This window comes from Streptomyces sp. SudanB182_2057 (assembly GCF_964272715.1).
Taxonomy (GTDB): domain Bacteria; phylum Actinomycetota; class Actinomycetes; order Streptomycetales; family Streptomycetaceae; genus Streptomyces; species Streptomyces rubradiris.
This window is the reverse complement of the sequence record NZ_OZ186798.1, coordinates 1-57,198: the sequence shown is the minus strand read 5'-3', so window position 1 is coordinate 57,198 and position 57,198 is coordinate 1. Positions and strand designations below refer to the sequence as shown.

General features: G+C 69.8%; 55 protein-coding genes and 4 pseudogenes (1 of these 59 only partly in view). 22 read left to right on the top strand and 37 right to left on the bottom strand.

All coding sequences use genetic code 11. From position 1 onward, the window contains the following. The 3 genes in view from ACSURM_RS00295 to ACSURM_RS00285 are tightly spaced (at most 48 nt apart) and all read right to left on the bottom strand, a layout consistent with a single transcriptional unit that may run on beyond the window. Positions 1–42, bottom strand: partial view of an aldo/keto reductase gene (locus ACSURM_RS00295; protein WP_436952254.1) — the 5' portion only. It extends 948 nt beyond the left edge of the window; the window shows 42 of its 990 coding nt (coding positions 1–42); it begins with the start codon at positions 40–42; the stop codon falls past the left edge of the window. Between the two features lie 48 nt (positions 43–90). Further along, positions 91–678 (bottom strand): flavodoxin family protein, encoded by a 588-nt coding sequence (locus tag ACSURM_RS00290; protein ID WP_436952252.1) that lies wholly within the window; start codon positions 676–678, stop codon positions 91–93. 8 nt (positions 679–686) lie between these two features. Further along, entirely contained in the window at positions 687–809 is a 123-nt protein-coding gene (locus ACSURM_RS00285; protein WP_436952250.1) for a hypothetical protein, read from the bottom strand. Between the two features lie 109 nt (positions 810–918). Between ACSURM_RS00285 and ACSURM_RS00280 the strand changes: the two genes are divergently transcribed. From ACSURM_RS00280 to ACSURM_RS00270, 3 genes are all read left to right on the top strand, one after another. Further along, entirely contained in the window at positions 919–1,626 is a 708-nt protein-coding gene (locus ACSURM_RS00280) for a TetR/AcrR family transcriptional regulator (RefSeq protein WP_436952248.1), read from the top strand. 127 nt (positions 1,627–1,753) lie between these two features. Next, on the top strand, positions 1,754–1,915 hold the full coding sequence (locus ACSURM_RS00275) for a recombinase family protein (protein ID WP_436960853.1): 162 nt from the start codon (positions 1,754–1,756) through the stop codon (positions 1,913–1,915). Positions 1,916–1,954: 39 nt separating this feature from the next. Beyond that, a protein-coding gene (locus tag ACSURM_RS00270; RefSeq protein WP_436952246.1) for an IS5 family transposase occupies positions 1,955–2,799 on the top strand; the annotation gives its coding sequence in 2 pieces (ribosomal slippage) (positions 1,955–2,315 and positions 2,315–2,799; 846 coding nt in all). On the opposite strand, the gene ACSURM_RS00265 is transcribed toward ACSURM_RS00270, so the two are convergent. Beyond that, on the bottom strand, positions 2,781–3,233 hold the full coding sequence (locus tag ACSURM_RS00265) for a DUF5959 family protein (protein WP_436952244.1): 453 nt from the start codon (positions 3,231–3,233) through the stop codon (positions 2,781–2,783). The two genes, ACSURM_RS00270 and ACSURM_RS00265, sit on opposite strands and share 19 nt — an antisense overlap. Between ACSURM_RS00265 and ACSURM_RS00260 the strand changes: the two genes are divergently transcribed. Continuing rightward, positions 3,202–3,450, top strand: coding sequence for a recombinase family protein (locus tag ACSURM_RS00260; RefSeq protein WP_436952242.1), 249 nt, complete (start codon positions 3,202–3,204; stop codon positions 3,448–3,450). The genes ACSURM_RS00265 and ACSURM_RS00260 overlap by 32 nt on opposite strands. A 287-nt stretch (positions 3,451–3,737) precedes the next feature. Here ACSURM_RS00260 and ACSURM_RS00255 read toward each other — a convergent pair whose 3' ends face one another. Next, positions 3,738–4,046: a hypothetical protein gene (locus tag ACSURM_RS00255; RefSeq protein WP_436952241.1), complete on the bottom strand. Its 309-nt coding sequence runs from the start codon at positions 4,044–4,046 to the stop codon at positions 3,738–3,740. A 663-nt stretch (positions 4,047–4,709) separates the two neighbouring features. Here ACSURM_RS00255 and ACSURM_RS00250 point away from each other — a divergent pair. Further along, positions 4,710–5,162, top strand: a complete 453-nt coding sequence (locus ACSURM_RS00250) for a hypothetical protein (protein WP_436952239.1) — start codon at positions 4,710–4,712, stop codon at positions 5,160–5,162. A 445-nt stretch (positions 5,163–5,607) separates the two neighbouring features. On the opposite strand, the gene ACSURM_RS00245 is transcribed toward ACSURM_RS00250, so the two are convergent. Continuing rightward, complete coding sequence (locus tag ACSURM_RS00245) at positions 5,608–6,141, bottom strand: MarR family winged helix-turn-helix transcriptional regulator (RefSeq protein ID WP_436952237.1); 534 nt, start codon at positions 6,139–6,141, stop codon at positions 5,608–5,610. A gap of 137 nt (positions 6,142–6,278) precedes the next feature. Between ACSURM_RS00245 and ACSURM_RS00240 the strand changes: the two genes are divergently transcribed. From ACSURM_RS00240 to ACSURM_RS00230, 3 genes are all read left to right on the top strand, one after another. Then, entirely contained in the window at positions 6,279–6,815 is a 537-nt protein-coding gene (locus tag ACSURM_RS00240; protein WP_436952235.1) for a phenolic acid decarboxylase, read from the top strand. Positions 6,816–7,513: 698 nt separating this feature from the next. After that, complete coding sequence (locus tag ACSURM_RS00235) at positions 7,514–8,788, top strand: pyroglutamyl peptidase (RefSeq protein WP_436952234.1); 1,275 nt, start codon at positions 7,514–7,516, stop codon at positions 8,786–8,788. 812 nt (positions 8,789–9,600) lie between these two features. Beyond that, the gene (locus ACSURM_RS00230) at positions 9,601–9,900 is read left to right on the top strand and encodes a hypothetical protein (RefSeq protein ID WP_436952232.1); all 300 of its coding nucleotides are present in this window, start codon (positions 9,601–9,603) and stop codon (positions 9,898–9,900) included. A 100-nt stretch (positions 9,901–10,000) separates the two neighbouring features. On the opposite strand, the gene ACSURM_RS00225 is transcribed toward ACSURM_RS00230, so the two are convergent. Together ACSURM_RS00225 and ACSURM_RS00220 are read right to left on the bottom strand one after the other, a co-directional pair. Beyond that, positions 10,001–10,210: a hypothetical protein gene (locus ACSURM_RS00225; protein WP_436952230.1), complete on the bottom strand. Its 210-nt coding sequence runs from the start codon at positions 10,208–10,210 to the stop codon at positions 10,001–10,003. A 357-nt stretch (positions 10,211–10,567) separates the two neighbouring features. Beyond that, a pseudogene (locus ACSURM_RS00220) lies at positions 10,568–10,906 on the bottom strand (ATP-dependent DNA ligase); the annotation flags it as partial. 229 nt (positions 10,907–11,135) lie between these two features. Between ACSURM_RS00220 and ACSURM_RS00215 the strand changes: the two are divergent. The 3 genes from ACSURM_RS00215 to ACSURM_RS00205 all read left to right on the top strand — a co-directional run bounded on the left by ACSURM_RS00215 (position 11,136) and on the right by ACSURM_RS00205 (position 13,796). Next, complete coding sequence (locus ACSURM_RS00215; protein WP_436952228.1) at positions 11,136–11,453, top strand: chaplin family protein; 318 nt, start codon at positions 11,136–11,138, stop codon at positions 11,451–11,453. Positions 11,454–11,470: 17 nt separating this feature from the next. Then, a complete protein-coding gene (locus ACSURM_RS00210) occupies positions 11,471–12,751 on the top strand; it encodes a hypothetical protein (protein ID WP_436960852.1) in 1,281 nt (426 codons plus the stop codon). Between the two features lie 64 nt (positions 12,752–12,815). Then, complete coding sequence (locus tag ACSURM_RS00205; protein ID WP_436952226.1) at positions 12,816–13,796, top strand: hypothetical protein; 981 nt, start codon at positions 12,816–12,818, stop codon at positions 13,794–13,796. Between the two features lie 403 nt (positions 13,797–14,199). Here ACSURM_RS00205 and ACSURM_RS00200 read toward each other — a convergent pair whose 3' ends face one another. The 7 genes from ACSURM_RS00200 to ACSURM_RS00170 form a co-directional block, all read right to left on the bottom strand. After that, positions 14,200–14,607, bottom strand: a complete 408-nt coding sequence (locus tag ACSURM_RS00200; protein WP_436952224.1) for a hypothetical protein — start codon at positions 14,605–14,607, stop codon at positions 14,200–14,202. Beyond that, a complete protein-coding gene (locus ACSURM_RS00195; protein WP_436952222.1) occupies positions 14,604–16,679 on the bottom strand; it encodes a hypothetical protein in 2,076 nt (691 codons plus the stop codon). Before ACSURM_RS00195 ends, ACSURM_RS00200 begins: the two co-directional genes overlap by 4 nt. Further along, entirely contained in the window at positions 16,676–18,535 is a 1,860-nt protein-coding gene (locus ACSURM_RS00190; RefSeq protein ID WP_436952221.1) for a hypothetical protein, read from the bottom strand. Before ACSURM_RS00190 ends, ACSURM_RS00195 begins: the two co-directional genes overlap by 4 nt. A 28-nt stretch (positions 18,536–18,563) precedes the next feature. Further along, positions 18,564–19,253, bottom strand: a complete 690-nt coding sequence (locus ACSURM_RS00185) for a hypothetical protein (RefSeq protein ID WP_436952219.1) — start codon at positions 19,251–19,253, stop codon at positions 18,564–18,566. Continuing rightward, positions 19,226–19,612, bottom strand: a complete 387-nt coding sequence (locus ACSURM_RS00180; RefSeq protein ID WP_436952217.1) for a hypothetical protein — start codon at positions 19,610–19,612, stop codon at positions 19,226–19,228. Before ACSURM_RS00180 ends, ACSURM_RS00185 begins: the two co-directional genes overlap by 28 nt. Positions 19,613–19,735: 123 nt before the next feature. Beyond that, positions 19,736–20,017: a hypothetical protein gene (locus tag ACSURM_RS00175; RefSeq protein ID WP_436952215.1), complete on the bottom strand. Its 282-nt coding sequence runs from the start codon at positions 20,015–20,017 to the stop codon at positions 19,736–19,738. 283 nt (positions 20,018–20,300) lie between these two features. Continuing rightward, the gene (locus ACSURM_RS00170) at positions 20,301–20,660 is read right to left on the bottom strand and encodes a DUF6233 domain-containing protein (protein ID WP_436952213.1); all 360 of its coding nucleotides are present in this window, start codon (positions 20,658–20,660) and stop codon (positions 20,301–20,303) included. 65 nt (positions 20,661–20,725) lie between these two features. On the opposite strand from ACSURM_RS00170, the gene ACSURM_RS00165 reads away from it, so the two are divergent. Both ACSURM_RS00165 and ACSURM_RS00160 read left to right on the top strand, forming a co-directional pair. Then, positions 20,726–20,944: a LexA family protein gene (locus ACSURM_RS00165; protein ID WP_436952211.1), complete on the top strand. Its 219-nt coding sequence runs from the start codon at positions 20,726–20,728 to the stop codon at positions 20,942–20,944. After that, a complete protein-coding gene (locus ACSURM_RS00160; RefSeq protein WP_436952209.1) occupies positions 20,941–21,141 on the top strand; it encodes a hypothetical protein in 201 nt (66 codons plus the stop codon). The genes ACSURM_RS00165 and ACSURM_RS00160 overlap by 4 nt, the downstream gene beginning before the upstream one ends. Positions 21,142–21,161: 20 nt before the next feature. Here ACSURM_RS00160 and ACSURM_RS00155 read toward each other — a convergent pair whose 3' ends face one another. From ACSURM_RS00155 to ACSURM_RS00100, 12 genes and pseudogenes are all read right to left on the bottom strand, one after another. Next, complete coding sequence (locus ACSURM_RS00155) at positions 21,162–21,410, bottom strand: hypothetical protein (protein ID WP_436952207.1); 249 nt, start codon at positions 21,408–21,410, stop codon at positions 21,162–21,164. Positions 21,411–21,455: 45 nt separating this feature from the next. Beyond that, entirely contained in the window at positions 21,456–21,863 is a 408-nt protein-coding gene (locus ACSURM_RS00150; protein WP_436961272.1) for a hypothetical protein, read from the bottom strand. A 313-nt stretch (positions 21,864–22,176) separates the two neighbouring features. After that, positions 22,177–22,347, bottom strand: a pseudogene (locus ACSURM_RS00145) (transposase domain-containing protein); the annotation flags it as partial. Positions 22,348–22,771: 424 nt separating this feature from the next. Then, positions 22,772–23,596 (bottom strand): hypothetical protein, encoded by an 825-nt coding sequence (locus tag ACSURM_RS00140; protein ID WP_436952205.1) that lies wholly within the window; start codon positions 23,594–23,596, stop codon positions 22,772–22,774. Between the two features lie 15 nt (positions 23,597–23,611). Beyond that, on the bottom strand, positions 23,612–24,259 hold the full coding sequence (locus tag ACSURM_RS00135; protein ID WP_436952203.1) for a hypothetical protein: 648 nt from the start codon (positions 24,257–24,259) through the stop codon (positions 23,612–23,614). 176 nt (positions 24,260–24,435) lie between these two features. Further along, on the bottom strand, positions 24,436–24,831 hold the full coding sequence (locus tag ACSURM_RS00130; RefSeq protein ID WP_436952201.1) for a hypothetical protein: 396 nt from the start codon (positions 24,829–24,831) through the stop codon (positions 24,436–24,438). Positions 24,832–25,124: 293 nt separating this feature from the next. Beyond that, the gene (locus ACSURM_RS00125; protein ID WP_436952199.1) at positions 25,125–25,595 is read right to left on the bottom strand and encodes an RNA polymerase sigma factor; all 471 of its coding nucleotides are present in this window, start codon (positions 25,593–25,595) and stop codon (positions 25,125–25,127) included. Positions 25,596–25,834: 239 nt separating this feature from the next. Next, positions 25,835–26,254: a hypothetical protein gene (locus ACSURM_RS00120; protein WP_436952197.1), complete on the bottom strand. Its 420-nt coding sequence runs from the start codon at positions 26,252–26,254 to the stop codon at positions 25,835–25,837. A gap of 74 nt (positions 26,255–26,328) precedes the next feature. After that, positions 26,329–27,135 (bottom strand): annotated as a pseudogene (locus ACSURM_RS00115) (methyltransferase, FxLD system); the annotation flags it as partial. Between the two features lie 17 nt (positions 27,136–27,152). Then, positions 27,153–27,662, bottom strand: a complete 510-nt coding sequence (locus tag ACSURM_RS00110) for an STAS domain-containing protein (RefSeq protein ID WP_436952195.1) — start codon at positions 27,660–27,662, stop codon at positions 27,153–27,155. Beyond that, positions 27,662–29,146: a PP2C family protein-serine/threonine phosphatase gene (locus ACSURM_RS00105; protein WP_436952193.1), complete on the bottom strand. Its 1,485-nt coding sequence runs from the start codon at positions 29,144–29,146 to the stop codon at positions 27,662–27,664. The genes ACSURM_RS00110 and ACSURM_RS00105 overlap by 1 nt, the downstream gene beginning before the upstream one ends. A 447-nt stretch (positions 29,147–29,593) precedes the next feature. Further along, the gene (locus ACSURM_RS00100) at positions 29,594–29,830 is read right to left on the bottom strand and encodes a hypothetical protein (RefSeq protein ID WP_436952191.1); all 237 of its coding nucleotides are present in this window, start codon (positions 29,828–29,830) and stop codon (positions 29,594–29,596) included. A gap of 167 nt (positions 29,831–29,997) precedes the next feature. On the opposite strand from ACSURM_RS00100, the gene ACSURM_RS00095 reads away from it, so the two are divergent. The 3 genes from ACSURM_RS00095 to ACSURM_RS00085 all read left to right on the top strand — a co-directional run bounded on the left by ACSURM_RS00095 (position 29,998) and on the right by ACSURM_RS00085 (position 33,048). After that, positions 29,998–30,815, top strand: a protein-coding gene (locus ACSURM_RS00095; protein ID WP_436952189.1) for an IS5 family transposase whose coding sequence is annotated in 2 segments (ribosomal slippage) — positions 29,998–30,349 and positions 30,349–30,815 — 819 coding nt in all. Because the reading frame shifts where the segments join, the coding sequence is not laid out codon by codon here. 403 nt (positions 30,816–31,218) lie between these two features. After that, the gene (locus ACSURM_RS00090) at positions 31,219–32,697 is read left to right on the top strand and encodes a replication-relaxation family protein (RefSeq protein WP_436952187.1); all 1,479 of its coding nucleotides are present in this window, start codon (positions 31,219–31,221) and stop codon (positions 32,695–32,697) included. Positions 32,698–32,751: 54 nt separating this feature from the next. Continuing rightward, the gene (locus ACSURM_RS00085) at positions 32,752–33,048 is read left to right on the top strand and encodes a hypothetical protein (RefSeq protein WP_436952186.1); all 297 of its coding nucleotides are present in this window, start codon (positions 32,752–32,754) and stop codon (positions 33,046–33,048) included. Positions 33,049–33,549: 501 nt separating this feature from the next. Here the strand turns inward: ACSURM_RS00085 and ACSURM_RS00080 are convergent. The 4 genes from ACSURM_RS00080 to ACSURM_RS00065 all read right to left on the bottom strand — a co-directional run bounded on the left by ACSURM_RS00080 (position 33,550) and on the right by ACSURM_RS00065 (position 37,439). Further along, positions 33,550–34,920: a cytochrome P450 gene (locus ACSURM_RS00080; protein WP_436952184.1), complete on the bottom strand. Its 1,371-nt coding sequence runs from the start codon at positions 34,918–34,920 to the stop codon at positions 33,550–33,552. Beyond that, entirely contained in the window at positions 34,917–35,930 is a 1,014-nt protein-coding gene (locus ACSURM_RS00075; protein WP_436952182.1) for a hypothetical protein, read from the bottom strand. Before ACSURM_RS00075 ends, ACSURM_RS00080 begins: the two co-directional genes overlap by 4 nt. 7 nt (positions 35,931–35,937) lie before the next feature. After that, positions 35,938–36,756 (bottom strand): SAM-dependent methyltransferase, encoded by an 819-nt coding sequence (locus ACSURM_RS00070; protein WP_436952180.1) that lies wholly within the window; start codon positions 36,754–36,756, stop codon positions 35,938–35,940. A gap of 452 nt (positions 36,757–37,208) precedes the next feature. Next, positions 37,209–37,439 (bottom strand): hypothetical protein, encoded by a 231-nt coding sequence (locus ACSURM_RS00065; RefSeq protein ID WP_436952178.1) that lies wholly within the window; start codon positions 37,437–37,439, stop codon positions 37,209–37,211. 237 nt (positions 37,440–37,676) lie between these two features. Between ACSURM_RS00065 and ACSURM_RS00060 the strand changes: the two genes are divergently transcribed. Together ACSURM_RS00060 and ACSURM_RS00055 are read left to right on the top strand one after the other, a co-directional pair. Continuing rightward, a complete protein-coding gene (locus ACSURM_RS00060; protein ID WP_436952176.1) occupies positions 37,677–38,939 on the top strand; it encodes a hypothetical protein in 1,263 nt (420 codons plus the stop codon). Beyond that, positions 38,924–39,469: an N-acetyltransferase family protein gene (locus ACSURM_RS00055; protein WP_436952174.1), complete on the top strand. Its 546-nt coding sequence runs from the start codon at positions 38,924–38,926 to the stop codon at positions 39,467–39,469. The genes ACSURM_RS00060 and ACSURM_RS00055 overlap by 16 nt, the downstream gene beginning before the upstream one ends. A gap of 222 nt (positions 39,470–39,691) precedes the next feature. Here the strand turns inward: ACSURM_RS00055 and ACSURM_RS00050 are convergent, their stop codons facing one another. From ACSURM_RS00050 to ACSURM_RS00030, 5 genes and pseudogenes are all read right to left on the bottom strand, one after another. Then, the gene (locus tag ACSURM_RS00050; protein WP_436952172.1) at positions 39,692–40,243 is read right to left on the bottom strand and encodes an STAS domain-containing protein; all 552 of its coding nucleotides are present in this window, start codon (positions 40,241–40,243) and stop codon (positions 39,692–39,694) included. A gap of 168 nt (positions 40,244–40,411) precedes the next feature. After that, positions 40,412–42,496, bottom strand: a complete 2,085-nt coding sequence (locus tag ACSURM_RS00045) for a hypothetical protein (RefSeq protein WP_436952170.1) — start codon at positions 42,494–42,496, stop codon at positions 40,412–40,414. 41 nt (positions 42,497–42,537) lie between these two features. Beyond that, entirely contained in the window at positions 42,538–44,544 is a 2,007-nt protein-coding gene (locus ACSURM_RS00040) for a hypothetical protein (protein WP_436952168.1), read from the bottom strand. Beyond that, positions 44,541–45,197 (bottom strand): hypothetical protein, encoded by a 657-nt coding sequence (locus ACSURM_RS00035; RefSeq protein WP_436952166.1) that lies wholly within the window; start codon positions 45,195–45,197, stop codon positions 44,541–44,543. The genes ACSURM_RS00040 and ACSURM_RS00035 overlap by 4 nt, the downstream gene beginning before the upstream one ends. Positions 45,198–45,514: 317 nt before the next feature. Further along, positions 45,515–46,720 (bottom strand): annotated as a pseudogene (locus tag ACSURM_RS00030) (helicase associated domain-containing protein); the annotation flags it as partial. Between the two features lie 177 nt (positions 46,721–46,897). Here ACSURM_RS00030 and ACSURM_RS00025 point away from each other — a divergent pair. The 4 genes from ACSURM_RS00025 (at position 46,898) to ACSURM_RS00010 (ending at position 55,682) form a co-directional block, all read left to right on the top strand. Further along, positions 46,898–51,319 (top strand): hypothetical protein, encoded by a 4,422-nt coding sequence (locus tag ACSURM_RS00025; RefSeq protein WP_436952164.1) that lies wholly within the window; start codon positions 46,898–46,900, stop codon positions 51,317–51,319. Between the two features lie 186 nt (positions 51,320–51,505). Then, entirely contained in the window at positions 51,506–52,624 is a 1,119-nt protein-coding gene (locus ACSURM_RS00020; RefSeq protein ID WP_436952162.1) for a tyrosine-type recombinase/integrase, read from the top strand. Further along, entirely contained in the window at positions 52,621–55,125 is a 2,505-nt protein-coding gene (locus ACSURM_RS00015; protein WP_436952160.1) for a tyrosine-type recombinase/integrase, read from the top strand. Before ACSURM_RS00020 ends, ACSURM_RS00015 begins: the two co-directional genes overlap by 4 nt. Beyond that, positions 55,122–55,682 (top strand): DUF6262 family protein, encoded by a 561-nt coding sequence (locus ACSURM_RS00010; RefSeq protein ID WP_436952158.1) that lies wholly within the window; start codon positions 55,122–55,124, stop codon positions 55,680–55,682. The genes ACSURM_RS00015 and ACSURM_RS00010 overlap by 4 nt, the downstream gene beginning before the upstream one ends. Positions 55,683–55,735: 53 nt before the next feature. Here ACSURM_RS00010 and ACSURM_RS00005 read toward each other — a convergent pair. After that, the coding region (locus ACSURM_RS00005) for a Helicase associated domain protein (RefSeq protein WP_436952156.1) at positions 55,736–57,198 on the bottom strand (1,463 nt) is incomplete at its 5' end.

Below are 57,198 nucleotides of genomic sequence, written 5' to 3'. Positions count from 1 at the left end.
CGAGACCGCAAGGCCCTGGCTTCCGAGTGTCCGGTGCTGCATGACTCACTCCTCGGAAAGACTAGAAGGAATTACTGGCGGACCGTTGTGTCAGTGCGTTGCGGCGGTCAGTCCGGCACGGTGGATGCGGGTGTGCTCGGCGACGCGCCGGCCGAGGTGGCGGGCGGTGTTGAGGTCCGCGTCGTGGACGGCGGGGGTGTCGTTGAAGCTCTGTGCGCCGGCGCCGAGGTAGAAGCCGAGGCGGTTGTCGTCCTGGGGGCCGGATGTGGTGGTGTTCCAGCCCGGCAGGAGGTTCAGGCTCACCCAGAGCATTCCGTGCTGGGCCGCCAGGAGCGCCAGGTACTGCAGGGTGTGCAGTTTGTCGCCGCTCATGGAGCCGGAGTTGGTGAATCCCGCCGCGAGCTTGTCGCTCCAGGCGCGGGTCATCCACCGCTTGCTGGTGGCCTCGGCGAAGGCGTGGAACGCCCCCGACGCGGTGCCCATGTAGGTGGGGGTACCGAAGATGATGGCGTCCGCAGCGTCCATCAGTTCCCAGTCGGCGTCGCTGAGGGAGGCGACGTCCACGCGGTGGACGTGCGTCCCGACGAGGGAGCGCGCGCCGTCGGCGACGGCAGTGGCGATCTGCGCGGTGTGGCCGTAGCCGGAATGCGACGCGATGACGATCGAGATATCGGACACGGGTGTTCCTATCCTGCCGCGATCGCGGCGTGTTCGGTGGTGTGCAGGCAGACGATGAGCTGCCCGGTGCGGCGGTCGGCCGCACTGCTCCACGAGTGGGGACCGACGTCCCGGGCCGGAGTGCGGGGCATGCCCAGGTATCGCGGGCCGGCGCCGACCACCATCAGCGTGGATCGTCGTTCCGCTTTAGAAGGTATCACCGATACACCGCCGATACGCAATATCCGATATCGTTGTTCCATGAATGAGGGACGACGCGCCGCGCGACGCCAGGTACTGCAGGTGGCCGCCAAGCTTTTGGAGGAGGGCGGCAGCGAAGCGGTCTCCACGCGCGCGGTCGCCGCAGCCGCGGGCATCACGGCCCCCGCGCTCTACCGGATGTTCGACGACAAGGACGGACTCCTGGCCGAGCTGGCCGCCTACGGATTCGAGATGTACCTGGCCGAGAAACGAGAGGCACTGGCGCTGACCCCGGACGACCCGGTGGCCGACCTCTACCGCGGCTGGGACCTGCACGTCGACTTCGGACTGCGGCACCCCGCGTTCTACATGCTCATGTACGGCACCGTGCAGCCCGGGCGGCGGCCCCCCGCCGCGGACGAGGCGCACGCTCTACTGGTGAGACTGCTGCACCGCACGGCCGAGGCCGGGCGCCTTCGCATTCCGGTGGAGCAGGCGACCCGCGTCATTCACGCGGCGACGACGGGCGCCACGCTGGCGCTGATCGGCGAAGAGCCCTCGCAGCGGGACCTGACCACTTCGGCGCGGCTGCGGGACACCGTCATCGCCTCGGTCACCACGGACAGGCCCGCCTCCTCCGGGTCCGACCTGGCCTCGCACGCACTCGCCCTCGATGCCGCACTTCAAACCGCGCTCAGCACCGGGGTACCTCTGCGAGACACAGAGACGGCTCTGCTGCGCGAATGGCTCCAGCAGTTGGCAGGCTGAAGGGAACGCCTGCTCCGCAGGCGGTGGGTGCAGTCGGTGACGCCGGCCGTGCGGAACTCGATGTGCGTGTCGGCGAACGACCGTCTGCCGACACGCACGCCCGTGATCACGAACTCGCAGGCGGGCACTGTCGGCAACTCGCGAAGGCGACACCTTGAAGGTCACCCGGCTCGACCGGCTCTCCCGCTTCGTGCTGCACCTGGTGACGCTTGGTGCCGAGCTGCGCGAGCGCGGCATCGGACTGCACGTCATCGGGCAGGGCATCGACACTGCCCCTAAGAACTCCTAACGAAATGATCTTCGAGGTGGTTGGATCGCTCCGGGACTGATGATCCGGGGGTGCGGGGTGGCTCGGCCGAAGCCGTGGGAAGTCGATGACGAGTTGTGGGCGGTGATCGAGCCACTGCTGCCCAAGGTCGAGCGCCGGACCCGGCATCCGGGCCGCAAGCGGCATCCGGACCGGCTCGTGTTCCAGGGCATCCTGTTCGTCCTGCACACCGGAATCGCCTGGGAACACCTGCCGCAGGAACTCGGCTTCGGCTCGGGCATGACCTGCTGGCGCCGGCTGGCCGAGTGGACCGAGGCCAAGGTGTGGCCGCGATTGCACGAGGCCCTCCTCGCCAAGCTCCGCGGCGCAAACGCCCTGGACTTCTCCCGGGCGGCGGTTGACGGCTCCCACATCCGGGCGTTAAAGGGGGATCCAAGACGGGACGAAGCCCTGTCGACCGGGGCAGGACAGGCAGCAAGCACCACCTGATCACCGACGCCACCGGCATTCCGCTCGCCGCCACTCTGACCGGCGGCAACCGCAACGACGCCACCCAGCTGATCCCACTCCTCCAGGCCGTGCCGTCCGTGCGGGGCAAGCGTGGCCGCCCCCGGCGCCGCCCGGACGTGGTCCTGGCAGACCGCGGTTACGACCACGACAAGTACCGCCGCCTCGTCTGGGACCTCGGCGTGAAGCCGATGATCGCCCGCCGCGGCACCGAGCATGGCTCCGGCCTGGGCATCCAACGCTGGGTAGTGGAGCGCGCGTTCGCCCACCTGCACTGGTTCCGCCGTCTGCGGATCCGCTGGGAAATACGCGACGACATCCACGAAGCCTTCCTCACCCTCGGGTGCGCACTCATCTGCTGGCGGCGCCTGGCCGCAGTTCAGCGCCGCCACTCATAGACGCCCGGTGAGGACTTCAGTACTTCGCTCGGCCACGCCTGCAGCACCTGCCCGAGCAGCTTCCGCTGCTCGTCGATCCAGCCCTCTTCAAGGCTCATGGGAAGGAACACGGAGACACATGAACTGCCGAGATCTTCTACACGGACAGCGACAGTCTCATGTTCCTCGTTGTACGGCTGGATCTTGATCTCGGGGCTGTGGCCGTCATCCCTCCAGCAGATGTCCTGACCGGCAGCAAGCAGGTCCAGAGCACGGGACCACTCCTCCAGGTCCGAAGGGAACAGGGACATGACCAGCCGACCGCCGACGAAGCTGCTGGTCACAATGACCTCTGCGTCGAGCTGATCGTGAAGATGCAACACACCCGGCGACCTACGCCCCAGCACACGCACTTGGAAGCTGTTGTCGCCATCCGAGAGGTTGATCAGTTCCACCCTGCACCCTTTGCCCTGCCCGCTCACATCTGTCGGAGCTCAGGGTCTCCGAGCCAGATCAACGGGCACAAGCAGGTTGTCCCCGCCTCATTCCGTTAGGAGCTCTAAGGAAGGGCAGGCGATGTTCGGGATGCTGTCGGTACTTGCCGAGCTCCAGCGCGAGCTGATCGTGGCGAACACGAACGACGGGCTCGCCTCAACGCGTGCCCGCGGCTGAGTCGGCGGGCACCGGCCACGGCTCACCGCGGCGCAGTCCCGTTCCAGCCCAGGTGTCCTGGAGCTCGGGAACAGTCCGCTCGAGGTCGCCGCGCTGCGCGCGCGGCTTCGGCGGCGGGTGCCCGGTTGGCTGGTGCCCGGTGTCCGGGTGGGGCTGGCCGCCCTCCCGCTCACCGTCAACGGCGCGATCGGCCGGGCCGTGCTGCCGCCGTACCTCGGCCGGCTCGCCGAGGGTGTCACCGGCATCGTCGACGACGCTGGGGTGGAGGGCGCCGTCAGTCGTGCATGTCACCCCACGGGGCCGAGCGGGTCTTCGACGAGGATGCTGTGTGTCCCGGGCACCTGCGCCGCCAGTCCCGGGGGAAGGATCTGGACGACGCTGCCCTGGCACCCCGGGACATTGTGGATGCGGACGGGAACGTCCGTGAAGTTGAGTACCGTGGACAGTTGTACGACCTCGTAGCAGCCCAGCGGGTGGTTGTGGACGACTCCGCCGATACGGAGGAATCCGGTTGTGGCGGACGCCGGGGCGGGAACGGTGAGCGCGAGCAGTCCGGCGGCCGCGAGTACGGTGAGTGTCGAGCTGATGCGACGCATGGCGCGCCTCCTCATGACCGGGCCGGAGGGTGTTCCGGCCCTGTACATGACCGTACGGAAGTGAGCGGCTACTGCATCCCGGTGTCGTCCGGACGTGCGACAGCGGGCGCCCGTCCGCTCGGCGCCGCGCGCGACTGGGGCCGGGTCCCGGGAGAGGGAACCGGACCGGTGCGGCCTTGTCCAGGGGGCAGGGGCGGTCCGGCGCCGCCGTCCCGAGCGAGTCGGGGCGTGGCCGTGCCGCGGGTTCGGTCCGTCACGGAGACGAGGCGGAATTCGTAGCGGTGGCCTTGGTCGTCGGTGAGCCAGGTCTGTGCGGGGTTGGGGAGCATCTTGGTGACGGTGAGGCGGGCGTCGGGGCCTTGTGCGTGAGCCGACGGTCGGGCCGTGGCGAGGATGTTGACGTAGACGGGGCTGCCGAAGCCGACGACGAAGAAGGGTCGGGGTTCGGTGGGGGAGACGACGAAGAAGAAGCGGGGCAGTCCGTGGGGGTCGCGTCACCGCCGGGCCCGGACGAAGCGCCGGGCTTCGCTCTTGTCGTCGGCGAAGGACGATGCGGAGCCGGGAACCGCCAGGTCTCCCGGGCGACGACGGTGGATTCGACGGTGATCCGGGGCGAGGAGGGACTCCGCGATCCGGGCGTTCGGCGCCTGTACCGTTTACCGGTTGGCCGAGCGTGCGTGGGCGGCGGCCACGGCAGTGTGGGCGCGTGTCCGGCCGGTGGTCGACACCGCGCCGGCCGCCGTCGATGTCGTCGCCGTGGTCTACGTGATGCGCGGCGCGTTACGCCACCACCTGCTCGCCGCCCGCCGCCACCTCTCCTGCGTTCTGCGCGGCCAGCCACACCAACCCGGCCTGGACGGACAGATCGTGCAGACGGCCGTCGACGACTACACCCGGCCGGCCGACGGGATGGTGACCGCCGACCTGCGCGCCTCTACCCGCGCCGTACCGAGGACCAGGCCGTGCTGCGCCCGCTACCGGACCGCCCCGCCGTACGAGCGGGCCCACCTCGCCGCCGACGCAGCGCGGACCGACTGGGCTGCCGTGCCCGGCCGCATCCCGTCGCCGTGCCTACTGCCTCGAGGCCGCGTCCGCGGCCGTCCCGTATCGGCCTGAAGGCCGGCCGCGTCCCGGAGCAGGGGACCGGCGTCGACACGGGAGCAGACCCGTCGGACGCTTGAAGCCGTCGCCGCCGCGCTCGACAAGCCCCGGGCCCCGGGGCCGGTGATCCTCGGGGGTGGCAGCCGGTGCGGAAGCGGCCCCGCAAGCCGAAGTCGAAGGCGGCGAAGAAGGCAGCGCTGCGCAGGCAGCGCGGGCGGCTGAAGGCCGCTGGACGGTGTCGCCTTGCCGCCGGGGCCGGTAGAACCGGATTGGCAGCGCTGCCGCGCGCCGCGACGTCCGTGCCCTGTGCCGGGTGCGGCACTCGACCGCCCGGCCGTGGTGACGATGCCGGGCGGATGTCCCCCGGGTCCGTCGTGGCCGAGGACCGGGGCACGGCCGGCCGGGGTGTGCAGATCGGACCCTGTTCAGGGACGCGCCCGACGGGGCGTTCGTACTCTCATCAGGGGCTGATCGAGTCCGGGCGGGTGCCGTCGCCGGTCTCCAGTGCGGTGACCAGCCGGTCCAGAGCCGGCAGCGCCTGGTGCAGTGCCGCTCGGTCGGTGTCGGACAGCTCCTCCACGACGCGGGTGAGCGCCGCGGTGCTGGCCCGGTCATAGCGCTCCAGCAGGTGAAGGGCTTCGTGCGACGCGGTGAGCACCACGGTCCGTTGGTCATGCTCGGGCCGGACCCGTTCCACCAGCCGGGCCGCGGACATCGCCCGCACCAGGTTGCTCACGGTGGACGGTGCCACCCGTACGCGTGCGGCCGCCGCACCGGGGCTGAGGCCCTCGGGCGAGGAGGACAGGGCCCGCAGCAGTTCGATCTGCGCCTCCGGCAGATCGGGCAACCCCTCGGCGTTGCGGGTGGCGCGCAGGACCGCGCGCCGCAGCGGCCCCAGGAGCCCGCCCAGTCCGGCCGCGACGCGCGCCGCCTCCGGCGCGCCGGAGGCGGCGCGGTCGCCCGTCTCGTCCGCCGCTGTGTCTGTGTTACGCATGCCACCATTGTGGACCGCGAAGATAAAGTTTTGTCACAAATATATTTTGTGGCACAGTGGTGTGTGGAGCGAGGGCACCGAACCGGCCGGACCCCATGCCGTCGGTGACCGCTCACAGCACAGCGAGGAGCACCACCATGACCACCGTGCACGACACCCCGACCGTCGAGAACCCCGTCCCGCCACAGGATCTGGCCGGTATCGTCGGGCACAGGTTCATCTACACGTACGCCAACGGCTGGCAGTACGAGATGTACGTCAAGAACGCCACGACCATCGACTACCGCATCCACTCCGGGATGGTCGGCGGCCGCTGGGTGAAGGACCAGGAAGTCGACCTGGTGCGGCTCGCCGACGACATCTACAAGGTGTCCTGGAACGAACCGACCGGCACCTCGGTCGTCGTCAACGTGCTGCCCCGTCTGCGGGTCCTGCACGGCACCATCTTCTTCCCGCAGTGGATCGAGCAGGACGGCAGCAAGACGGTGCTCTACCAGAACGACCACCTGGAGGAGATGCGCGCCTACCGGGACGCCGGTCCCACCTACCCGATCTACGTCGTCCCGGAGTTCGCCCGCATCACCCTGTTCGAGTACGTCGGCGAGAACGACGAGAGCGTCGTCGCGGTGGGACCTCAGGACCTGCCGCGGGGCTTCGCCGACCGGACCAACTGAAAGGGCGGCGTCACCCCGCCGCCTTCCGCGGTGGGTGACCCACGGGGGCGCGGTGCCAACCTCAGCCAGTGCGCGCAAGACCCCCTCAGAGCACCAGCCGGAGCAGATTTACGGAGCGACGGGTCGCGGTCGACAGTGCGCCGTGATGCCCGCGTCCTGTCCCGGATGCGCAACTCCACTGCCTGGCTGCGGTGACTCGACCGGGTCGGCGATGACGCGGGCGTCGGTCTTGCCATCGGCGCGGTAGCCGTCGGAGGCCCGGTTCACCAGAGGACCGGGGTGTGGAGGTCTGTCAGGCCGATGCCAGGCCGTGATGGTGGCCCTTCCCACTGCCGGTCCCCGCCCACATCCTGCTCATCGTGCTCGTGACACGCGTGCCAACGCCGTTCGTGCCACGGGCGAGCTGGCCGGCATCGCTCTGCACAGTGTCTCGTCCGCACTTCCCACAGGCCTTCATAGCGTGGTGGTCGTCAGGAGGGCTTGGGCAAGCCGGTTCCGGTGAGGCAGCCGTGAGGACGGCGTGGCGCCGCAGCACGGACCGGACGCCCTCCACCGCCAGCGACGAGCTGGTCCGTACCGCCCCGGACCGCTCACGCCGCCTCGGCGACTGCGGTCGCCCGGCCCCGCCGCTCCCTTCTACCGTCCATGCCCGCGCGGTGGTTGTGTTCTGTCCTATGAAACGCGATGGGAAAGCATGGATGTCGTTGAGCGCCGCGCTTCTGGTGTGCGCGGCCGCCCCGTACCCCGCCCTTGCGGCCCCCGCTGCCGCCCCTTCGGCCACGGCCGAGGAGCGACGGCTCGCCGGTCCCGTGCCGGGGGAGATCCTGCGGGAGAGCGGGTTCGCCGACGTGATCAGCGGTTTCGGCCGCGATCTGGCCACCGTCCGTACGCCCGCTCAGGCCGAGCGGGTAGTGGTACGTGACGGGCGGCGGCTGTGGCAGCGGGCCGTGGACCGGGTGCAGGGGAGGGGCCCGGCCGGTGGTGCGCTGAGCCGGGACGACGACCGGCCGCTGTACTGGGCGCGGCTGGGCATGACGCGGACGCTCCGGGAGTGGAAACCCGCCTTCCGTTTGTCCGGGAAGCAGCGCACGGACCTTATCGCCGAAGTCGAGCGGACCTCACGCGGACAGGACTCCGTCGACCTGCCGCCGGGGCGCGGCGTGAAGCGCGTACTGATCACCGGCTTCGACCCGTTCCAACTGGACGACGACGCGCGGCGCTCCAACCCCTCCGGCGCGGCGGCCCTCGCCCTCGACGGCACCACCGTCCGCACCCCCGGTGGGCTCGCGCGCGTGGAGGCGGTCGTCTTTCCCGTGCGCTGGGGGGACTTCGCGGACGGCACGGTAGAACGGACGCTCCTGCCGTACTTCCGGCCGGGGCCGCGGCGCGTGGACCTCTTCACCACCGTCAGCCAGGGCCGGCCCGGCCGCTTCGACGTCGAGCGCACCAACGGCGCCTGGCGCGGCGGCCATCCGGACAACGCGGACGTCTCCCGTTCGGAGACCGTACCCGTGCCGCCGGGCATCCCCACCGTCCACCCGCAGCCGCAGTGGACATCGACGACCCTGCCGTACGCGGCGCTCACGACGGCCCGGACCGGCCCGTACCCCGTCCACGACAACACCGCCGTCACCGAGATCCCGGTAGGCGGCACGGCCCCCGTGGTCCGCCCGAACGGCCCGACCCCCGGCTCCACGGCCCGCCAGGGCGGCGGGGGCGACTACCTCTCCAACGAGATCGCCTACCGCGCGACGCTCCTGCGCGACGCGCTGCGGTTGCGGGTGCCGGGTGGGCATCTGCACACGCCTGTACTCGAGTTCGGGGCGTCCAATGCGGATCCGGCGACAGGGCGGGTGAGTGATCCCGTCTTCGTGCGCAACCGGATGGCGATCGTGCGGCAGATACGGGCGCTTGTGGCTGTCGCGGCGGGTGGTGCGGCCGCTGCGCCGGGCGCGGCCTCTCGGATCCACTGACCGCCCGGTGTCCTCGACGCCGGACAGGCTGAATTCGCTGGTCACGGTCCGCACCATCCGGCCCGTCCGGCGTTTGAGGACGCGCCCGCAGGGTGCTCCCGCCGCAGGCGGCAACGGACCCCGGGGCTCGGGCGCGCTGGGGCAGCGCCACAGTTCCGGCAACGAGCGGGGCTGGGGAACAAGCCGCCCGCCTCACCTCCCCGAGCCGCACCGGGCAGGCTAGGGGCGCGGATTCCCCCGTCGACGGCGAAGGCCGCACGTTGTGTGAGTGCACGCGGACCATGACGTCGCGCAGCGGGCGCAGGGAGATGACCGGGGAGCCGTACTGGAGAGAGCCGCCGGCCCTCGTACGCTGAGCAGCCGACCACGCCGGCACCCCCGCCCCTGGGGACGGTCTTCCCGGCCACGACGGGGCAGGACCACCATCACTCTCGCTCCCGGGACGGGCGTCCCTGGCCCCGCTTCCGCGTGCGGCCCGCCCCGGCACCGGCTGCGATCGGCGGCCACAATGGCCGGGAGCGGCCACCCGGCGAGGATCGCTGCCGGGGCGCGGGAAGCGCCACCGGTTCGGGACATCCGGGTGGCAGGGCGGCCCTGCGCCAGGCGGGCCGTCCCCATCATCAGTGCCCAGATGGCGCGGGCGGTCCGTCGTACCGTGGGGTCGGTGCCGTCGAAGTCGCGCCGCGGACGGCAGCAGAGCCGAACAGGCGGCGTTCGCACGGGAGGACACCGAGCGAGTGTGCTGGCCCGCCACTCGGAAAGGGGCGCAGGCTGGTGGGCCGTGGTGTGGCGCAGGTGCGAAGACGTCGGCGGTGCCGAGCGCGTTGGCGATCCGGTTCGCCGCCGCGCCGCCTGAGATGGGCGGGGTGGGCACGGCGGTCTGGATGGCGTCGGCGTTCATCGTCTCACCCGGCCGGGCTGGCTGCTGCTCGCCTCCGACCGGCGCCTACGAATCCCACGAGGAAGTCGGCCACGACCTGGCCGTCTACCTGACCGGCACTCCGCACACCGCTGCCGAGCGCTTGGTCGACGACGCCGTCCGCCGCACGCACAACCTGAGCGACCCGTACACGGACAATGCCACCGCCCTCGTCGCCCGCATCACCTGTTGAGCAGATCTCACCCATGGACACCCCGTCCCCCCCACCACCGACACCCGCGACCAGCACATCACCGGCTTGCGCGCCACACCCCAGCGCGCCATCCCCCTGTTCAGAGCGAGGCGTCGTCCTCGCCGAACAGCGGTACCTGCGCCACGTCGAGGTCCGGGCGGATGCGGTGCGGCCGGACGGGGTGTCTCCACCGTCCGGTGCTGTCCCGGGCGACGTCGACGGCCACCTCCATCACCACGCGGGGCTCCACCAGGAGGACATCGAGCGCGCGCTGTGTTCCCCAGCCCGCCGAGAACGTCCACCCTGCCACGGATGCGCACCCGTCGGCGAGACCAGCAGATCGGCCAGGGAGCGGTCGGCGGACTGGGAGAGTGTGGTGCTGCGCCCGGCGTACTGCAGGCGGCCCGCTGTGTCGTAGCGGCCCAGCAGCACGGTCCATGGCGCGGTGAGTGAGCCGGTGACTGCGCCAATGATGGCTTCGGTGGTGGCCCGCACCTTGTACCTCCGCCACGATCGAGCGCCTCGGAGGTAGGGCTCGTCCAGCCGTTTGAAGCACAGTCCCTCCAGCCCGGCCGTCGTCCACTCCAGCCACGCGCGCTGCGGACGGGCCGGTGGTCGAGGGGCACAGCGTCAGCGGCGCCCCCAAGCTGTGGTCGGCGAACAGCGTCTCCAGCGCCGCGCGCCACCGCGTGTACGGCCAGTCGGTCAGGCTCGTCCCGGCGCGGAGAAGGTCGAAGACGACGTAGTGCGCCGGCCATTGCCGTGCCGCCTCGACGGCTCCGGTCCCGCGCCGGGCGAGGCGCTGCTGGAGCCGCTCGAACGCGAGCCGGCCGGACTCCCAGATTACGAGCTCGCCGTCCAGGCCGGTTTCGGCGGGCAGCTGTGCGAGGGCCGCCTCCCGGATCTCGGGGAACGCCGAGGTCATATCGGTTCCCTGTCTTGAGCGCAGCAGCGCCCGGTCGCCCGTGTGCACGGCGAGCTGGGCGCGGAAGCCGTCCTTCTCCAGACTGCGAGGTGTCTCATGAGACAGGTGAGGTCCTTGGCGAGCGCGGTCTTGAGCTGGGTGTTCGGCTATAAAAAGGCCCTCGCTACTGGGTGAGAACGCGGCCAGATACCCATGGACAACCCGCTGCCGGCCATCGACCGTGGCTTCTGCGGTGGTGCGTCGTTATAGGAATGACCTGCCGAAGGTGCTCCTCGGCGGGTCTCTTACGGATTCGTACCGGGAGGAATGTATGGGTGCTCAGGTGTCGGACAAGCGGGTCGCTGTCGGTCGGACGGGGGCACGGGTTGCCGCGGTGGGTGCCGCGATGGGGGTGGCGTTGGTGCCGGCTGGTGCGGCGCACGCGAATATCGGCGGGGTCGGTAACGCGGTGTTCGGTAACAGCTGCGCGAACGTGGGAGATGCGCAGGCGCGTGGTGCGACGGCGGCGTCCCCCGGCGTGCTCGGGGGCAATCTGGCGCAGTTGCCGTTGGACTTGCCGCGTAACCAGTGCGGGAACAGCGGCATCGTCTGCCTCGTCAACATCGGCACCGGCTGCGTCATCGTCTAGGAATACGGGTGTCGGTGATGGATACGGTCGTGCTGCCGAGTGAGGCGGTGCTGGAGCTCGCGGCGTTGAGCGGCCGCCACCTTCCGCTGCTGCGCCAGTGGGTGGCCGGGCGTCCGGAGGCCGGTGTGCCGCGGGCGCTGCTGGCGTGGGCGGAAGCGGACGGGCTGGGGGAGGAGGAGCTGAAGGCTCAGATGGCTGGCGCGTTCGAGGCCGCGAAGGCGGAGAACGGGCGTGCGGCCAGTCTCGTCTACGGCCTCTTCCTCGCCTTGCTGCGCCAGCACCGGCTGGCCGCGGAGCACTTGCTGCGGCACTTCGCCGACTACCCCGGTGACGAGGTGGCCGGTCTGATGCTGGGAGTGTTCCACGCCAGCGGGGATCCCGCTCTGCAGCGGGCGGGGGAGGCGCTGGTGGAGCGGCAGTACCGGTTGATGGGTCCGCAGTCGTGGGCGTGGGCGTCGTGGCTGTCGTGGGTGCGTGCGGAGCAGGGCCGGCCGCAGGAGGCCGTCGCGCTGTCCGAGCACGCGTTGGGCCTGTTTCCCCGCTCGGGTGCGGCGGTGCACGCTCGCGCGCACGCCGATCACGACCTGGGTGCGGGTGTGGAGTCGGTGGCCCGGTTGGACGGGTGGCTGGCGGCCAATCCTGAGGCGGTGCAGCTGCGGCACCTGAACTGGCATGCCGCTTTGCAGTCGATCGCCGTTGGTGATTTCCCCGAGGCGCGCCGACGCGCTGATGAGGTTCTGCTGCGGTCGGATGTGGGCATGCGCGCGGCAACGAACTGGCGGCTGCTGCTGGCAGGGCAGTGCCCGGCCCGCCTGTCGGAGCCGGATCACGTGCGGGAACTGCTGGCCGCACCTGGAGGGATGGCCGACACCCTGCACACCTTCAACCTGGCCCTCGCCCTGGCCTGCGAAAGTCAGGTGGAGGACCTGCAGCGCCTCGCGGTGACCGCTGAGGGCGATGAGCGCGCGGCGTTCCGCGAGGTGGTGGCGCCCGTGGTGCGGGCCCTGGCGTGTGTGTGCGCCGGAGCGCCCGGGCGGGCGGTGGCGTTGCTGGAGCCGCTCGCCGATGGTCTGGAGGGGCTGGGAGGTGTGCGGGTGGAACGGGAGATCGTCCAGGACACTCTCGCCCGCGCCCTGGCCGAGACCGGGCGGGGTGAGCGGGCCGCGGCCCTGCTGGAGGACCGCCTCACCCGGCGCACCCACCACCGCTACGAAGACCTCCTCCTCGCCGCCCGTCCGGCCGCCGGTCTTCCCGCTCCCCGCCCGGCCACGGCTGTGCCCGCGGCTTTCGCACGGTGACGTATCAGCTCCGGCGGCCCGGGTTTCTTCCCGGGCCGCCCCTTCCCGGAACACCTTCCCCCTTATGCTGCAGTTGGTCGTCGTCTACCTGCCCGGCAGCGGCATCGAGCTGCTGCACCCGGTCCTCACCGCCCTGGGATACACCCCCCGCGGCACACTGAACTCGGCCGCCGAACCCGCAACCGGCGCCCGCCCCGGCGAGGTCTACCCCCTCCTCGAGGCCGCTTACGGTACGGACGAAGCCGTACGCCTCCTGCAGGACTACCACCACAGCACCCGCGACCCCGCCGACCTGCAAGACGCCTGGAACGGCGCGGTGCTGACCCTGTGGCGGGTGTGGTGGCAGCGCCTGGGCCAGCCCGTCACCGCCCATACCCCCCTCGACCCAGCCGTCGAACAACGCCTGACCCGCCTCGACGACGCCCTTCTGATCAGCCTGCTCCCCGGCCGCAACGCCTGGTACGTCAACGAACTCGACCCCACCCGCGCCGACGCCGGCCTGCTGCGCCACTGGCACACGACCGGCCACCCGCCTGTCGTCCACCTCCACCGCGACCCCGGCGACCGGATCACCAGCCTGATCCAGCACCTGTGCCGCCAGGACGGACGCGTGGGAACCATCCCCGCTCACCTGATCTACCGGGACATTCTCACAGCCCTGCCCACCATGGACGCCCGCCTCACCCACGCCCTGAGCGACCCCCACTTCCCCGGCAACACCGCCGCCCTCCACACCGCCTGGCTACGCCACCACCCCGCCGTCACCACCCTTACCTGCGAAGAACTCGCCGGCCCCGACTACGGCGGCACCCTCCCAGCCCGACACGCCGCCCTCACCCGCCTGACCGCCGCGCTCGGACACCCGAACCCCGCACCGGACGACCTGCCCGGTCCCCCACCCGACCGGCCCGACCTGACCACCGGCCTCTTCCACCAGCACGCCGACCCCCACCACAAACAACTCCTCGACACCCTCCACGCATCAGCAGGCGGACACCCCGCGTCACAGCCGCGCGTTGGCACGCGCCCTGGGCTCCGAGCATGAGTAGACACAGGCCGAACTCGTAGTCACCGCTCGGTTGCCGACAGAACCCGACGCCACCAAGATCCCCGGCGGCCGCAGAACTCCGGACCAGAACAGGGCCACCAACCGCGTCCAGCGCTGCTTGTAGGGGCGGGACAACAGGACCTCCCCGCCGGGCGCCTCCAGCAGGTCAAAATCACCTTCTGTTGCCAGAACGGGCCCGATACCTCGCCGGGACGAGGCAGCGCGTCATGGGCCTGCGCCAGCATCGGCTCACTTGGTGGGGTCAGCACGGGCTCGATCTCGCGCAACGCTGCAGGCGCCCTTGGAGCGGCGGCACACCAGGACGAGCGAGTCCCGTTCGGCCGCACGTCCCGTCGGCACGCTACTGAGAGTGCCAGCATCGGCTCCGGCAGCGCCCGTCTCAGCGCTGCGTTGCCCCTTCCCGGATGGGGACGATGACGGAGGATCGCGCGGCGATCTGCTCGCGTAGGACGGCGTTCTCGGTCAGCAGCGTCGCGATCACGGTGGCCGCGGCGTCGACCTGGCCTTGGAGCTTGCGGCGCTCTTCTGCGCCCTTGTGCAGTCTTCGCCGTAGGTCGGTGATCTTCTCGTCGCGGCGGCGCTGGGCCAGCCCGGCCGGGCTGGCGGCGGTGCGGGCGTCCCACTCGGCGAGAACGGCGGTGGCCCGGTTCATGGTGGCCCGGCTGACCCCGGCCTCGCGCCAGAGGTTGTTCTTCGAGAGCTTGCCGTCGGTGCGCTCGGGCCGGCCCACCAGGAGCCGCTCCATCGCCTCCCGAAGGGCCTGCTCGGTCCGGTTCGTGACGGTCACTGCTCGGTCCTCCTGATTACGAGGTTGACCTCGTGGAGCTGGGCGTCCAGGTGGGTGCGGCGGCCGGGGGCGATGCCGGGGGTGTCCCGGAGCGTGGTGAGGGAGGCGTGCTCGGCTTTCCAGATCGGCAGGTGCTCGGGGGCGATGACGCTGTTGGCGCAGCGGGAGGGCTGGCAGCGGTCGATGAGCGGGCCGCGGTGGCCGTCGGGGACGACGGCGTCCTCGATGCACTTGGCGCCGGTGGGGTCAGCGTCGTTCATGGTGCAGTGGTTGAGCTTGCCGAAGCGCACGGAGATCCGGGTGCGGCGCAGGAGGTCGTGTTCGACGCGGACGTCGCCGCGCTGGGCGGCCGTGGTGGATTGGAGCTGTTCGGCCTGGTGGCGTACGGCGGCGAAGGCTTCGCGCATGCGGTCGGCGCCGGGACCGTAGCCGATGGTCTCGCCGCGGCTGTCGGCGTCGAAAAGGTCTTTGAGGCGTTCGAAGCGGCGCTCGGCGATCGCCTGGGTGAGGTGGCGTGCCCACTTGGGGTCGTCTTCCATGTAGCCCTGGGTGGTGCGGTTGGCCAGGGCGCGGGCGGCGGCGTGCTTGAGCTGCATGCCGACCGCGATCTCCGAGCCGGGGAAGTCCCGGGTCAGCATGGCCATGGTGCGGCGGAACCGCTGCGGGGTGACGTGCTCCTCCGGGATCTCGGGCAGGCCGGTGACGTTCCGGAACTCGTTGACGTGCCGCCGGAACCGCTCGGGTGCCCGGCCGCTGGTGAAGCTCTCGGTGTCGAAGCGGGCCGAGCCGAACGCCAGCACCTGGTGCTGGGACAGGCGGGAGGCCACGTCGATGGCCTTGGCGACGGGGTCGATGATCCACCAGTGCTTGACCGGCAGGTCCGGGTCGAGTTTCTCCTTCACCGACTTCACGGCCGGGCTGCCGAAGTACTCGACCACCGATCCCTTGGTGACGTCGCGGATCTCGCTGTCACGCATCATCGACAGCCCCGCCGTGAACAGGTAGCAGGCGTTGCGCAGCGCGACGGCTTCCTCCCAGACGCTTCGGGCGTCCAGCCCGAGGTGCCAGGGCCCGGTGCTGCCGTCCGGGCGCTGGACGAGTGCCAGGTCGGCCAGCAGTCCGTGCTGGGTCCGGCCGGCCGCGACGAGGGCTTCGATCCGGGCCCTGCGGTCGCGGCCGGGCACGGTCTGAGGGCCGAACGGTGAGGAGTACCCCCGGCTGGTGCCGACCATGAAGCTGAGCAGCGTCCAGTTGACCGGGCCGTCTGGGTGGCCCGGCGAGTGGAGCGGCACCTTGCTGGCCGGGTCGGCGAGCCAGGCGTCGAGGCACCGGTCGACTTCCTCGATGGGCCGGGGGACCGCCTGGTCACGGAGGCAGCGCCACAGCTCGGCGGCGCGCAGGATATCGGGTGCGAACTTGTCGATGTAGGTCCAGGCGGACCGGATCAGGGGAAACCACGTCTGCGGTGTGATCACCGGGGTGCGCAGCGGGATGACGGCGGGGACGTTCAGCACGGCGTTCGTGCTCTGCCCGGGCCAGGGATCCTTGGGCAGTCCGCCGCCGGCCAGGGCCGGGCGCAGGCGGTGCATGGCCTTGATCACGTGAATGTGGTTGAGGACGCTGGGGTCCTCGTCGCTCTCGCGGCGGTGCTCGATGTAGTCCTGGAAGTTGCGGCCGGTCCAGTCGCCGAGGTGGTGCGGCAGGCCATGGTCGGCGGCGAAGGCGGCCAGGGCCTTCACGTGGCCGATCCGCCCGACGACCGTCAGGGGCGACTTCGGGTCGGGCTTGAGGAGCACGCCGCGCTCCAACAGGGCGGGGTGGCGAGGGTTGAACCAGATCATGGCCAGCTCCCGGGCGAGGAGGTTCCATGCGCCCGTCAGGTCACGCAGGACCACCCGCATCGCGGTTGCCGGCCGGTTCGGGGCCTTGCGCAGGACGCCGTTGAAGTCCCAGACGATGGCGTCACCGAAGCGTGGGGAGGTCGCGCCGGGCAGCAGCGGCGTCGACTGGATGACCGGCTCGTCGGGGCGGAAGACCGAAGAGCTCGCGGGCCGGGGCTGGATCATGGTCATGCGTCGAACTCCACGTGCGCGGCGAGCGGGAGGTGCAGGGCCAGGTTCTGCTCGGTGATCTGCTGCCGGGCAAGGGCGATCTCCGCGTCGGTGCGGGCACTGATCGCCTCGGTGACGTTGACCCGGCTCTGGCCCCACAGCGCGTGGAAGTGCGGCGGGGACAGCCGCAGCCGCAGGCGCTCCAGGTGGGCGGCGAAGAGCAGGAGCTGAGGCAGGTTGGACGGCAGAACGAACGCGTTGCGGCACCCCAGGCAGCGGGTCGGCGCGACCGGACAGAGCTGCCCGGGGCGGCCGTAGGGCGAGTCCAGCGGGTCCTTGCAGCTGGAGACGCCCATGTCGAGCTGGCCGGCCCGCAACTGCTCGACCTGCTCCGTTGACAGGCCGAGCGCCTGCGCGGCACCGGCTTCGTCGAGCGCGGTCTCCGCCCGGGGCAAGAGCACCACCGGCCCGTTCAGGGCCTGGTTCAGCCAGTGCTTCTGCGCGGCGGAGATGACGTTGCCGGCGATCAACCGCAGGGTGGTGCCGTGTGCGTAGTGCCGGCGGAACGTCTGCTCGGAGTGGTCGTCGGCGATGTCGCTGACCCGGCCCTTGAAGGTGACGGCCTTCTCAACCTTCACCGACTTCCGCAGGCGCCGGATGTCCGGCGCGCCTTCGACGGTGATGCCCTGGGAGGTGAGCCAGACGCGCAGCGAGCTGCCGGCCAGCGGACTCATCCGGGAGACCTCCAGCTTGTTCGCCGTGGACACGGAGACCCGCAGGAACAGGGGCACCGGGTTCAGCCCGGCCCGCTCAGCGAGCGGCCGGCTCAGTTCCAGCGGCAGCTGAAGGGTCCGGCCGGCGTCCAGCCGCAGGGCGCCCGGATGCAGCACTGGCCCGGCGGAGGTGCTATCGGTGCTGAAGGCTTCGCGGGTGCGGCGGCGGGCCCGGTTCTTCGTGAAGTCGATCAGAACGCTGCGGGGCCCGAACTCGATGTCGCCCTCGGTCAGCGCGCTCACTTCCTCGGGTGCGCGACCGGTGGCGGCCATCAGCGCGATCCGGAACGGCTGGAGATCCAGCTGCGTGAGGAAGAGCCGACTCGCCAGGAAGCGCACGACGACGGCCTTGCCCGTCTGGACGGTGAAGCCCGCTGCCGCGACCGGGTCCCGGAGCGAGGCCGGCATCGACTCCCAGCTCGGAAGGCGCTCGGCGATCTGCCGGGGCGACCAGGCATCGTTCGCGACGGCCCAAAGCAGGTTCGCCGGCTCGCTCCAACCACCGTCTGCGGGGTCGATACCGAGAGCGGCGAGCGCCCGCCCGGCCCTGATCCGGCCCGCGATCGCCTGGCAGTCGGCCCAGGCCGCGTGCACCAGCTTCCTCTTGTCGGCCCGGGTGAACTCGTCCAGCTCCTGCGTCCGGCCACGGCGAAGACCAAGGTCACCGTCGACCCACCCGTACAGACAGGACGCGACCGGCCGGTCAGGGTGCTGGATGCGGCGCGCGACCAACGCCCGGACCCGTCCGGCCAGCATGGCGGGAGTCCGCGATCCTGGCGGATGCCGGGCGGGCAGCCGACGGATCCACTCGGCCACCGCGCGGTGCAGGCCCAGATCCTCGCGAGCCAGCGAAGCCGCGCGGGCGTCCGGCAGGGACTCCTCGACGCGCCGGCAGAAGTCCACGATCGCCTGCCGGTACTGCCGGCAGCTGGCCGCGCCGTACCCGGTGGCGGCCATCAGCTCGATCCACTCGTCGGCCAGCTCGGCCGCCAGACCGGTGCAGGTGAACGTGCCCGGGTCGACCCTGACCACGGCCTTCCGCCCACTCGTCTCCGCCGTCACCACCTGCCGCACCCCGATCCGGGACGGCTCGGGCGGTCGCATCCGGGGAACCGCATCGACTTCGGTGTGCTCACCCCTGCGCGGCATCGGCGTGCTCCTCCAGGCCCAGACCGTGGCGGGCGATCGTGGCGTAGGAGGCGCCGCCGGCGGCCGTCCACTCCCGGAAGGCGTCATCGACCTCCCGCATCGGGTCCTTCAGATAGCGGACGTAGCGGTAGGTGGTGGACGGGTGGGCGTGCCCGAGACGCCGCTGGACTACCAACAGCGGGTTGCCGGCCATGTGCTCCAGCAGGGTGGACATCGGCAGCTGCGGGCCGACGGCGTCGTCCAGCGCCTTCCGCGTGAGGAAGACCAGCAGCCGCAGGGCAAAGGTGTGCCGCCAGTCGTGGAAGACCCAGCAGCGGCGCGGCAACACCGGTGCCCGCTCATGCCCGGCCCAGGCCGTCATCCGCTCCCAGGCCCGCCACCTCACCCGGTCCCACCCAGATGGCGTAAGCATCGTGGCGCCGCGGCCGACGAAGAGCGCCAGCGGGTCCAGGCCACCACCGGTCTCCAGCACCGCGACCCTGCGCAGTTCCGGCGGCATATCCCGGATCGTCCGCACGACCGTGACCCCGTCCAGTACCCCGCGCACCCTGGTGCCGTCCGCCTCCAGACGGCTGACGACGAACAGGCCCCGCCAACGGCGCCGCAGACTTCGCTGGGCCGCCGCCACGATCTCCGGCCGCTCGATCAGCAGGTACGGGTCGAGCAGCTCCAACGCCCCCGAGGGACGTAGACCGACCGCGGACGTCTACCCTTCGCGCAGCGCGCCAAGTCGACGTCGCAGCTCGGCGGCCGCCGACCACCGGCCACGCCGAGCTCGGGCAGCAGCAGCGTCGACCACTCCTGGATCCGCATCCCGGTCAGCAGCGCCAGCTCGCATGCTGCGCGGTTGCGGTGCGGGCGCCAGCCCCGGAACGACTCGTCCAACCCGGCCTCCGGCGCCAGGCCGCCGAACCCCACGTCCCGGCAGAACAGGTACTGCTCCAGCTCCATGTGCCGTACCCGCACGTCCTGGGCGAAGCCGCTGACCAGCGACGTGCTGCCCCGGACCGGGCGCCACGGCCGCGACGGCACGTAGCCGATGTCGACCAGGTAGTCGTAGAGCCGGCCGACCGCCGCGGAGTCCCGGTCCCAGGTCGAGCCGCCGACTGTCCGCCTTCCGTCGTTCCGACGCCAGGCCTCAAAGTCGTGGATGTCCTACTCGGTCGCGCAACGAAGGTCCGTCTGCCGTGCGAGCAGAAAGTTGAGCAGCATCAGCGCGGTGTACGCGTAGGCCTTCATCGACTTCGGGTCCAGACGTTGCATCGCCAGCGCCCGGAACCACGACGACACCGGTTCCACCGGGCGCATCGCCTCGTCGAGCAGGATCGGTGTCCCGTCCGGCACCCGGCGGCGCTCGAACAGCTCCTCCAGGTCCACGCGACCGAGCCCCGCGATGCTCCCTACCCTCAGGGCATTTCGCCGGTCGGTGAAGAACAAGTGCACCACGCCTCCGAGTGCTGCCCCCACCCAGATGACCAGCAGTGTTCCGGGTCAGCTGAGCGTCAGCAAGCACTGCACGTGAGACACAACTACGTGTCTGGAGAACCGTCCCACTTCGGCTCGGCGGCCCACCCGGCGGGCAGAGCGGGGCTGTCCACGGTCACGGTCAGCATCGACTCGGGCAAGGACCAGGTCACGGGTGATGCCTTCCCCGCCGTCCGTCAGGAGCGCGGTGGGCACCAGCCCGGTCACCCACCAGCCGGCCGGGCCGAGACTGCGCCTACTCGAGGAGGCCGAGGGCGGTGTCGGGCCGGCAGTGGACGCAGGCCGGGACGTGCTGGAGCAGGGCGTCGATGGCCTGCTGCCGGGTGGCGGGGCGGCACCGGCCGCTCTTGGCGGCGGCCCAGCAGTCACCGGTGTGCACGGCGTCGACGTTGGAGCGGTTCAGGCCGTACTGGATCAGCCACTGCGCCGGCTCCGGCCGCCGCTCCTGACCACGGCGCCGCTCGGCCTGGCGCTGTTCCTCATCCGCGATCCACCGGTCGATGAGAGCCAGCTGCAGTGCCGCCTGCTGCTCGACGACGCGCCGGGCGAAGCGCAGCGCGTCCAGACGCGAGAGCGGCTGCTCACCACCGCTCACCTGCTCCTCCCGGTCCCTTAAGTCCCAGCTTGCCCCTGAACTCGAACAAGCGCTCTAATTGGATTATGCACCGCGTTGACCACCTCACCGACACCCAGGAGCGCATCCTGCGCTGCATCCGCCGGCACATCGCCGACCACGGCGAGGCGCCGACGGTGCAGCAGATCGGACAGGCGGTCGGCATGCGCAGCCGGGCCTCGGTGCACTACCAGCTCATCGAGCTGGAGACGAAGTCCGCGATCGTCCGCGAGCCGGGCCGCACCCGCGGGATCCGCCCCCCATGAGCGGCCCCGGCCGCTACCACCTGCTGCTCACCATGGACGGCCGGCCGGTGCAGCACGGCTGGTGGAACCGGGAGGAGACCGCGCGGGAGAAGTTCCGGCGCTGGATCGGCGAGCGCGGCGGCAGGCCGGGCACCCGCGTCGTCCTCCTCGATGAGGAGACCGGTGGGGTGCTGGCCGACTGGCCCGACCAGCGGTAGTCCCGGCACCGTCCGCGGGGTTACTGGTCGGCTGCGTCGTCCTTGGGCTCGGGGTGCCGTACGGCCTTCTTCACGGCCTGCTCCAGCTCGTACCGGCTGATCTGGGTGGCGGTGGCGTGTTCGGTGACGGCCGTGTGGAAGGCGGCGGAGGCCTCGCGCCAGCGGCGCAGCTGGGCGTCGTAGTCGTCACCGGTGAGGCCGGCGAGCCGGGCCCGCTCCTGCTCGGCGGTCCGTTCCAGGGTGATCAGCTCGTCGGGGATCTGTTGCACGTTCATGGATCTTAGGCGGCCGGTGTGCTGTGCCTGCTGTTGTCCTCACCGTCCGATCGGGTGCGGCACCGGTCGGCGGGCGCCTTTCCTCCGAGATACCGCGTCCCAGCGCCGGGCGTAGAGCGCGGCCAGCTCGGCAGCCGGGTACTGCTCTTGATCGGTGAGACTGGTGATCAGCCGGACGATGTCGGCCTGGCCGTCGATGCGGTACTCGATCACCCGGACCACAGCGGGCGGAGCCTTGACCGTCCCGGCCGCCTTGCTGTGTTTGTTCGCCTCGATTCGGGCCAGGTAACTGCCGTCGGGCAGCACGTCCTGGACCCGGCGCCCCTTGCGCCGCTCGATCCGCCACAGCAGGTGAGTGCCCTGCTCCCCGTAGCCGGTGCCAAGGGGCCAGGCCCCACAGTCCACGGTCAGCCAGCAGCAGCTTCCCGCTTCCGACGTGGGTGCCAAGGGCGTCGGAGACGATCCGCTCGGACTCCTTGAACCCGCCGACCACGGCGTCCAGCACCGCGTGGGACGAACACTCGGCCACCGCCACCACGCGGGCCTGCGGATACCTCATCGGACTGCGTGCTGATCCCGACTTGCCGAAGGCGTCGTTGTTCACCGCCGAGTCCGGCACGGCCAGTAGCGTCCCGTCCAGGGCCAGTACCCGCAGTACGTGGAAGAGATCGTCTTCCCTGCCCAGTGGCCGGGCCACGGCCCGGAACAGTTCCTGCATCACGGTCCATCCGAGCCGCTGCCGGGCCCTGGACAGTGAGGACTTGTTCACTCCGTTCCAAGGTCGCAGTCCCGAGTCCCCGGCCTTCACCAGACGCAGAACCTCAAGGTAGTCGGCCTGCGGGAACAGGCACATCGCCAGCACGAAGTACACCGTGAACCGAGCGGACAACAGACGTCGACGCTTCTCCGAGCGGCCGGCTTCATTGACCACCCGGTCCACCAGCTCTGGCGGGCACGACCGAGTCAGCGCTCCCAGCCCTAACCGCTCCAGACGGGATATCAGCACACCGGCTCAACCGAGCGACAGCCTCAAAAGCAACGGCATTGTCATCCCTTCGACAGGGGGAACAGCCATGCCGGGCCCGGAGGCCAGCGGCCCTCTTGCAGGACCGCGGAAAAACATAACGGGGGTGCGGAACATCCCGGCGTCCGGTGCGCTCGGTGCGGTGCATCGGGCGCACCGGCGCGCCCGCCGACGATGCCGTGCACCCGGTCACGGCGAGCGGGAACCAGTCGGCCCCTCGAGGGCTCGGACTCTCAGCACGGGAGTGGGATGAGGAGTTGCTCGGGGAATGGGAGGGAGGTGGTGGCGCGTGCCGGATCGCGCCGGTCCGGCACGCCCGTGTGTGACCGGCTCAGCCGCACACCCCGACGGGAGGAGCGGACGGGTCAGGCTCCTCCGGGACGGGTTCCGTCTTGGTCAGTTCGTCCACGAGGCCGGAGGCCTCACTGCCGGTGAACTCGTCGAGCAGGGTGTAGACGGGGTCCGCGCGTTCTGCCACGGCCGCACGCGCGGCGTCGGTGCTGCGCACCGTACCTTCGAACTCTCCCTGCCCTATGGCGGAGGCGTCGTACGGAAGGGTGGATCCGGAACCCAGGCCCCGCCACTGGCCGGGAATGTCACCGTCGTCGGTGCCGCACCGGGGCTCCTGCCACTCGATGGCCATGATGTAGTGGTGGCCGAGTTCGATCCGCGGTTGCCCTTCTCCGGCCATCTCCGTCACTACGGACGAGTCATCCTCCTCCCCGCCGCCGAACATCCAGCCGTGCGCGGTCCAGTCGAACGTCCCGGGCGCGGTCCTGGTGGCTTCCTCGCTGGACCACAGGACCCGGTCGACGCGGAGCTTGACATTGCGGAGTATCAGGCCCTCGCCACGGTCGACCTCCTCCTGGTCCGGTTCGATGCGGGTCTCGGAGACCGGCGTGACCTCGACGACGTGGTCCGCGTACGTGACCCAGTCCGTCGCGGTCTCGGACGGGTGGCGGTCGGAGCCGTGGGCCAGCAGGATGCCGGAGCGGTGGGACGCCTTGCCGGCGTCGCCCGCTGCGGACTGTCCCTGTCGTGCTCCCGCCTTCGTCTCGTTGCTGTCGATGCCGGTCAAGGTGGCGGCGAGAGCCAGGGCGGCGGTGCCCACGACCGCGGTGACGATGCGTGCGGTTTTTCGCGTTGTGCGTCTCAACTTGGCTTCCCCGGCCTAGTAGACGGTGTTGATGTTGGTCTTCTGGTTGGCGCCGAGCCCCTGGCTGTAGGAGACGCTCTTCTTCATGCAACCCAGCCGGGAGTCCTGCATCGGGACCGCTGGATAGGAAAGGTTCCCGTGCAGCAGACCGACCGCGTGGCCGGTCTCGTGACAGCTCAGGCCGGGCGTGTAGTAGCCACCGCCCTCGATGCGGATGTACTGCTGGTCGCATTTGTAGTTGCCGGGGGAGCTGTCGTTGCAGAAGGTGATGCCCTCGTCGCTGCCGGGCACGGCCCCCTCGCTGTAGTAGATGTCCGTCTCGGCGCTGCCGCTCCACGATGGGGTGGAGTCGTAGCTGACCGCGAGGTCCGTGGGCGAGTACTCGCTGGCGAGCATCGCGCGGACGATGCTCTTGTCTCCCGCCTCCAACTGGTCGCTACCGCCGGAGTCCATGTAGTACGTGAGGTCGGCGTTGTCGGTCTGGCAGACCGTTCCGTCGGCCTCACCACTCAGACATCCGACGTAGTAGTTGGACGTCGGGACGATGTTGTCGATCGCCGCGGCATCAGTCCCGGCGGAACTGGACGGCGCCGCGACGAGCAGGCCGGTGACGGCCGTCGCGACGATCGCCGCCGCTCTTCGTGAAACTCGTCTCGAAGACATGGGTCCCCCCCATTCGCACACGTTGGCATACGAGATCGCTCAAGCAGAAGGTGGCGCACGGGACAGCAGGTGTCCCGTGCGCCACCGTGCGCCCTCATTACGACCCCTCGGAAACATGCACACAAGGGGTGCCTGCGCGAAATCGGACAATCCGTGGCCAGTTTGGCGCGTTCGTGTCAGTTCCAGGGCTGCGGGCAGGTCGTCCGCCCCGCGTCGTCCAGCGCCGCAATGATCGCCGAGCGGTACTGGGTCAGCTGCCCGCCCTCGAAGGTGTCCGCCGCTTGGTCCGCCCTCCGGGGCAGGACGACCAGGACACGCGTCCCCTCCTCGATCGGTGGCCGGTCCTGGGCCACGCCGGGATCCACCACATCCATGGTGATCTTGTGGTCACCTCGCGGTGGTTTGATCCACTCCTCGACGTCGAGGCCAACTTCAAGCCGTCCCTTGCCGCTGGGAGCGACCTCGGTGACATCGCCGACGACAATGGTACGGGCGCAGGCGATCCATTCGAGCAGCGTCTGCCCCTGCCCGCCCTCGGCCGCCGCGGTCGACCGTGTGCCGGGTGAAGCCACGCCGTCTCCGGGAGCCTCTCCGGAGAGCAGGCCGGAGAGGGCCACGGTGACGGCCACGGCGGCGCACGCGGCGACCGCTGTAGCCCACACAGCGGCTGTACGGAGCCGCCGACGCGGATCCGGCCGCCGTGGTACCAGAGCCTCGGGCACCGCGTCCCCGGGCCTGTCGGTTCGCCCGGCCTCTTCGCCGATCATTCTCAGAGCGAGGCGTACAGCTTGCTCGGCCTCGTCCGCTCCCGCCCGCGACCCGGCCGGAGCCTCCTCATGGGCCCGCTCGTCTGGTCCGTCCATCGTCACAGCACCTCCACGTCCCTCAGGCGCCGGCCGAGCGCGGCCACGGCGCTGTGCAGTCGGCTCTTTACGGTCCCCTCGGGAATGCCGAGGCGGTCCGCGATGTCCCGCACGGTCAGATCGGCGAAATACCGCAGCGCGAGGATCTGGCGCTGCGCCGGGGGCACCCGCTCCAGTTCTTCCGCCACGACCAGGGCCAGCAGCCGCGAATCTTCGGACTGGCCTGGGGGCGGCCGGTCCTCCCAGCGAGCTGCGAGCCGGTCCCGTAACGACGCATCTCGGGCACGGCCGCGGTGCCAGTCGACCGCGATCCGCGAGGAGACGACGGTCAACCAGGCCTGCAGATTGTCTATCCTCGCCCCGGCTTCCAGCAGCTTCATCCGGACCTGCTGAACCCCGTCCTCCATCTCGCCCCAGGGGACTCCGCCGAGGACGAGCATGGCACGTACCAGTTCGATGTCAGACGGATCCAAGAGCGGACCGTCCGCTGCGAATCTTCGTGGTGTGGTCATCAGCCGGCGTTCCCCTCCAGTCCCTCATACGACGGAGAAGGAACTCAAAACGTTCGCCTCAGAGTCGGATTTTTTCTGTCGGGAGCTTGGAGGTCCCTTTCGCCTGGCCCCCGACGCCCTACCACGAACTGACGGTTACTCAGAATCGGTACCGCAAGCACACCCAGGTCCCCCAGCGCAACGGTCGGTGTCGCTGGTGGTCAGCTTTGCGAGGATGCGGACGCCTTCGAACTCGGCGGGGGCGGCGTTGCTGACGGCGTCGAAGAGGTTGAGGAGTCGGTGGCGGCCGTCGTCGTGTCGCCGGCGCGGATCTGGAGGCGGGCGAGGTTGACGACGGGTTCGAGGGCTCGGATCGCGGTCATGCCGGGGAGGGGGATGGCGTGGAGGTAGGCGGCGGCGTGCTGGTGGCACCACTTTCGGGCGAGGTCGGGCAGGCCGAGGTCGGAGGCGAGGAGCGCGGCCTGGTTGTAGACCGCGGACGCCAGGCCCTGGTCCGCCTTCGTCTGGGCCGTGGCGGAGAGCTCGACCAGGGCGCGGATGCGCTGCGGGAGCGGCAGGCAGGCGGGGCGGAAGCGGGAGATGAGGGGGAAGCGCCGGGCTATGGAGGCGTACGGGTCCATGGGGACTCCCGGGTAAGGGAACGGCGAGTGGGGGGCGCGGGCCCGCCGTCGGGTCGGCGGGCCCGCGCAGGGGGCTACTGCCAGGTGACGAGGACGCGGTTGAGCGGGGTGTCGAGGACGAACGTGCCGGGGCGCTGGTCGATGGGGGGCGCGTCGAGGGGCAGGAGCTCGAAGGCGGCTTCCCGGCCGCGGTACTTGCGGTCCCAGGTGCGGATGGCGTCGGCGACCTGGGAGGCGAGGTCCTCGCTGCCGGGGCCGTGGCCGATGACGCCGAACTCCCAGAGCTTGCCGCCCTCGGGGGTCTTCTCGTCCAGCAGGCGCCGGGTGAGGTAGGTGAGCGCGCCCTTGTCCACGGCGGCGGTGGAGGAGGGGTAGGGGTCCTCGGTGAGCACGGTGCCCTTGGCGGTCTGGGGGAACAGCATGCGGATCAGGCCGGAGGGCAGGGAGCAGGAGACGAAGAGCTCCATCCACTCCGGGCTCTCCATGGCGCGGACCTTCATCCCGGTCCACTGCTCGGTTCGCGGCTGTTCCAGGACGCCGGCCAGGGCGTCGGCGTCGATCTGCTGTCCGGCGGGGGCCTGGAGGCGCACGGTGCTCTGCGTGGAGAGGGGGATGACGCGGCGGTCGTCGTCGGCGATGCCGCGCCGCAGCGGCATGAAGGTGTTCATGTGCGAGCCGGACGAGATCCAGCGGCCGTCGTGCTCTTGGTAGACGATGGAGCGCGAGACGCTGCCCTTGAGGCGCTGGGGGGTGACGAGCCGGCCGCCGGGGGCGAGCTGTTCGAGCCAGGCGGTGGGGATGCCGTGGGCGCCGACGGTGGCGATGATCCGGTCGTAGGGTGCGCCTTCGGCGTGGCCGAGGGCACCGTCGCGGGTGAGGGCAGTCTCCGCCTGTCCGTTTAGCCCTTAACGACGTTTCCTGCCTGGGATGCTTCCTGCCGCTGCCCGTTGTCCAAGGCCGCCGGCTCGCCCTCGGTCAGCTCGCGGTACTCGCCCCCCGTGGAGGAGCTGGTGACGGAGCCGTGCATGTCTGCGCCCGTGGACTGGCCGGCGGACATGTCAGCGACCGCTTCGGCGGCTGTGGCATGAACCGGCAGGAGTGCGTCGACGCCGGTCATGCTGAGCATGCGCGTCAGGCGGTCGGGGACAGCGGCGATGCTGAGCAAGCCGCCCGCCGCCTGGGCCGCGTGCCAGATGCGGATGAGCGCGCTCAGACCGGCGGAGTCGCAGAAGCCGACCTGTGCCAGGTCCAGGACCAGGCGCGGGTGCCCTCGCTGGATGATCTCCCGGGCTTCGGAGTGCAGGGTGAGCGCTGTGTGCATGTCCACCTCCCCGACGACCGTGGCGACGGCAAGGCCGGGGCGAGGGTGCTGGACGGTCAGGTGGAACGTGTCGGTCACGTCGGTCATCACTCCTGGCCGATGTGTTCGGGTGCGGCGGCGGTGTGGGCGGTGGCGGCGGCACCGCTGTCGGGTGCGGCTTGGGGGCCGGGCACGGACAGGGCCAGCAGGGCCACGTCGTCGCCGGCTCCGTCGGGCAGCGAGGCCAGCAGCGTAACGGTGTCCTCGACCAGGGAGGCCGCAGTGACGGGCCCGGTGCGCTGATGGAGGAAGCCGGTCAGGCCGTCCTCGCCGAGCATGGCGCCCTGGGGGGTGCGGGCTTCGGTCAGCCCGTCGGTGTAGAGGAACAGGCTCTCCCCGGGGGCCAGGGAGAAGGTGGTCTGGACGAAGGATGCCTGGGGGAAGGCGCCGACGAGCATGCCCCCCTTGGGGCGTACTGCCTTGACCCATGCGGCGCCGCTGTCGTCGGGGCGCACGTGGTAGGCGGGCGGGTGGCCGCCGGTGGCAATGGTGACGGTGAAGCCGCTGCCTTCCCGGGGCTCGAGGAGGCCGAAGAGGGCGGTGCAGAAGCGGCTGCCGGCGGTGACGTCGGTGAGCAGCACGGTGTTGAGCGCGCTGAGCACGGTGACCGGGTCCGGGTTGATCTGGGCCGCGGCGCGCAGGGTGTGACGGGCCAGGGCGGTGACGGTCGCCGCCTCGGGGCCCTTGCCGCACACGTCGCCGAGGAAAAACGCCCACCGGCCGCCGTCGAGGGGGAAAACGTCGTAGAAATCGCCGCCCACGTCCTGGGCGGAGGCGGTGCGGTAGTGGCAGGCCAGCTCCAGGCCGGGCACCACGGGAAGGGCCGGGGGCAGCAGGGTGCGCTGGAGGGTGGAGGCGAACGCGGCGATGGCGGCTTTGTCCTGCTCCGCCTGCTCCCGCGCCGCCCGCTCCGCCTCGGCACGCGCCTGTTCCGCCTCGGCATGCCGCTTCTCCGCCTCCCGCCGCTCCTGTTCCTCGCGCAGGGCGCGCAGCGCCGACAGCCGCAGCTCCATCTCGTCCAGCACGATCGCGGCGAGATCGGCCAGGGTGGCGGTGTCGTCCTCGGTGATGGAGCGCGGTCTGGTGTCGAGGACGTTGACGGTGCCCAGCCGGTGCCCGTCGGGGGTGATGATCGGTGCGGCGGCGTAGAAGCGCACTCCCATCTCTCCGGCGACCAGCGGATTGTCCGCTGCCACAGGATCACGGAGTGTGTCGGGGATCACCAGCGCGTCATCGCGCAGGATCGCCGAGCCGCAAAGGCCCGGATCGCGGCTGATCTCCTTGACGCCTTGCAGGCCGTGGGCGGCCTTGAACCAGATGCGGTCGGTGTCCACGATCGTGACCGTCGCCACCGGCACGTCAAAGAGCCGGGCGGCCATCGCTGCCACCCGGTCGAACGCCCCGTCGGGCGGAGTGTCGAGGATGTCGTAGCGGCGTACCGCCGCGATCCGGGCCGCCTCCGCATCCGGATCGGGGACCAGCTCGGGGCGGAGCCCAGGAGCCGGGCCGATGGCCGATGCCCGCCGTATCATCGGCTTTCCTCTCCGTCGATGGGCCGCCGCCGTGAACGGCACGAACCGACGCAGCCTAAATCGACCACATGCCCGAACGCCAATGCCGCCGCTAACAGCTCCCCGCCACGGTACCCCGCCCAGCGCGGCTCCGTGGGCTCCCGCCCACAACCAGCACGAGTACCCCGAGCATCGGTGACACCATCCCTCTGACCTGCGACTTCAAGTTGGCGGAGGCTCAGTGGACCCCACTCGGTGGACTCCACCGCACCCGATGGCCGGACAGGGAGGACTCCACTCGATCCACTGCACCGGGTGGGAGTGGATGGCGGCACGGCGGGGGAGTGGGCGCCACCCGTTCCACCGTCCATGGCAGGTCGTGCACCCCCTTGTCCACCTCTGCTACCTCCGACGGGCAGCGCCCGGGGGAGGAGAGCTCTCCGTCCCGGGCGCTGCCTGACCTCCGACTCAGTTCAGGCCGTAGCCGCTCCGCAGCCCTCCGCTGACGTTCCCGCGGATGTCGTCCAGGAACTGGCCCACCTCGTCCACCTCCTGCATGCACTCGATTAGGAACCCGGCCGCGATCCACGCGGTGTGCGCCCCGGCCCCGCTCGCGAGGCACCACCGCTTGAGATACCGGCCCGCGACCGTCGCCAGCTTCCCGGCGACGTACGCGGACTCGCAGTCGGCGTGCTCGTCGGGCACGACGGCGAGGTAGTCGGCCAGCAGCAGCGCACCGAACTCACCGATCAGCCGCGCCAGCTCCGGGCCGTCGGCGTGGAACTCCTCCAGCGCGGCCTTCTCCTCCTTAGAGGTCCTAACAGAAGTTGTTGATCAAGTGACCATCGGCTTGTCTGCTCGTTGTTCGGGTCGTGGGGAAGCGTCAGTCGCAGCCGTGGATCGTGTCGGACGAACTGTGGTCGCTCATCGAGCCGTTGCTGCCCGAGCCGGGGCCGAAGCTGGTGGCGGGCCGGCCACGAGTGCCGGATTGGCAGGCGTTGTGCGGGATCCTGTTCGTGCTGCACACCGGAATCCAGTGGGAGTACCTGCCGCAGGAACTGGGCTTCGGCTCCGGGATGACCTGCTGGCGGCGCCTGGCCGCCTGGAACGAGGCCGGCGTCTGGGAGAAGCTGCACCTGGTGCTGCTGAAGAAGCTGCGGTCGGCAAAGAAGCTGGACTGGTCGAGGGCGGTGATCGACTCCTCCCACGTCAGGGCGGCCCGCCGGGGCCCAAAAGCGGTCCCAGCCCGGTCGACCGAGCACGGCCGGGTAGCAAGCACCACGTCCTCACCGACGGCCAGGGCATCCCGCTCGCGGTGTCGCTGACCGGCGGAAACCGCAACGACGTCACCCAGCTCCTGCCCCTGCTCGACAAGGTCCCACCGGTCGCCGGCGCCGTCGGCAGGCCACGGCGACGGCCGGACATGCTCCTGGCGGACCGCGGATACGACCACGACAAGTACCGGCGACTGCTGTGGAAACGAGGCATCCGACCTGCGATCGCCGAACGCGGCCGGCCACACGGCACCGGCCTGGGCATCTCCCGCTGGGTCGTCGAACGCACGATCTCCTGGCTGCACGGCTTCCGCCGCCTGCGCATCCGCTGGGAACGACGAGACGACATCCACGAAGCCTTCCTCGGCCTCGCCACCTGCCTCATCACACACCGCCACGTCCAACGCCTTTGTTAGGACCTCTTACTGCCCTGCTCCTGCCAGACCAGCTCCACGGAGTCGCAGGCCCGCAGGATCTGCTCCGGCGCGAGCTGGGGCACCTTGGGCGACGTCGTCTCCATGACGGCTTCTTGTCGTTCGCTGGCCGGGGGCCTGGTGCGCCCGGCCGATCGCCCTTACGGTGCGCGCCCGGCCCTGTGGATACAGTCCGCGCTCCGGGACGCGGGCCGGGCGTGACTCCGGTCACGGACAAACTCAGACTGCAAGGGGCGGTCAAGGAGGAATCGGGCGCCGGTTGTTGGTGGCCGTCAGACCGCGGTCAAGGGGTGGCTTCACACGGTGGTCTCGGCCCGTGCGCAGATCCGCGTGCGGGCCGGACGACCGCCGACCCGGCCCGCCGGCCGGAGAAACCGAGGACACCGTGCCGACCGACCACACGCCCGACCCCACCCACGAGGACCGCGCCGCCCGCGACTGCCGACCCTGCGACGGCGTGGACCAGGTCCCGCCGGCCCCCTCCACGGGCCCCTCCATCGCCCCCTCCACGGCCACTTCGCCCACCCGGCGCATATCCGCAGGCCAGCCCCGCACGTCAAGGCTCCGCGACGCGTTCGACAACCCTCCTAGGCCGGCACAGGTCTGGAAGCCGACCGGAGCACGACGCAAGGAAGTACTGAAGGCGCTGGGGATCTTCCAGCGGGCGACCGCCGATCAGTTGTGGCGGATGCTGCGTCCCGCCGACCGGCACGACCGGATCACCCGCGACACCCTGAACGCGTTGAAGGAGTCGGGCCTGGTCCGGGTGGAGACGCGACTGGAATCGGGACACCAGCTGTGGGTGCTCACCGAGAAGGGCCACAAGGAAGCCAGGCTGCTGCTGCCGAAGACGGTGCGCCTCTCCGCGCTGCGCAAGCTGGACCATGACGACGAAGGCCGGCCGGTCCAGGCCGACGGCTACGACGAACACGCCGCTGCCGTCACCTCGACCGCGGCCGTGCTCACCGGGGCCGGCTACGGCACGCCGCTGTCCTGGCAGACCGAGATCGCTCACAAGCTCCCGTACGGGTACACCCAGTACGCCGACCTGACGATGCGCGCGCCGGACGCCGGGGTGCCCGCGATGCTCGTGGAGGTCGACCGGGTCACCGAGCCCGTCGACGTCCTGGTGGACAAGCTGCGCCGTTACCACGAGTGGTTCGAGCTCCTGGCGCCGAAGGCCGACGCGGCCAAGGCGATGGCGGCCCGGGGCGCGGCGGTGCACGACTTCCGGCTGTGGTCGCGGATTTACCCGGCGACGGGCCGGGAGGGGTACGTGCCGGTGGCGTTCGTGTTCACGGGCAAGACCGCCGCGCAGCGCGCCAGCCGGATGCGGCGCCTGGAGCAGGCCGCCCGCGCCTACTTCGCCGCCACCCCGCACCGGGGCGCAGGGTTCACGTCGGTCGACTACCACCAGGCGGTGCCCGTGGTCGTCACCGAGCTGGAGCGGATCACCGCCGACCCGGCCGGGGCCGCGGGCAGGGTGTGGCGCAGGCTCGGGCGCGATGAGTGGCAGACCCTCACCCAGGCCCTGGACAACCCCGACGGCGAGCGGCTGTACCAGGTCCAGCTCCGCGAGGCCCGCCGACGCCAGGCAGAGCGCGAGGCCGCGGAGCGGGAGGCGCAGCGGCCGGTGTGCACGCAGTGCGGCACCAAGTTCACCGACGAGCGCTGGCAGGAGACCAGGCGGCCCTCGTGGCCCGGCGCATGGGACCGGCTGTGCGGGCCGTGCAAGAGGCAGGCCGCCGACCGTGCGGAGGCTGAGCGCGTCGCGCGCCGCCGGGCGGAGGAAGCCGGACGCGCGGCAGCTGAAGCGCCGGCCGTGAAGCCCCGCAGCCGGTTCGGCATCGGGCGCCGCCGGTAACGGACGGGTTCAAAGGCCGGGGTGGTTGTCGGTGGCGGCTGGAAAACTGATCGCATGAACGGAGACGAGCAGCTGCTGAACCGGCGCGTCTACGGCGCGGATCACGACGACCCATACCCCGGCCCGCTCCCGGAGCGGACCTACGCCGAACTGGTCGGCCGGCCGCTGGACGGCCTGCTGCTGGACATCCACGGCTGGCGGGCCGAGGAAGTCGACGACGGTGTCGCCCTGGTCACCGAACTCTCCCGGTGGCCAGGCGGCCGGGCGCTGTACGACCCGCGCCTGGGCGAACCCCGCACATCCGGGCCCGGCGTCAGCTGTCGCTTCTACTACTCCGGCGACACACCCTGACCGTCGCCTGGCGGTTGCCGTTGCCTCGACCTTCTAACGGGCAGCTGGCTGACAGTGTCCCCGTGCCCGCCCGGCCCGGATCCGGTTTCAGCGTCTAGAGCGGCATCAAGCAACGTTCGCCCTGCGCATTACAAGTCAATGCAATTAGGGGACTTCATGTACGGCGGACTGCCCATGACCAGATGGCGGCCTGCGGTGCGCTATTGACATCTGCTTCATAGTTGGGCGGGATGATGAGTGCGCACCGGGCGCGGTTGCCGAGTCAGGGGACATGCGGTGGAAGATGTTGGTGATCCGGGCCACGTGGAGATACTGGAGCGTTGGGCTCGAGGTTTACAGATGTGTGGGGCCTCCCACCCGATGGCCGTCAACGGGACCGTCACTGTGGTGCGTTCGAAGCCGGTCTTCGGCGAGCTCGCCAGGGAGCCGGCCGGAGTCCGGGCCGCCGCCCAGGTCTCCGTCGACGTGTTCGTGCTGAGGTACTGCTTAGTGTCCCATGTCTCACGGCTCGCTACGGCAGCTGTGCCTGTGTTCAGGGATCATGGGGAGTCGGTCAGGATGGACGGTCGCGTGGATGACCTTACGGACGCGATACTCCGGAACCGGGCGCAGTCGCCAGCGTGAGCAGATGGCCGCGATGGCAAGGGAAATCTGTACCAGGGCGAAGTTGTCCCCCATGCATTTGTGGACGCCCGCGCCGAAGGGCAGGAAGGCGTGCTTGACGTGCCGCCCGGTCCGGGAGGTCAGCCAGCGGTCCGGGTCGAAGCGGTCCGGGTCGTCGAACCAGCGTGGGTCGTGGTGGAGGATGTGCGGGCTGTAGATCAACTCAGCTCCTGCCGGTAGGAGGACCCGTCCGAGCCACACGGGGCGTACAGTGCGGCGCATCTGGAACCAGATGGCGTACTGGCGCAGCACCTCGTTGACGATCCGTGCCAGGTAGGTGAGACGTGGCAGATCCTCGTAGGCGGGGTCCCGCCCGTCGAGGACGGTGTCGAGTTCGCAGTGCAGCCGTTCCTCGACATCGCGATGGCGTGCCAGCTCGTGCAACGTCCAGGCGAGGGCGGCGCTGGTGGTTTCCACTCCGGCCATGTAGAAGGTGACGACCTGGTCGTGGATTTCCCGGTCCGTCAGAGGTCGGCCCTCTTCGTCGCGTGCGTTCAGCAGTGTCGTCAACACGTCACTGTGTTCCTGCTCCGTGGCCCGATACATCTTGATCATGCGGCTGACGACTAGGGAGATGTCATCGGAGGCCCGCTGGAATCGCCGGTTGACCGGCAAGGGAAGCCGCGCCGCCCAGTCGGGAGTGACACCCCGCCACACGGTTCCTTTCATCAGCACAGGGACGGACCCCTGTGTCAAAGCCGCGGACTCCTCGGACAGTCCGGCGAACAGGCAGCGGGTCACCGTGGTCAGTGCCAACCGCTCCGTCTCGCGGGTCACTTCCAGCGGCTGATCCGGGCGCCAGCGGCTGGTGAGTTCGCGCACGCCCTCGAGCATGGTGGGAACGTACCGGGGGACCCGGACTCGCGCGAAGTCGGGCTGGAGCATGCGGCGATGCCGCCGGTGAAGCTCCCCGGAGCTGGTGACCAGTCCTTCGCCCAGGAACGACTTGCCCTTGTCGTGAACGTAGCCCCGGGAGAAGCTGCGGGCTTCGGTCACAAGGACCTGATGGACGAGGTCGGGGTGGGTGATGACATAGGCGGGCAGCGGACCGAGCCGGATGCGCACGACGTCCCCGTACGCGGGCAGGGTCCGGAAGAATTCCAGCGGACGGCCGACCAACAGGCGTGCGTGGCCGACCAGCGGCCAGGCGCCGTGGGCCTGCGGCACCTGTTCGTGCGTGATCGGGGTGAGCGTCCCTTCGTCCCTCACAGCACTCCCCCTTCCCCGGTGCCCGCAAGCTCGCTGTAGCCGACCACATGCCGCGAGTCGGCCACCACGTGGGTCCACCATCCGTCACGCATGTTCACGGGAGCCGCGTGCAGGGGCGTGGTGCGTGACCACCGCGTCACCAGGTACGGAAGCAACGCACCGCTCGTGACGTAGCGGAGCAGCAACTCCTTCTCGCGGTCGCCGAGGTCATCCGCGTGGATCAGGTCCGTGTACAGCGCACGGACGAGTGCCAGCGCGGTGTCGACCTGTTCACCGTGGCCTCCAGGCAGATAGCGGAAAATGTCACCGGTCTCGTCCTCCGCCCGGTGCCGGACCATGCTGTGGACGTCGAACGCGACGATGCCGCCCTCGAGGGCTTCGACGACCCTGGCGCGCGGAACCTGGCGAAGATCGACGCCCGCCGCTACGGCGCAGCAGAGCAGAACTCCGTAGAAGCAACCCTCCGCGTCACGCCACCTCAGGTATTCGCGGTAGTCGGACGCGTTCGCCTGCACCTGCCGCGCCACTGCCTCTCGCGTGACTCGGTCCCGGCGTTGTCCGGCCAGCGTCTCGTACTGCACCCGCAGCGCTTCACGGATCCCGTCCCGTGCCCAGTCAGCGCCTTCCGTGGCTGCCATCAGCCAGGAGTCGACCGTGCGGCCGAAGAGGTGCTTGCCGAAGATGTCCTCGTAGTGCTCACAGGCAGCGTAGGAGTCGTTGATCGCCGTCAGCGCCTCAAGCGAGGCCAGGGCGACGCGGTCCCGGTCGGGCGGCCCGGTGGGAGCGACGCTGTCGAGCATCATGTAACCGACCTCGACAGCTTCGGTGTCGACGGCCTCGCTGATCCACCACTTGTCGCCCTCAGCGGCCGGCTGGTCGCCGAGCGCACGGAACGCTGCGAGATGTCCAGCGACACGCTGAGCCCGGGTGCGGCCGACCATGTCGTGCCAGTGGGAGTCGGGCAGGGCCCAACTCGCCGGCTCCCCAGGCCGGTGCTGCTCGTCATCCATGGTGGAACTACCCCCTTCGCGCGATGATGCTGTACGCGGACACCGCACCCCGCTCGACGGCGGCGATCATGTTGGAGAAGGTGATGTAGTACTCGTCGAGTGCACGCGGCCGCTCGCCCGCCGCCCAGTGCGCGTCCATGTTCGCCTGAACCTGGCGGAACCAGCGCACCGTGTCCTTGGCATCGGGGAGGACACGTACGTCGTCGACCAGAAAACCGCACTCCTCCAGCAGGCCCGTCACCTGGTCCGGGGACTTGCGGTAACCGCAGGCACACCGGTCCACGGTGTCCTCGATCGACGACACGTACGAGGCCACGTCGTTGTAAAACACATCTGCGACGATGAGCTTCCCTCCGCGCCGGACGCGCTGGGCAAGGCCTTCCGCCATCCCACGGAGAACGGCAGGCGGGAAGTGCGCCACTGAGCCTCGGGCCATGACCAGGTCGTAAGGTGTCTCGGGCCCCGGGAGAAAGCGCACGTCCTGCGCGTTGCACAAGAACAGACGCACACGGCCGTCAAGGCCGCTCCGCCGAATGCCCGCAGCCGCGTAGGCCAACTGCTCGGCACTGATGTTGATGCCGTCCAGGCGCGGACAATCGGCGAACCGCTCCGCCAGATACTGCAATACGCTTCCCCAGCCACACCCGACATCGAGCACGCGCACAGGCGCTTCAACGTCCGCCAGTTCGAGCGTGTGCTCGAGGAAGCAGATGCCCGCCTCCTCAAGCGACGAGGCGCCGTCGGGGTAGATGCCCAGATGAAAGAGCAGCGAGTCGCCGATCGCCTTCTTCCACACTTCTGGTCTGTCCTCGTAGACCCGCTCCACCCGAGACCGGTAGGGGTCTTGCACGCTGCCATGCACCACTTGGAACGGTTCAGTGCCTTGCTGCCCAGCCATCCCAGCCCCCAGGCGTGATACTTGACGTGCACCTGCCCGTAACGGTTCCCACTACAACACCGCCGTCCCCGCCCTGGAAGGGAGCACACGGTCGAAGCAGTAGCTGACACTACAAACAGTGCGCCCGGCGCACACGGCGCGGACGGCGCCAGCGCTGCGGACGGGCAGTTGGACGAGGGGGCGTGCGCGCAATTGCACACGCAAGAGGTTCGGCTGCCGCGGTGTCCTGCGTACGACCGCTGTCACCACCAAAGACGCGGTCACCCGGCCATCGAGCACATCCGCAGACCGGCCGTCCTCGATGCGGGCCCGGTAGTCCGCCCAGTCGTGTGCGGTCCAGTGGTCCAGTCCGGCCGGGAAGTCGTCGGTGCCGGCGCGGGTCACTGGTCGGCCTCTATGGCCGGGACGCCGTACATGGCCGCGCACGGGGCGCAGGCGTGCAGGGGGGCACCGCGCAGTATCGGCACCGGGAAGCGGGCATCCGGGGTTCCGCTGCACCAGCAGCAGGAGCGGCCTGTGATCTGCTGCGTGCTCAGCCGCTCGCGGTGGATCGCCGGGGCGTCCACGTAGGCGCCGGCAAGGGGCTGGGGCGGCGTGCTGCGCGTCGTCATGTGGGGTGCCTCGCGCTCGCGGTCGGGAAGCCTGCGGCAGCTGTCCCCCACGGGGGAACGAGGGACAGCCGCCGGCGTCCGCGGCGTTCACCGGGGGCGCGTGTCCAGTCCAACGCCGGAGGGTGGGCAACGGGTAGGAAAAGTCGGCCGGTTGCTACTCGCGGTGACCGGAAATTTTGGCGGGGGGGATCCGCGCAACCTCTCCACGCTGTATGAGCACGCGGCTACGGTGAGTGCGTGGAAGGAAATTCCCGGTTGCAGGCCCACATGGTCGAACACGCCTTCAAGCAGAGCGTGCTGGCCGACAGGGTGAACGAGGAGCTGAAGGCGGCCGGTCACAAGGGGACCGTCGGTGACCGCACGGTCCGCAACTGGGTGACCGGAAGAACCCGTTGGCCGCACCAGCGCCAGCGGGACGCCCTCACGGCAGTATTCGGATGCACCCCCGCCTGCCTCGGTTTCTATCCCCCGGGCATGCCCGCCCCGCCCTACGAGGACCTCTCAGCCATGCTCCGCCGCCGCTTTTGCACCGCCGCCACGTCCGCCGTCGCAGCAACCGCCCTGCCTCCCGCCGGCACCCGTCCCACCAGCGTGGGCACCTCCGACGTGCTCCGCCTGCGGGACGGACTGGACCGGCTCACCGCGCTCGACCAAAGACGCGGCGGACACGCCGCTCTCGAACGCGCCGCGCTCGCCGGCGCGGCCGAGGCCGTGGGCCTGCAGGACCGGTCCGCCTCGCAGACGATCCGGCAGCGGCTGTTCGGTGTCGCCGCCGACTACACCACGGCCGCCGCCTGGTCGTGCATCGACGCCCGCCAGCTCGACCGGGCCCGCAGCCACGTCAACGAAGCGCTGAGACTGGCCGGGCTGTCCCAGGACCCCGTATCGCTGATGCGGGTGTGGAACTCCACCGCGATCCTCGCCCACCAGCTCGGCCACTACGCCGAAGGCGTGGCAGCAGCCCAGGCCGCACAGTCCTGCGCCATCACGCGCCGCGACCCGCTGTTCGGATCCCTCGCGCACGCCCGGGCCGCGGTGGGGCACGCCCACCGGGGCGACCGGCAGGCCGCCATCCGTTCCATCGGATACGCCGAAGAGGCCCTCGGGCGAGCCGAGGCACGCCCCCGTCCGTCCTGGATCGCCTTCTACGGGCCCGCAGAGCTGCATGCCCTGACCGGGGTGGTCCGCAGCCGTCTGGGCCAGCCTGTGGAGGCGGAAGCCGCCTCCCACCGTGCCCTGTCCGCGCTGCCGGCCTCCTTCCGGCGCAACCGCGCCATGACCATCGTGGACCTCGCCATCGCCCAGCTCCACCAGGGCGACGCCGAACACGCCTGCGCCACGACCGAGGACGCCTTCACCCTGATGTGGGGCAGCCCGCTACCCGGCCGCTTACGCGTCCTGCTCGGCGACTTCTACCGCGATCTCCTCACCCTCGCGCCCTCCACCACAGTGGCGCGCGAGTGGGCCGACCGCTACCGATCCGAATGGAGCCCCGCGTGACCACGGCACCCGTCATCGACCTGCGCCGCTACGGCCACACCGACCTGCCCGGCATCCGGCAGACCCTGCTCGACGTCCACGCCATCGCCTACTACGAGCGGCGGCACGAGGAGTTCGTCCAGCGCTTCCCCTGGTTCGTGCAGCACTGGGGCGGCCGTGAGGGATTCGCGTGCGTGGTCGCCTACGCCGACGGCGAGCCGATCGGTTTCACCTACGGGGCGCCGGGCGAGCCGGGCCGCGAATGGTGGCGTGAGTACCTGAGCGAAGAGCCGGCCAACCCCTCGACGTTCTCCGTCTCGGAACTGATGCTGAAGCCGCAGTGGCGCGGGCAAAGCCTTGGAGAGCGGCTTCACCGCGAGCTGCTCGCCGACCGGCCGGAGGGCCTGGCCGTGCTCACCGTGGACACCAAGCGGCCCCGGCTCCAGGCGATGTACGAGGGCTGGGGATACCGGAAGATCGGCGAGCGCCAGCCGTTCCCGGACTCCCCGCTGTATGCCGTGATGCTGCTGGACCGCAAGCGCGCGGCCTGACGGGCGCCGCCTGCGGCCCGCTCCAGCGGCGTCCCGCCCGGCGTGTGCCAGGGCGGGACGCCGCTGCCCAACTGCTGTTACCCCTCCCGGCCGGACGCGCGGTCACATCGACGGTGTTTTCGATAGCGAGGAGCGAGCACGTGGCGGCGAAGACCGGTCCGGCGAATCACATCATCCAGCAGCGGCGTCCCGCGGCACGGCCAGGCGAGGACCGGTCGCCGGTCAGTCGGTGAGGGCGTGGCGGAGGGTTTCGTGGCAGTCGATGAGGGCGTCGACGCCGACGATGCTGATGGTGCGCATCACGGACTCGCCGGCAGCGGCCAGGCGCAGCCAGCCGCCGGCTTCGGTGAGGGAGCGGTGGGCGGCGATGAGGATGTTGATACCGCTGGAGTCCATGAAGGCGACCTGGCGCATGTCGGCCACGATGCGGGGACGGGGCGCTCCCGCACCCGCCGCTTCGCCGGGGGCCGCCGATGGCGCGGGCTGCGGGGTGGGCGGCTGCGGGGCGGCCTGCGCGTCCGTCACCACGGCCGCCCAGGCCATGCCCAGCGCGGCGAGGGCGGCGCCCTGCTCCGCGGTGAGCTTGTCCCGCCGTTGCTTGGTGTTGGAGAGCCACACACCCGGTTTCAACGGCACCGGCTCCGCCCCGCCGTCGACCGTGATCTCCACGACCGTGTTGCGCGGGACGGACCGCTTCCCCTCCTTCTCCACCCACTGCGCCAGAGCTGCCAGGCCCCGCTGGAACACCGCCTCGGCCTTGCTCCCGGCCTTCACCGGGCCGTTGGCCGGGTCGTGACATCCCCGTTGCGGCGGCTCTGCCCATGTCTCTTGGCTGGAGTGAAGGAATATGGGACGGGCGGGAGGGGCGGCGCGGCAGCGGCCGGAGATCAGGGCGCGCTCAGCCGTTTGCGCGTCGGCCGGAACCGCCGCGCCCGGGCCCCGTCAGCTTGGTGGCGACGAGCCTGCTACGCGTAGTGCGCTCGGGGTTGGTCGTGTGGTCGGAAGGACGCCAGCCACGATCAGGCGTGGGATTTCCGTGGCGCTGCGGGCGTGCCGGATGATCCAGGTGCTGTCTTCGATGTCGCGGTATCCGGCGGAGTGGTCGCTGGCGTCGCCGACGAGGAGCAGGGCGAAGGGCGGCCCGGTGGCGGTGTAGTTGGCGACCTGGGCGAGGTAATCCCTTTCGACGGTCTTGTGGGTCTTCCACCGCTTAGTGCGCCATTTGATTTCTGCGACGAACCGGCTGGCAGGCTCGGGCATGTAGATGACATCTGCACGCCCGCCTGCGACGTCCCACTTCTCCCGTGTCACGGTGCCCGGTGGGAATAGGGGACTGATGTGCTGGTGGAAGTCGTCCTGGAGGTGCTTTTCGTTCCAGGCTGCGACGGTGCCGTCGGCGTTCTTGCGCGCCGGCCCAAGGTAGGCGGTGCGCTCGCCGTAGAGGTTGGCCTGGGCGTCGAACCGGTCGTAGAGGAATCGCAGGAAGTGCTCAAGCAGGGGGGTGAAGTAGTGGCTGTCGCTCGGCTTCCAGGCCGGGCTGGTCTTCAGGATGTCGAGCAGGGTCTCCAGGTGCCTGTCCACGCGGGCGTTGCCGGTGGAGGTGTAGCCCTTGGTGAGTTGGTGGGCGAGCTGCTCCAGCCGGTCGAGCTGGTGCGGGTCGGGCTCGCCGCATAGGCCAGTGGCATCAGACTGAAAGAGCGCGGCAAGCGCGGGGCGGCCTTCCAGGACTTTTCCCGGCACCGCCTCCTGCTGCGGCGCTTGGCTGCTCAACTGTTGGCGTCGCTGACGTACAGCGTCGTACAGCGTCTGGGCGTCGGGGTGGTCGGTGAACTGGGGGTCGTGGGCGAGGGCTTGCTCGAGCTGGTGCAGCAGGCCTTGGCTGCGTACGAACGGCGCTTCGACAGCCGGGCTGATCAGTGCCGTGAGGCCCGTGGAGTCATTGGCGGGGGCGTGGATGCTGCGGCTGGCGAGGTAGATCTCCAAGAGGTCGTTCAGGGCATCGGCGGGGTTGTACCAGCTGGGCTGGTCCAGGTGCGCCTGTGCTGCGTTGAGGGTGGTGATGAGTTTCGCCCAGGCGCTTTGGGTCAGACTCCGGGCGCTGAGCCAGCCGAGCTGGTGCATGCTGCCGGTCCAGGCGGCGAGGTGAGCGGCCGTGGTGTCCAGCTGGTTGGCTGCCTTGGTGAGCCGTTGCCGGGCGCTGCTGTCACCCGCCGGGTTCTGTTCAAGGTCGGCGAAGGCGAGGACGGCTTCGATGGCGGCGGCGTGGGCGCGGGCGTCCAGGCGTGCCTCGTGGGTGCGGTCGAGCTCGGTGAACCGCATCAGGGCTCGCTGCAGTTGTTCGCCGGCGGTGGTTCGGTCGGCGGCCTCCAGAGCGGCTCGCTCGTCAGCCAGGGCAAGTTCGAAGCTCGCGTCGGCTCGGGTCGCCGGGTTCAGGTCGGGCTGATTCTCCAGGGCGTTGAGGACGTCGAGGAGGCGGTCGGTGTCGGCGAAGTGGTCGCGGGCGATGCCGATCAGGATCGGCATACGGTCCAGGGCGTCGGCAGGTTCGGTGCCGGTGATCTCGGTGAGCAGCGCGAGCAGCCGGTGCGGGGAGCCTCCCGCTACCGCCAGGCGCAGCAGGCCGGCGATCGCCGGCTGGGCGAGGGCGGCGTCGCAGTCGCCGGCGAGCGCGTCCTCTGCGAGCGTGGCCAGATCTCGTACGATTCGGTTGCCTAGGCGGGCGGCCAGCCCAGGCCGGGTGCACACGACGTCGAGCGCGTCGGCGAGGACCCAGGCCGAGTGAGGTTGGCGCAGGCCCTGAGCCGCGGCCGCGAGTAGGGGCGCAGCCTGCTCGGCCGGGATGGTGTCGATGCCGTGGGCCAGCGCAGTGAGGAGGTAGGGGAGTTGAGGCCCGGCGGCCATTGTGTCCACCTCAGCCACGACGGCGTCTGCTCCGCCGAGGTCATCGAGGCCGGGTCCGGCGTCTAGTTCTTCATCGCTCGCCCGGCCGGCCCACTCTTGGAGGGCCTGGTCCACGTTCGGAGCCACTGTCCTCTCCTCTCTGATGGGCCGCGCCGGAAGCGAGCATCTTAGAACAGGTGTTCGCCGTCGCTGGTGATGATGTGGTCCTCGGGTAGCAGGCCTTCGACCAGCTCCGGTTGGGCAGTGGTGAAGACGACCTGGAGTTCGGGCAGTTCTCGCGTCAGGGTCTGCAGCTCGCCGATCAGCCTACGGGCGGCGTCGGCCGTCATCTCTTCAGCGGCGACGGAGTCGATGAGCAGAAGCCCGGGGTGGGAGTCGATGTGCCGGGCGGCGCCGGCCCGCAGCAGGGCGATGACGGTGGCGACGCGCATGCGCAGACGGTCGCCGCGGCTGAGCTTCTTGAAGGGGTGCTTGACGCCTTCTTTGACGGGGTTGACGTTGCCATTCCGTTTGAGCGCGACGGAGTTCAGGTGCTGCACGCCGAACTGGCTGGAGAGGCTGACGATCTCGGAGTCCATCGTCGGGAAGAGGTAGTCCGCGGAAGCCTTCACCGTCGCCTCCACCAGCTGGTGCACCGTGCTGAGGACGTCTGGGGCGGCGGATACGGTCGGCGTGTCCAGGGGAGCGGTGCCGGTCGCGGCCAGCCGTCCCTTCAGCTCTGCAGCCATCAGCTCTAGGTCACGAAGCCGCACATGGGCGGGGGAAGCGGCGAGGGCGCTGCTCACGGCCTCGGTGGCCTGCTGGTGCGCGGTGACGGCGGCGTCCGCGGCGGCCTGTAGGGCGAGGTGGTGGGCGGCTGCGGCGGACTCGGCCTCCCGAGCGGTGGCGATGTCGGTGGTGAGCTGCTCGAGCACGGCCTCGGCGATGTCCTCGGCGATCTCGGGCAGCGGACGTGTGCACACCGCGCAGGTGGCCCGGTCCCGTTCTGCTGCTCGGCGCTCGTCACCGACCGGCTCTTCACAGCGCGGGCAACAACTGGGATTGAGACGTCCGAGCACCCGGCGGGCCTGCCAGGTCTCCTGAGCGTCGAGCTGCGCCTGTTCGGCGCCCACCCGCGCGGCGGTAGCATCCGCCAGGCTCTGCGCGGCATCGTTCAGGCTCATGCGGAGTCGGTGCAGTTCCTGTGCCGTTTGGTCTGCCCGCTGCAGCAGCGGAACGATGTCGGCCTCGGGAGCACCGCTCAACTCCTGGATCTCCTGCTGCAGCAGGTCCAGCTGGGCCTGCCACTGGGCGCGCTCGGCCGACCGCGCGTGCAGATCTCCCTCCGCCCGGCGTTGCGCCTGCCGAGTGGTCTTTGCCCGGCCCTTCACCGCGACGGACAGCTGGGCGTGGGCACTGCTGTAGGGGATGTCGACGAACAGTTCCAGCAGCTTGGCGGGCAGTCCGGGCGCACTGACGTCACCCAGGAGTAGTTCGTCACCTCCGGCGTTGAGGTAGCACGCCCCGAAGTAGGCAGGCCATCCGTGAACCTGGGGCGCTCCCTCTCCGTCGGCGCCGCCGGTGGCGCTCCACAGGCTGGTGCGTTCCATCCGCAGGGCATCCAGGAAGAAGGAGCCGATCACGCGCTCGACATCGTCGGTCCCGGAGCCTTTGGCGACCAGGCGCAAGGGGTTGTCGTCCGCGGCCGCCAACAAGGCCTGGACAGTATCGGCGGTCAAGATGTCGACGCTGACGGGGGGAAGTAGACCAGGGATCTGCTCCAGAGCGATCCGAGTGGGTTTGCCAGCCACCACGAGGTCCAGACGCAGCGTGCGTACCCAGGATTGGACGCCTGGTGGCAGATCGCGCGGGGCGCCGCGCAGCGGCCAGACCAAAAACTCCAGCAGGCTGGTCTTACCAGCACTGTTCTCCGGGTGCACGATGGCCCAGATACCGGGCTCGAAGGGCCGGTCGATGGTGAACGGCTCGCCGTCGTGCTTAATCCCGTCGACTCGCAGACGCAGGATGCGCAGGCGCCGGTCGGCAGGGGCTGGCGTTGTCAGCGCGATGTTGGCTTCGGCAAGGGCACGCTCGACCTGGTGCTTGGCGACGTCCAACCGGGCGGCGGCCTGGGTCAGAATGTCGTCGGCGGTGGGCACAACCGGTGGCGTAGCCACGGGGTCCGGCTTGGTCACGACGCCTCCTGTCCGTCGGCTGGTGCACCGGTCTGTGGGGGTGCCGCGATGGCCCGCAGCGCCCGCAGCCTTGCCCGCGCCTGGTCAGTGATCGGGGTGATGTACGACCCGATGGGAGTATCGGCGTAGTCCCGCAACAGATACTGGCGTTTCTTCAACTGGGATCCTCCCAGCCCGTCAACCAACGCCACCACCCGCTTGGTCCGCTCCACGTACCAGGCAAGCGCCGGGGCCTCTACGACGATGTTCACGGCAAGCGTGCGGCCCGCTTGCAACAGGTAGTAGCGGTGCTCGACCACCTTCCGCTCCCGCAAGACCTGCGTCTTTTTCAGCAAGCCCCGTTCGACCAGTACCGCGAGGGCGTCGTCGAGCTCCTCGAAGGCGCCGAAGCGGTGCCGCAGCATCGGAAATCGACGCAGGTCCGGCTCTTGGGAGGAGAGGATGTCCTCGGCGAGATCGAGCAGCGCCGGCTCATCCGGAGCCTTCTCGTACTCCGTCATCAGCTCATAAGCCAGATAGTCGGGGTAGCGCACCCAGAAATCGAGCTTCTGTAGCCGCACCTGCGCGCGGACCACACCCACGCACTCGGCTGGCACCTCACCGTCCACGCCGGGTCGCGGTTCATGAGCCGCCGCATTGATCAGCAAGAGCATGCGCACCGCGTCCTGCCAGCGGCTCGCCCGCCGGATTCGCAATCCGCTCGTCATTCATCCCCCCCAAGGCCCGTTGCCCCCTGCCGCCCCGCGCCCGCACATGCGAAGCACGCATCCGCAGGGCCCCGTAGCAAGGGCTGGCCACGACCTTCCCTCGTCTCGTCACCTTCTGCATACGCAGAGTAAGACGCCGTACGATCTTTCGTCGACAGTTCGGACAGCGCGGATCATCCCCGCCGGGACAGCCCTCGCGGAGTGCCTTGTCTGGGGCCACGGCGTGCTGGTCGGCGCACCAGATGCGCCATAATGCCCGCGAATCATGCCCAGTCCATGCCGAGCTTCCGCAGCGCGTTCAGCTGCTCCTGGCCAAGCCGGCCCCTCCTCGATTTCATGTTCGAAATCCATACGCCCAGCTTCACGGTCACTGGCTCGCCGTTGACCGTGATCTCTTCGCTGTGCCCCCTCGGCACGGGCCGGTCGCCTTCGCGTTCCACCCACTGCGTGAGGGCCGCCAGGCCCCGCTGGAACGCCGCCTGTGCCTTGCTCGGGCCCTTCGTCGTGCGCGTGGCCGCCGGGGCGGGAGACGGCGCCTCAACGGGCTTCACGCCCAGCTTGGACAGCCGCTCCTGCTGTTCGGGCAGCAGCTGCGCCCAGGTGCGCGGGTTCTTCTGCCGCTGAAGCCACCGCCCGATGTCGTCGCCCTCGAAGGTGACGCCGGGCGCGATGTAGGGCAGGTGGCCGTCGGCGTCGACCAGGTCGGCGAGAACCCGGTAGTGGCGTTGCCAGTTCAGTGGCCAGGGGCAGTTCCAGTCCGGGTCGATCTCCGCCAGCTGCTTCGCGCGCTCCTCCGCCCGCTTCGGGTCCTTCCCGAGACCGCCCTTGCGCCGGAGGTTGGCCATGTACTGCCCGATCGGCACCTCGACCCCGTCGGCGGGGTCGGTCCACACCGCGTCCTGACGCGGCGCGAGATGCCCCGTGGCACGCCGGTAGGACCGGAGCACGGCCAGCTTGGCCTCCCACGCCTCCTCACCCGGCTCCCAGACCATCCCGGCCTCCGGCAAGTCGAGCAGGCTCTTGCGCCGTTCCTCCAGCTCCCCGGCCCGCAGCGCCTTCCGCTGCTGATGGACCCATCGGCCAAGCGGAAACGACTTCGTCGCCCCGACCTCGACCTCAACGTCATACGGGACGGCGTAGAGGCCGGTGATCTCGTTCTCCTTCCGCCAGCGCAGCAGGGCCTGGTAGCCCTCCAGCCACACCAGCGACTCCGGCCGGTAGACCCGGGTCCGCAGGAACGCGGCGATGGTCGCGGCGTCGCGCGGGCTCGAGAAATGGAGCAGCGCGGACTCGGCAGCGCCGTCCGCGCCGTCGTCGTGCTCCTGGTCCTCGCCGTCCCCTTCGCCGCCGGCCCCGACGATCCGCCCGTCCGCGTCGCGCCGGACGTGGACCTTGCGCTTGCCGCTCGTGAGGGCGCGGGAGGCGAGCTGTTCGACCAGACGTTCGTCATGCGAGCGCAGGCCCTTTATCTCAGGGAGGGCTGTCCAGTAGGCACGTTTGGTGGTGGTGGAGCCTGCAGCCGTAGATGATCATGCTCTGGTCATTTTGTGACGGTCTGCATGGTTGTCGGTTGGTGGGAGTAGGGTCGCGTGGCGCGGTCCCCGAAGGGTGGGAGCCGATGGGACGTCCTGGGGGAGTGAGTCTGAGTGGGACTGGCGGGCGGCGCTGCGGACAAGGCGGGTAACCGGTACGAGGACTGGTGGACCGCGCTGAGGGTGGCGGAGTTGCTGCGGGGGCGGGCGACGCGGATTCGTCTGGAACCCCCGGGCCCAGCGGGCGCCGGGATCGAGTTCGAGCTCGAGGCGGACGACGGCACCTGGTGCGAGCAGGTGAAGGACGTCCCCTCGAAGGGGCCGTGGACCCTGAACGCTGCGGGCAAGATCCTCGAGGCGGTCACGGGGCATCTTGCGGGGGGCAAGAAGGTGCGCCTTGTGCTGTCCACGGGGGCCCCTGAACTGCATGATCTTTCTAAGCGGGCCCGGGGCGCCGACACACTCGCCGAGTTCGAGTGCATGATCACCAAGGCCCAGATTCCCCAGTTCGTACAGGTACTTGAGAACTGGTCCGACAACGGGATGCCGGTCGACCGGGAGGTCGGCTGGCGGTATCTGCAGGCCGTGCACGTGGAGCACATCCCACCAGAGGCACTGCGCCGCCTGGTGGTCTCCGAGTATGAGCTGCTGTTTGTCGGGGACCCGGAAGTGATCGTCAGGCAGCTGAGCGGCTATCTCGACGAGCACCTGCACCAGCGCCTCACCGGCTCCCAGATCCGCAGCCATCTTCTAACCGTGCCGGGGGTGCGCCCACGTCTGCTGGCGGGTGACACCGGGACGCTCACGGCCCTGGCCGGGACGGTCGATCGCTTTGTGCGGCGCGTGCGACGGGACAAGCCCGCCTTTGGAATGGCCGCTCGTCCGCATGTGGAGCAGCTGTACGAGCGCCTGGTGGCTGAGGACGGCCCGCAGGTGGTGGTCTGCGAGGGCGGCGCTGGCTTGGGTAAGTCAGCGGTCGTCACCGACGTTCTGGTCCGGCTGACCGAGCAGGGATGGCCGGCGGCCGCGGTCCGGATGGACGGCGCCGACGCGAGTGTGCAGACGGCCAAGGACCTGGGTACCAAGATGACCCTGCCGGACTCGCCGGCGGTGCTGTTGGCTGGGGTCGCGGACGGAACGCCGGCGCTGTTGGTGATTGACCAGCTGGATGCGGTCAGCACCTACAACGGCAGGATGTCGGACGCCTACGAGGCCGTGGAAGACGTACTCGCACAGCTGGTCGTCACCCCGAACGTCAAGGTGATCCTGGTAGCACGCACCGTCGACATCGACAACGACCGGAGGCTGTCCCGTCTCGTAGCCGACCCCGCCCGGACAGCCCGATTCCCCCTCAGCGTTCTGGATCCGGAACAGGTGCGGGCTGTCCTGTCCGCCAGCGGGACGGATCCCGACGGCCTGGGACCGGTGACACTGGAGCTGTTGCGGACTCCGTTGCATCTGTCGGTCTTCAGCCGCCTGTCGCCCTCCGCACGCGGCGCTTCGTACCGGACCTTGCAGGAGCTGTACGCGCGTTACACCGATGAACGGCGCGAGGAGATCGAGCGACAGGTCGCCGCGCTGGACTGGCGGGGTATCACGGGCACGCTGTGTGCCTCCATGAGCGAACGTGAAACCCTCCAGGCGCCCTTGGCTCTCCTCGACGGTTTCGCCCGCCAGCACATCAAGGTGCTCGAGTCGCACGGTGTGCTGGTGCGCGACGGGGAACAGATCGGGTTCTTCCACGAGACGTACTTCGATTTCCTCTTCGCCCGGTCCTTCATCTCCACCGGAGAGGACATCCACGATTTCCTGGCCAATTCAGGTCAGTATCTGTTCCGTCGCGCCCAGACCAGGCAGATCCTCGAGCACCTCGCCGGCACGGACCTCGGACGTTTTCGCACCACGGTGGCCAGGCTCTTGGGCTCTGACCAGATCCGCCCGCACCTGCATGATGTGATCATTGCTGTCCTCGGACAGCTCGACGCCGCTCTGCCTGACTGGAAGGCCATCGAACCGCTCGCCTGGGGTCAGGTTCCTGTGGCGGGCAAGGTACGAGGTCTGCTCGCCCTGCCGCAGTGGTTCGACGCCGCCGACCACGATCAGAGGTGGGAACGCTGGCTGGGCACGCCGCAAACTGCCGATGCTGCGTTCCCTGAACTGCTGGCCGTCGCGCGCCACCGGCCCGAACGTGTCGCAGAGCTGGTGCGACCGTACGTGGGCACCACGCCGCAGTGGCGGCGCCGGCTGGTGGGGCTGATCGAGTGGGCGCTCACGCCCGACCTTGTCGACCTTGCTGTCGATCTGATCGACCGAGGGTATGCGGATGAGGCCAGGGGGGCGATAGCGGTCAACAGCGACTTCTGGTCGCTCCTCTACAGTCTGTCCGAAACCCACCCCGCTCCCGCTGCCCGCCTTGTCGGCGCCTATCTGCGTCGTCACCTAGCCCGTGCCCGCGCCGACGGATCCGGCGACCCCTTCGCGTCCGAGCACCTGTCAACGAACTCACAGGTGGCCGACACGGTCCTCTCCCGCATCGCGCAGGCCGAACCGGAAACCTACGTCGACCAGGTTCTGCCCTTCGTCATCGACGTGGCCACCGCTAGCAGCGCGGGCCGTACCGGCTCCCAGGACCTCGGTGGCCGCTGGGCCTACCGACTCGTGGGCGGCCGCAGTGTCGACACCGCCTTGCTGGCCGCCCTCGACACGGCACTGCGCTGCCTGGCCGGCCAAGCCCCGGCTGCCGCTGCCGATGCCCTGCGGCAACTGACCGCCTCACCAGTTCAGGAACTACGCTTCCTCGCCTGCCGCCTGCACACTGCCCTGGGACAGCCCGATGAGGCGATCGCCTGGCTCCTGACCGATGAGCGCCACCTGCGCCTGGGATGGGTGGACAGCGCGCGCTGGGCCTCGCGCGAACTCATCGAGACCGCGACCCCCCACTGCACGGACGAGATGCTGGATCGCTTGACCGCGGTGCTGCTTGGCTACTACCCGGCGTGGGAGCGCCGACGGCAGAAGGGGCAGCGCAGCGCCTGGGGCCGGAGCCAGTACGAGCTGTTGTCGGCGATCTGCCCTTCGCGCCGTAGTGCAGCGGTACGCCGTCGGCTCGCCGAATGGGAGCGCAAGTTCCCCGGCCACGTACCGTCGCCACCGACACCAATTCAGACTGGGGTCGTCGGCTCGCCGATCAGTGACCATGCGGCCCGGCATATGACCGACGACCAGTGGCACCGTGCCCTGGACAAGTACGCCCGGCCCCAGCCCGAACGGTTCTGGCCTCTCCGAGGAGGCGTCCACGAGCTCGCTCGGACACTTGGCAGCCGCGCACAACAGGAACCCGACCGCTTCACCGACTTCGCCTTCACTCTCGGCCCAGGCTCACCAGCCGCCTACCTCTGCGCGATCGTGGAGGCGGTCACGCCCCATCTGGATGCCGACCGCTGGGAACGACTGGCCTTCCACACCCACCAGACGCTCGGCTCCGAGGCAGCGCTCACGATCTGCCAGGCCCTGCAGGCGGCCCCGCAGAACTTCACTCCTGCTCTGTTGCCGGCCCTCGACGGCTACACCACAGACCCCCACCCCGAGCATGACATCCGTCATCCGGATGCCGAAGGAACCCGCACGGATCTGCTGACCGTCGGCATGAACTCCAACCGCGGCCAGGCAGCGCTCACCGTTGCCGCCCTGCTCTTCCACGGCAGTGAGCACCTGCACGCCTTGACGCCCCTGGCCACCCGCCTCGCCAACGACCCTGTGCTCGCTGTCCGAGTCTGTGCCGCCCAGGCTGTACTGGCCTTGATGAAGCATGACCCGCAGATTGCGCTAGACACCGCTGAACAACTCCTGAACCACCAGGACGCCAACGTCTACAACGCCTCCACCACTCAACGGCTGCTCATCAACACCCTGGTTCGTGAACCCTCGCGTTTCGCTGCCCACCTTGCTCGAGCCCTACAAGGGACGGGCGATACGGCCGAACTCGCAGGCCAGTCCTGGGCTGTTGCCACCATTCAGGGGTGCCTCACCCCGGACCTTCCGAACAGCACGGATGAACTCAGCGCCCTCGCCCGCCGTGGGGCTGCATCGGTCTTCGCCGACAACATCGATCACTACCCGCACTTTCTCCCGCTGTTCAACGACGATGACGCCGACGTGCGAAAGAACGCCTCCCAGGGCATGCGGCAGGTGTTCGACCTGTTTCCTGCACAAGCCGAAGAACTCGTCAGAGCGTTCCTCGACGGCAAGGCCTTCCCTGACCACCTCGAACATCTGGCCTTCGCTCTCTACGACCACGCTGGCCCCCTTCCCACTGTCGCCATTGATGCGTGCGAGCGCATCGTTCAGCACGCGGGCAGGGAGCTCGGCGACCTCAGAACCCATCGTGCGGCGGACGGCCACCACCTGGTCTCGGCAGTCCTCCGCCTCTATCGGCAAAGCCGGCAGGCCGAACGGATCCGTTGCCTGGACGTCATCGACAGGCTCTCGCAGGCAGGTGCCTACGGGTTGACCGCTGCTTTGGAAAACGAACGCTGACCCCACTGAGCCCTGGTCCTGGCCCCGCCGAGAGTTATCTCGGGGCGAGCCAGCGGTGGGGAAATGTTTGTTTGGGTTGTCACCTGCGGTGATGGGCTGTGAACGAGTGCCGTACGCGTCGCTGCGGGCGATGGTTGTGTTTGTCACGTGGATGTCGACTTTGTGGCGGAGCGTGCTTTTTCTCCCGTGACTGGTGTGGTGCGGTGGGTGGTGGTGGACGCCGGTTCGTTTGATCTGCAGACCGAGGCGGTGGCGTTCCTGGCGTCGTTGCGGGCGCGGGGGTGTTCGCCGAACACCGAGCGCGCGTATGCGGGGCGGGTCGCTCTGTACTTGAACTACTGCCGGATGCGGCGGCTGGACTGGCGGACCCCTGGGTTTCTGGATCTGGCCGACGTGCAGCGGTGGCTGGTGGAGACGCCCCTTCCGCCCCGGGCTGGCCAGGTGCGGCCCGGGCCGGTCCGTTACCGGTCGCGGGGGACGGCGAACGCGATCATGACGGTGGTGGGGGAGTTCCTGCGGTTCGCTGCTGTGCACGGCTGGGTGCCGGCCAGCACGGCGGGACTGCTGTCCCAGCCGAAACTGCTGCGCTTCACCCCGCCCGGCTACGACACCGGCGAATCGGGCCAGCGGCTCCAGGCCGAGGCCGCCGTGTTCCGCTTCAAGGTCACCGAGCCGGGCTACGAGGACCTCAGTGGTGAGCAGATCCGCGGGATGATCGCTGCGGCGCCGAGCGCCCGGGATCGTTTCCTGATCGCACTGCTGGCGTGTACGGGGCTGCGGATCGGCGAGGCGCTCGGCCTGCACCGGGACGACATGCACCTGCTGGCCTCCTCACGGACTGTGGGCTGCGGTGTCGAGGGCCCGCACGTGCATGTCCGCCGCCGCACCGACAACCCCAACCGGGTCCTGGCCAAGTCCCGCCGTCACCGCTTCGTACCGGTCACCGCCGACCTGGTCGCCCTCTACACCGACTACCAGTACGAACGCGACGACGTGGCCGAGGCGGGGGAGTCGGAGATGGTGTTCGTGAATCTGTTCCGGCCTCCGCTGGGCCGGGCGATGTCGTACCCGAACGCCAAAGAGATGTTCGACCGGCTGGGCCGCGCTGTCGGGCATGCGTGTCGTCCGCACATGCTGCGTCACTCGGCGGCGACGCGCTGGCTGCGCGACGGTGTCGACCGCGATGTGGTGCAGCGCCTCCTCGGCCACGCCTCTCCGTTGTCCATGGAGCAGTACCGGCACGTCGACGACGCCGAGGCGCGGGCAGCGGTCGAGCGCGTCGGCTTGCTGACGGAGCGCCCATGAGTATCGCGTCCGTGCTCTCGCGGCTGCCCGCACCGCGCACCGAAAACGCGGTGGAGCTCGACGCCGGGAGATGGGTGCGGTGGCTGCAAGACCATCTCGATCCCGCCTGGCGGCCGGCTGAGTGGCGGCCGGAGTGCTGGCTTTTCACCGGGAGTGTGCAGGAGCCGCGCAGCTCGGTGTCGCTGTGCCGTACGGCGGTATGCGACACCGTGGTCTCACCGGCCAACATCTTCTGCCCCTTCTGCAAGGAGGGACAGAAGAAGTCGCCGCTGTCCGCCGCGGAGTTCGCGCGGACCTTCGTGCCGCTACGCAACCGGGTTGCCTTCGGCGGTGTTCCGGAGCAGTGCCGCTTCACGAAGGACGGGCAGCGCTGTGTCCGGCCCCGGCACTGCAAAGAACTGTGCGCCACGCACTACACCCAGTGGAAGACCCACACCACCCGCAAGACCGCCGGCCGGTGGGAGGACACCGCCGTGCCCTACGCCGATACCCCTGCCTGCCCGGCGTCAGCCTGTCCGCTGCCGGGCTTGTACGGCCGGGGCCTGTGCCGGCACCACGCGCAGCGCTTCCGCGAACACCGCCGCATCCACCCGGACGCGGATGTAGCGGCGTGGGCAGCCCAGCAGCCCCCGTACCTCGCCCCGCACCAGTTCAGTCTCCTGCCGCTGCCCGAGCCGCTGCGCTGGGAGGTTCTCTACGGTCTGCAGCAGGTGGACCCGTGGCTGCGGATCTTCGAGCCCCCGCAGGTCCGCCGCATGGTGCGGGACCTGGCCGGGACCAGCACACTTATCGGCGACATCACGGACCAGCAGATGTGCCCACGCTCCACCGTCGCAGTCCTGCGGATGCTCAGCCGCGTGCGGACGGCGGTCCGGGCAGGCCACGCACAGCACACCGGCACCGCGCCGGCACAGGATGACGTCCTGGATCTGCGTGCGCTGGGCCAGCGCTCGCGCACCCCGGCCGGTATCCGGCAGTCCAAGACCGTCGACCTGCGCACCATCCGGCAGCCGTGGCTGCGCGGTCTGCTGCGCACCTGGACCATCCAGCAGCGCCCGGGAGCGGACGAGTTCGCCCGCACGCTGCGCGGCGTCGAACTCGCCTCCCGGGCTCTCGCGCAACGCCCCGCAAGCGACGACCCCACACGGCTTCGCTACGACGACGTCACTGCCGTGGTCGACGCGTTCCGTACCGCGCTCAAGCTGGACGGCGAACCAGCCGGCTGGAACTACCGCATGTCCATCGCCAGCCACTTCTTCGCCCTGATCGACTACGGCCGCCGCTCAGGCACCGCTGACACCCTCTCCGCCGCCTTCGTCCGCGACCCCGTCAACCACCGCATCTCTGAAGAGGAAACCAACGAGGACGAGGTCGGAAAGGCGATCCCTGAACCGGTGATTCGCCAGCTCGACGCCCACCTCCACCTCCTCGGCCACGGGCGGGCCCGCGGCCAGCGCACCCTTGCCCCTGACGACCTGCAGCTGATGTACCGCACGCTGTACATCCTGCTCAGAGACACCGGACGGCGGCCCCTTGAAATCTGTTCCCTGCCTCGGGACTGCCTCGAAACCCGCAACGACCAGATCTGTCTGGTCTGGAACAACCACAAGGCTCGCCGTCACCGCAGGCGCCTGCCCATCACCACAGCCACCGCCCAAGCCATCCGCACCTGGAAAGAACGCCGAGAACAGCTCCAGTCCAGCCTCCCGCCCACTGGCGCCGACTACCTCTTCCCCGCTCTCACCCACCTCGCCGTCCGCCCCTACCTGCCCACCAACTACCTCGGCGAGACCCTGCGCGACTGGGCTGACTCCATCCCCCACCTGCACGGCGAAGGCACCGACACCCACGGCAACCCGCTGCCTTTCGACCGCTCCCTCATCTACGCGTACGCCTTCCGCCACTCCTACGCGCAACGCCACGCCGACGCAGGGACCCCGCTCGACGTCCTGCGTGAATTGATGGATCACAAGTCGGTCTGCACCACCCAGCGCTACTACACCGTCTCCCTGAAACGAAAGCGCGACGCTGTGACGAAACTCGCCACCCACGTCGTCGACAATCACGGCCGCCCCAGCCCCAGCTCAGAGACCGCCTACGAACTGCGCTCCGTCGCCGTCCCCTACGGCGGGTGCACCGAACCCAGCAACGTCAAAGCCGCAGGCGGATCCTGTCCCATCCGCTTCCAGTGCGCAGGCTGCGGCTTCTACCGACCCGACCCTTCCTACCTCCCGGCGATCGAACAGCACATCAACGAACTGCGCGCCGACCGCGAATCTGCCCTGGCCATGGACGCCGCCGAGTTCGTCATCACGGCCTTCACCGCCCAGATCACAGCGTTCGAGCAGGTCACCGACCGCATGCAGCGGCGCCTCGCCGCCCTCCCTTCGGCGGAGCGCCAGGAGATCGAGGAAGCCAGCACCGTTCTCCGTAAAGCCCGAGCCGGCAGCACCCACACCCTGCTGCCGCTCACACCCCTCTCCAGGACCGACCCGGCATGAATCCCCACGGCAACCCGCACACCCTCGCCGAGGCCCGCCGCCGCGCCAGCCTCGACAAACGCCAGCGAGCCCTGACCGCGCTCGCCACCCTGGAACGGCAGGGCAAGAAGATCACCCACGCCGCGGTCGCCCGCACCGCCGACGTCTCGACATGGCTCACCTACACCGACGGCATCCGCGAGCACATCGAAGCCGCACAACAACGTCGGCAACCCACCATCCCCCCGTCCGCGCGGACGCGGAGCACCACAGCAACGCTGCGCACAGAACTCGAACTCGCCAGGCAGGAGATCCGGACCCTGAGGGAAGACAGAGACCGGATGCGGCAGGCCATCCAACACCAGCTCGGACAGCAACTCGACGCCCTCGATACCGGGCACCTGATCGAACGCGTCGACGAACTCACACGGACCAACCAACGACTCGAAGACAGCCTCCAGCAAGCCACCGACGACAATCACGAGCTCCACGCCCGCGTGAGGATCCTGGAAACAGACCTGGCCGCAGCACGCACCAGCCTGCGACGGATGATCCGAGAGGAGAACACAAACCGCTGAAGGCGCCCCCAAGGGCCCGCTGCCGCCGCTACAGCCCAATCCAGAAGACCTTGCTAGGCCCACTCCACTCCGAGTTCGGCGAGTGCGGCCCGCTGCTCTTCGGTGAGCTTGTCACGGCGGGTCTTGGTATTCGATAGCCATACGCCGAGTTTGTGGTGGTGCTCCTGGCCGTCGATGACGACGCATTCGACGTGTCCCCTCGGCACTGCCTTCTGGATGCCCTCGCGCTGGATCCACTGGGCGAGGGCGGTGACGCCGCGCTGGAAGGCTGACGTCTTCCCGCCGCCTTTGGCCGTCGGGGCCGAGGCGGGGCGTTCGGCGGGTGTTACGCCCAGCGTTGTGAGCCGCTGCTGCTGTTCTTCGGTGAGTTCCGCCCAGCTGCGGCGTTGTCGCTGGAGCCATTTGCCGAGGTCGTCGCCTTGGAACTGCACGCCGGGGGCGATGTCGGGGAGTCGGCCGTGGGGTTCGTCGGCGGCGAGGTCGGCGAGCACTTTGTAGTGGCGTTGCCAGTCCAGGGGCCAGGGACAGTTCCAGTCGGGGTCGATCTGGGCGAGTTGTGCGGCGCGCGCTGCGGCGCGCTGCGGGTTCTTGCCGAGTCCGTCCTTGCGGCGGAGGTTGGCCATGTGTTCCCCGACTGGAACCAGTTCGCTGTCGGCGTCGCCCCATACGGCATCTCGCCTGGGGGCGAGGTGACCGTGCGCGCGGTGGTACGACCGCAGTACCGCCAGCTTCTGCTCCCAGGCTTCATCGCCGGGTTCCCACACCATTCCGGCTTCGTCGAGCAGGGTCTTGCGGTGGGGATCGAGTTCGCCCGCGCGGTACACGCGCCGCTGCTGGTGGACCCACCGCCCCAAGGGGAATGCTTTGGTGGCGCCGGCTTCGGTCTCGGTGTCGTACGGGACGGCGTGCAGGCCGGTGATGAGGTTGCTCTTCCGCCAATGCAGCAGGGCCTGGTAGCCCTCCAGCCACACCAGGGACTCCGGCCGGTACACCCGGGTGCGCAGGAACGCGGCGATCGTCGCCGCGTCTCTGGGGGTGGAGAAGTTCAGCAGCGCGGACTCCACGGCGCCCTTGGTCTCGTCCTGCCCGCCTTCTCCTTCGGCCGTGGTGCCGATGATCCGCCCGTCCTCGTCCCGCTTCACGTACACGTGCCGCTGCCCGCTGCTCAGGGCCCGGCTGGCGAGTTGTTCGACGAGGCGTTCCGAGTGACTGCGGAGTCCTTGGAGGACGGCTACGAGGGGTGCGAACGAGGCGGAGGCGACCATGTCGGTCGGATCCTCGCCGGGCTTAAGGAAGACGGGCACGATGATCCTGGCCACCTTGGCCGTGCCGTCGGGGTTCGGGCGCAGGGCGCGGCCGATGTTCTGCACGATCTCGACCTGGGAGCTGCGGGTGTCGGCGAAACACACCGCCTCCACGCCCCGCTCGCCGACGATGTCGACGCCTTCGCCGAGCACTCGGACGGAGGCGAGGAAGGCCCGGTGTACGCGGCGACCCGCGGCATCGATGCCATTGG

Coding starts and splice junctions, on each gene's coding strand:
- ACSURM_RS00285 (WP_436952250.1), bottom strand. CDS start 809: ATGCCCCGCACTCCGGCCCGGGACGTCGGTCCCCACTCGTGGAGCAGT.
- ACSURM_RS00280 (WP_436952248.1), top strand. CDS start 919: ATGAATGAGGGACGACGCGCCGCGCGACGCCAGGTACTGCAGGTGGCC.
- ACSURM_RS00255 (WP_436952241.1), bottom strand. CDS start 4,046: ATGCGTCGCATCAGCTCGACACTCACCGTACTCGCGGCCGCCGGACTG.
- ACSURM_RS00245 (WP_436952237.1), bottom strand. CDS start 6,141: ATGCGTAACACAGACACAGCGGCGGACGAGACGGGCGACCGCGCCGCC.
- ACSURM_RS00240 (WP_436952235.1), top strand. CDS start 6,279: ATGACCACCGTGCACGACACCCCGACCGTCGAGAACCCCGTCCCGCCA.
- ACSURM_RS00235 (WP_436952234.1), top strand. CDS start 7,514: ATGTCGTTGAGCGCCGCGCTTCTGGTGTGCGCGGCCGCCCCGTACCCC.
- ACSURM_RS00215 (WP_436952228.1), top strand. CDS start 11,136: ATGGGTGCTCAGGTGTCGGACAAGCGGGTCGCTGTCGGTCGGACGGGG.
- ACSURM_RS00210 (WP_436960852.1), top strand. CDS start 11,471: ATGGATACGGTCGTGCTGCCGAGTGAGGCGGTGCTGGAGCTCGCGGCG.
- ACSURM_RS00205 (WP_436952226.1), top strand. CDS start 12,816: ATGCTGCAGTTGGTCGTCGTCTACCTGCCCGGCAGCGGCATCGAGCTG.
- ACSURM_RS00195 (WP_436952222.1), bottom strand. CDS start 16,679: ATGACCATGATCCAGCCCCGGCCCGCGAGCTCTTCGGTCTTCCGCCCC.
- ACSURM_RS00190 (WP_436952221.1), bottom strand. CDS start 18,535: ATGCGACCGCCCGAGCCGTCCCGGATCGGGGTGCGGCAGGTGGTGACG.
- ACSURM_RS00165 (WP_436952211.1), top strand. CDS start 20,726: ATGCACCGCGTTGACCACCTCACCGACACCCAGGAGCGCATCCTGCGC.
- ACSURM_RS00160 (WP_436952209.1), top strand. CDS start 20,941: ATGAGCGGCCCCGGCCGCTACCACCTGCTGCTCACCATGGACGGCCGG.
- ACSURM_RS00135 (WP_436952203.1), bottom strand. CDS start 24,259: ATGTCTTCGAGACGAGTTTCACGAAGAGCGGCGGCGATCGTCGCGACG.
- ACSURM_RS00120 (WP_436952197.1), bottom strand. CDS start 26,254: ATGGACCCGTACGCCTCCATAGCCCGGCGCTTCCCCCTCATCTCCCGC.
- ACSURM_RS00110 (WP_436952195.1), bottom strand. CDS start 27,662: ATGACCGACGTGACCGACACGTTCCACCTGACCGTCCAGCACCCTCGC.
- ACSURM_RS00105 (WP_436952193.1), bottom strand. CDS start 29,146: ATGATACGGCGGGCATCGGCCATCGGCCCGGCTCCTGGGCTCCGCCCC.
- ACSURM_RS00085 (WP_436952186.1), top strand. CDS start 32,752: ATGAACGGAGACGAGCAGCTGCTGAACCGGCGCGTCTACGGCGCGGAT.
- ACSURM_RS00075 (WP_436952182.1), bottom strand. CDS start 35,930: ATGGATGACGAGCAGCACCGGCCTGGGGAGCCGGCGAGTTGGGCCCTG.
- ACSURM_RS00065 (WP_436952178.1), bottom strand. CDS start 37,439: ATGACGACGCGCAGCACGCCGCCCCAGCCCCTTGCCGGCGCCTACGTG.
- ACSURM_RS00055 (WP_436952174.1), top strand. CDS start 38,924: ATGGAGCCCCGCGTGACCACGGCACCCGTCATCGACCTGCGCCGCTAC.
- ACSURM_RS00035 (WP_436952166.1), bottom strand. CDS start 45,197: ATGCTCTTGCTGATCAATGCGGCGGCTCATGAACCGCGACCCGGCGTG.
- ACSURM_RS00015 (WP_436952160.1), top strand. CDS start 52,621: ATGAGTATCGCGTCCGTGCTCTCGCGGCTGCCCGCACCGCGCACCGAA.
- ACSURM_RS00010 (WP_436952158.1), top strand. CDS start 55,122: ATGAATCCCCACGGCAACCCGCACACCCTCGCCGAGGCCCGCCGCCGC.